Raw genomic sequence first — 42,426 nt, 5'->3', positions numbered from 1 at the left:
AAGTTCATGTCGCGGCGAAGACACTGCGAGGCTTACGAGCCGTCGACGACGGGGACAATTGTGTATAACCACATGAGGTAAAGCAGGTATTGAAATGTGCTTTGCGCATGGGCAAGGCAATCCTGGTCAGCGCAACGAAGCGTTCGGCTATGAGCACCAGGATAGCTATGAGGACGAGCGTGCGCTCTACGCCACGATGTACGCCATCATCAAGATCGCCAAACAGGCCAATTGGCACAGGAAGAAGGAGTCAGCATGAAAGAAGGATGGAAAACACGCGCTATTGGTCGGCATCTGGTTGATCTGCCTGCGGATGCCAGAACGATCGAAGGATACAAGTTCAACGACGTTCCAATAGAGCCGTTACCGGCCATCCGGACTCGAGAACGCTTCGATGAGATGGTTGCTGAACAAGAGCGATCCTTGCGTGGGGCCAGGCACGATACGCGGGGAAGCATGTTTATTGAACGCGTGGCTCATGCTAATGGTTCGCTAACACTGATTTCATGGACTGCGCCGTACTCAGAAAGTATGTACCGTTTTGATACCTACTTCCAATTGGGGTCAAGGTTTTTGAAGTACGCGGGAGATGTGTCGCCAGAGCTTCGGGAATCGGCGCTTAGAGTATGCCAGGAGCTATCGCAAGAATGGCGCGAAATTCCTTTGGGAGAGGCCCCGTCAGGGGTTGGCTACGTAGTCGACGACACAATCTTGTCCAACAAGAAGATGAACCTCGAAAGCTGGAGCATGCAAATCAAGCTGGCGGGCAGGCCTGATGTTTCCTTCAGAATCACGTCGTACGCCCAATACAGAGTAGAGCCCGGACTGCGCGACCGTGCTGGCGGCGTTCTGGCCGGATTGCTGAGAGCGGTCGCGGGGGTCAGTCAGTTGCGCAACCGTGCGCGTCCAGTGGGTCCTATCGAGGCCGATGAGATCCTGGTGGCGGGCACACAGGATGGCAAGCGAACCTATGGCTTCAAGTGGGAGGCGCCTGGCAAGACCCGTTCTCTGGGAGAGCCCAATCTGAATGTTTCCCTGCGGGTTGGCGAAAGCGCTTACCTCACCAACAAGGAATCCTTTGCCAGCGATGAAGAGGCGCTGGAAATCTGGGATGCCGTAGTGGACTCCATTCGCCTGCGTTCGGGGGCAGTATGAAGACGCTATCACGCCGCAGCGTAATCCGGGCACTTGCCGCCGCGCCGGTCACTATGCTGACCTGGCGCCCCTCTTTCGCGGCGCCACCCGCCCTGTCCGTCGAGGCAGCCATGCGCTACCTGTGCGAGGAAGTCTTTCCTTCGGTCCACCAGAGAGAGGCCGATCTGATCGGGGCACGGCATGACCGTTGATTTGAACACGACTATCCAAAGCGGTGGGAGGTCGTCGGCCTCTGGCTCCTCTTTTGACAGGAGCGAGACGCAGAATCGCGCCACGATTTACGCCATCGTCAAAGTCACCGGGCAAGCCACTTGGCACAACAAAGAATCGGCATGAAAGAAGGATGGAAAACGCGCGCTATTGGTCGGCACCTGGTCGATCTTCCTGCGGATGCCAGAACGATCGAGCAATATAAGTTCAACAAAGTTCCGATCGAGCCGTTATCGGACATCCGGACACGAGAGCGCTTCGATAAGATGGTTTCTGAGCAGGAACGTTCATTGCGTGCGTCCAAGCATAAAAATGGGGGAAGCATGTTTATTGAACGTGTGGCCCATGCTAATGGTTCGCTGACACTAATTTCATGGGCTGCTTCGTATTCAGAAAGCATTTACCGCTTTGATACTTACTTTCAATCGGGCTCAAGGTTTCTGAAGTACGCGGGGCATGTATCCCCAAGCCTTCGAGAATCGGCACTAAGTGAGTGCGATGAACTATCCCGAGAATGGCGCGAAATTCCATTGGGAGAGGCACCATCAGGCGTTGGCTATGTAGTCGACGACACAATCCTGGTCGATAGGGACATGAACTTGGAAAGCTGGCGCATGGCGATTCGGTTGGCCGGCAAGCCTGATGTATCGTTCGAGATCGCCTCGTATGCACAGGATAAAGTCAGTCCCAGCTTGCGCGAACGCGCAGGAGGAGCCTTAGCCGGTCTGTTAGGCAAAGTGGCAGGGCTTTCACGACTGCGCAATCGAGCGCGGCCGGTCGGGCCAATCGAGGCCGACGAAATCCTTCTGTCTGGCACCCAGGCCGGCAAGCGTGGCTACGGCTTCAAGTGGGAAGGGCCGGGCAAGGCCGGTTCTCTGGCCAAGCCCAATCTGAACGTCACGCTTGAGGTCAGGGAGAGCGCCTACACCACCAACAAGGAATCCTTTGCCAGCGATGAAGAGGCGCTGGAATTGTGGGATGCCGTGGTGGACTCCATTCGCCTGCGTCCGGGGTCGGTATGAAGAACCTATCACGCCGCAGCGTACTACAGGCACTTGCCGTCGCGCCGGTCGCTATCCTGACCCGGCGCCCCTCTTTCGCGGCGCCACCCGCCCTGTCCGTCAAGGCAGCCATGCGCTACCTGTGCGAGGAAGTCTTTCCTTCGGCTCACCAGAGAGAGGCCTATCTGATCGGGGCACGGCATGGCTGTTGATTTCTCGCTTCTGCCGAAAGAGGAACCAGAACCCGACGATCCGCCATCGCGACCGGTCTGGATGGCCTTTTTCGTCGTCACGGCCCTGGGAGTCGCATTGGCAATTGTTTTGCTCTGGCCGAGACAATTGTCGACCCACACGTGGAAATTCTGGGCCAGCCTTATCCTCTTTCCCGTAGGGATTCCTGCGTGGATAGTACTGCGCAGGTACAGCATTTGCGAAGGCCGCAGACTCGATGTTCTGATGCGCAATGAGGCGATCCGCAAGTACAACGAGCGCGTCCATGCCATAGCGGCACGCCCGCTCGCCATAGTCGGCACGGCCTTTCGTTTCTCGTCGGACCGAAAGGAAAATAATGCCACCGCTGTTCAGACCGGCGCCGTGAGGCTCGCCACTCAGGAGCCCATCGCCAGCGATGGCAATCCCATCAAGGCACGCTGGCTGACCGTACCTGGCGTGAAGCTTCGGCCTGGCGGAAAGGAGGCCGACGACGCCCGTCATCGCCAGCTGACACGGTGGTTGTATGAGCAGCTACTTGACGACCTCGCCAATCGCATCCGACTGATACCCTCGAGGATCAATCTTGGTGTTTGCCTGTGGGTGTCCGGGCGCCTGACTCGCCATGAATATATGGCGCTCTGGCAGGAATGCTGGCGGGAACGGCACCAGCGAAAGATGCGCATCCTGGAACAAACCGAGCCTGCCGGTCTTGCTACGCTCGACAACTGGCTCGATCGGGTTGCTAGCGGCAGCATGCTCGAAGCAAAGCTTATTGTCGCCATTCACTTGTATCCGTTACTGAGCGATACACCGCCCGTTGGCGCGGCAGAAGCTGGCGTTGCTCTCCTTCTCATGCCAGGCGAATTGGCGCGCCAGCATGCTGTGGTGCATGAGGCAACCGTGTCTCGCCCGGTACGGGGTCCGCTGGACCAGTCGAACGGTGCCTTGCCGCATGCCTTGGCATGGGGAGCAGTCACTGCAGCGGAGATTGCCGCCAGTTGGCAGACCGGGCTAGGTCCGGTGCAGACTGGTGTCTTGTGCGAGGCTGCAGTACGACTGGGGCTGAACACGCAGTCAACGGACCTTGACCAGACCGTTGGGCATGCAGCCACTGCTGCGCCGTGGCTTGCAATTGCCTGCGCCGCTGAGGCGCCGTCCGCTTCAATGCAAAGTCAAATTGTCTTTGCGGGCCTACCTGACGGCGCGGATGTTGCGGTTGTGCGGTGGGTAGAAAGAGATCCAGTCTAAGCGAACTGCATCAATTGAACCTGGAGATTTCCGGCAAGCTGCTCGGCGGGACGTACGGAAAACAAGGAGCGATCTATGGCACGACGTTACGACATCACGAAAGGGGATTTGACCACGGCCGGCGGCGTTGTCGCTGGAGGGGATGGGAGCGATCTTCTGGCTGGGCGAGAGCAGGCCTATGAAGGTGACCCCGTTTGGTGTCCGGTCTGCAAGACGATGGGCAGAATTGTTTGTACCGGGCCTCGCCTGTCGATGAAGGGGCCTGACGGGCGGGAAGCGGCGTTAAGCGATGACCTGTGTGTCTGCCGGTGTCACCCGAGCCCTCGCCTGGTCCCCACACAGCACACCTCCTATATGGACATTTGATTGACGGAGGTGGAATCCCATGCTTGCTGCTGCCGCAATTCATGCGAGACGCCGATTGCTATTTGAAGTCTAAGTGCCATGAAGAAGCTGCGGATAGATTTGCTTTCCCTCCTTGTGCTAGCCCTGATGATCGCTGGCGCTATCGTGATATGGGGGGACTGGCTTGGCATCAAGACTCCAGACGCACGGAGTCTCTGGCTATCCTTGCTGGCTATCGGCACCCTTGTTCTTGCGGTGATTTTTTCATTCGATCGCGTGGGCCGTTGGTGGGATGCGGCGCGCGCGCTGAGTATGTGGCTACGTCAGCGTGAGCCTGAGCTAGCTGGCACCACGCAGGCAAGCCTGCTAGCGCCCCCCGCTGCACAGCACTCACGCAATGACTTTGACACGCTACGTTTCGAGTTGCAACGTCGGCACGGCCTGCGCTGGCGGTACCGTCTGCCCTGGCTCCTGTTGATAGGCGACGACGACGCCATTGCCCGACTGGTGCCTGAAATCAATGAACAAGGTTGGCTGGTGACCGAGGATGCGGTCCTACTGTCGAGCAAGTGCAGCAATGACGGTCAGCCGGACGCTTCCTGGCTCAAGCAACTGTACAGGCTGCGGCGCCGTCGCCCAATCGAAGCGATTGTGCTAATGCAGGGAGAGCAGACAGTGCCACCCAGGGAGCACCATGGCCCAAGAGCCGTCGCGACCCGTCTGGCGCGGATCACTGAGGCTTTGCACTGGTCCGCCCCCATTTACTTGCTCGAAGTTGGACCGACCAGCTCACCATCCGTCTGGGATGCGCCAATCATTGCTTGCGAGGTGCCTCGGCAACCCAGCGCTACTGCAATAGAGGGAGCGCTGCAAGACCTGCGGGATCAACTATCGCACCGCAGTCTGACTCAACTGCCCCAGAATGCCGCAGAACGCTATCTGGGCAAACTTTCCCAACGGCTGGACAGTCGGGGCAAGGCGCTGGCTGATTGGTTGGCCGTTCTGGCAGGTGACGCACATCGCCGACTGCCTATCCATGGTATCGCCTTTGCCCCCTATCCTGCTCCGATCCAAGCCAATGAGCCTGCCAGCCGAGGCGCCGACTTGCCGCTCTGGCAATACCTGGGGCAAGCGGCACAACGTCAGCCTGGACGAGGGACTGGATGGCATCCGCTAACCCTCAGCGCTGGTCTGGCGCTGGTCGCCCTTGGCCTGTGGATCGCAGGCATGCTGGTATCGGGTCTGCAGAATGGGCGTGACATCCGTATGGCCCAACAAGCGGTGCGGGACATCCAGTCGGCCCCCAATGCCGCCGTGCAGCTGAAGGCCCTCGATACCCTGCAGCAGCAGATCCAACGCTATGAGTACCGCGTCCAGCACCACGCACCGCTGTCCACGCGCTTCGGCCTGAACCACGATGCCGATGTGCTGGCCGCCTTGTGGAAACCTTATGCCAAGGCCAGCCGCGACATCCTGGTCGCGCCTGCGGCTCAGGACCTGGAAGCCGCGCTGGTCGACCTGTCTCAACTGCAAGCCGGCGGAATCAGCGAGGAAGCCAGCAAGTGGGCGCTGGCGGGGCACAACACCCTGAAGGCTTATCTCATGCTCGCCCAACCCGAGCGCGCGGACGCTCCGTTCCTTGCGCAGCAGTTGGCGCAGCACTGGCCGACCGACGCGCGGATCACGCCCGGCGAGAAGCAGGACATGGCCGAGCGGCTGTTCAAGTTCTACGCCGAACACCTGAAGGCCAACCCGGCCTGGCGCATCGAGCCCCGCCCGGAGCTGATCGCGGGGGCGCGTCAGACGCTGGTGGAGGTAATCGGGGAACGCAACGCGCAGGACACGGTTTATCAGGGCATCCTCGACGGTGCCGGCAGCAAGTACCCCGACCAGACGCTGGCCTCGCTGACGGCCGGCACGGACCCGCGCGGGCAGCTGCGTGCTTCGGCCATCGTGCCCGGCGTCTTCACCCGCCAGGCCTATGAGGGCTACGTGGCGGCGGCCATCGAGGAAGCCGCCAAGCGCAAGCAGGTCGCCAGCGACTGGGTGCTGGCAGGCGGCAAGCCATCGCCGTTAGCGGCCGACAAAGGTTCCGGCAAGGATCTCCAGTCCGCCTTGACCGAGCAGTACTTTGCCGAATACGCCGAGCACTGGCAGCAGTTCATGAACAGCACGCAATGGGAGCCCGCGCCGACGCTGCCCGCCGCGGTCGACCAGCTCAAGCTGATGGCCGATGCCAGGCAGTCGCCGGTGATCGCGCTGATGAAGTCACTCGAGTACCAGGGCGGCGCCGGTGCCCGCAAGGATTCCCTGTCCGACACACTGGTGAACAAGGCCAGGGACTTGATCGGCAAGAAGACCGAGACGCCGGAAGTCGCCAGGACCGATCCGGCCGGTCCGCTCGGCGTGGCGTTCGGTCCGGTGCTGCGGCTGGTCGGCCAGGCCGGCCAGGGGCAACCGGGAGGCAATGGCGACCTGAGCCTGCAGCGCTTCCTGGACCGGGCCACGGCCCTGCGGTTGCGCCTGCAGCAGATCAGCAGCAGCGGCGATGGCGATGCCCAGGCGCGGCAGATGGCGCAGGCACTCTTCCAGGGCAAGGGCTCGGAGCTGGCCGAGACCCAGGCTTATGCGCAGTTGATCGCGGCCAGCCTGGGCACGCAGTGGGCGGGAATGGGCGAGACGCTGTTCGTGCGCCCCATTGCGCAAGCAACCCAGACGGTGTTGGTTCCGGCCCAGGCGAGCCTGAACGAGGCCTGGCGCGAGAGCATTGCCATGGCATGGGGCAGATCGTTTGCCGGACGCTATCCGTTTGCCGATACCGCCAATGACGCCTCGCTGCCGGAACTGGCGCGCTTCCTGCGGCCACAGAGCGGCTTGATCAGCGCCTTCCTGGCAACGAACCTTGCCGGCGTGCTCGAACTCCAGGGCGACCAATGGGTGCCGTCGGCAAACGGCGCACAGGCCTTGACCTTTGATCCGGCCTTCCTCCAGGCGATCAACAGCCTGCAGCGTATTGCCGCCCACCTGCTGGCGCAGGGTGAGCCTTCATACCGATTCGAACTCAGGCCGATTCCCACTCCTGGGCTGACTGACACGCTGCTGACCGTGGACAACCAGAAGCTGCACTACTTCAACCAGCGCGAGTCCTGGCAGTCCATGATCTGGCCGGCCAACAACCTGCAGGATCCTGGCACCTGCCTGCAATGGCAGACGGATAAGGCAGGCACCAGCAAGAACTATGAATTCATCGGACGCTGGGGTCTGGTGCGCATGCTCGAGCGTGCGCGCATCGTGCCGGTCGACAGCGCCACGTTCCAGCTGACCTGGCAGGCAAGCCCCGACACGAGGGAGCGGAAATCGACCAGAGGCGAGACTGCTTCCGAAGGAGATGCCTCCAACCTCGCCAATTCCGACAGCCCGAACGCCCGCGGTGCGAAGGCATCCGCGCCAGTCGAGATGACGTACCCGATCAGCTACCAACTGCGCACCGAAGTTGGCCAGGGTCCGCTGGAGTTGCTGGGGCTGCGCGGATTTGTGCTCCCCTCGCGGATCTTCACGGGCAAGGAACCGGCAACCCGCCTGGCGCCCGTTTCGCGCAAATAGAGGACCACCATGTTCAACCATCTCCTCAATGCGCTGTTTGGCTCGCGCGCGCCCACGGATCTTGCACGCTCCACGCAGGCGCGCTGGGAGCCATGGCTGCAGCCGATCCGCCCCGATGCCCCGGTTGGAGACGACCCCGGCTACGACGACGACTTTCTCGCCATCAAGGAAGAGGTCGCCAAGCTGTCGGACATCAACGAGACCTTGATCATCGAATCGGCGGAGCAGCTGCTCAAGGTCAGCGCCAAGGATGTTCGCCTGGCCGTCTACTACGTCTACGGACGCATGCGCCGTGATGGCGCCGAAGGGGTGGCCGCTGGCTTCGAGATGCTTTCCGCGCTGATCGACCGGTTTGGCGAACAGTTGCTGCCCACCCGCCCGGAAAGCCGCAAGGCCGCGCTCGAATGGCTGGCCGGCACGACCTTCGCAGACCGGCTTGAGCGCGTGCAAGGCCTCTCTGGCGCCCATCTGGAACGAACCCTCTCGGCGTTGGCGCTGATCCTCGAACATACCGCGCAGTGGCCGGAAGCCGCGCGCCCGGCGCTGGACGCCTTGTTCCGCCGATTCGAAGGCCGGGTCGAATCGCCAATGGCGGCTGATGGCGGCGAGCCTGGCGAGCCTCCGCGGCCACCCCAACCATCTGCTGCATTGGCAACCGGCGAAGTGGCGTCCACGCGGGATCTGCTGGACCGGGCCCGCCAAATGGCGCAGTTCCTTCGGGAACAGCCCGAGGGCTATCTCGCTGCCTACAGGCTGATGCGCTGTGTGCGCTGGGATACGCTGACCGAGGTTCCGCCGCACGAAGCCAGCGGCAAGACGCGCCTGGTGGCGCCTCGCGCCGAACTGCGTGCCCAGCTCAAACGCCTGGCACTGCAGAAGCAGTGGCCGGAGTTGCTAGACCGCGTGGAGCAGGCTTTCGCCGAGGGCGCCAATCATTTCTGGCTGGATCTGCAGTACTACGCGTTCACCGCGCAGGACCAGGCTGGCGGCCAGTACGCGCGCGTGCGCGACCTGCTGGCAACGGATTGCGCATTGATGCTGGAGCGCCTGCCCGGCGTGGATCAGCTCGCCTTTGCCGATGGCACGCCATTCGCGGATGACGCCACGCTGGAATGGATCGCCCGCCACGCCACCGTGCGCGACATCGAGCGTGGCGAGCCTGTGGTGCCGGTCTCGGTTGCCTCCGCCGGCAGCACCGACTGGGCGGAAACGGAGGCCCAGGCAGCAGACCTCGCCGCCCAGGAGAGCCTTGACGCCGCGTTCGCCTGGCTGCAAGGCCTGCCCGTGCCGGACGGCGAGCGCAGCCGCTTTGTTCGGCAACTGGTGATGGCGCGTGTCGCGGAGCGGGCCGACCGCGCCGACACGGCCCTGCACCTGCTGTCTGCCCTTGACCTGGCCGTCCAGCGCTATGAGCTGGCCGTCTGGGAGCCCTCCCTCGCCTTCGAGGCGAAGCAACACCTGGTGCGACTGCTGAAGGCCCGCATGACGCGCAAGGACGCCGACAAGCCCGCCATGGTGCAACGTATCGACACCCTGGTGGGAGAGTTGACCGCCATTGACCCGGCCCGAGCCGTCGCCATGGCCTGAAAGGCAAGCTAACTCCCAATTCCATGGATCATCCCACCCAAGACAACGAAATCCTGCGCTACTACGAGGCGGAGATGCGCTACCTGCGCGAGGCCGGCAAGGAGTTCGCCCAGGCCTTTCCCGACCGCGCGCGGATGCTCAACATCGACCGCATCGGCGAACGCGATCCCCACGTCGAACGCCTGTTCGAGGGCTTTGCCTTCCTGATGGGGCGGCTGCGCCACAAGCTCGACGACGAGTTGCCCGAACTGACGGAAGGACTCGTCAGCATGCTGTGGCCGCACTACCTGCGCATGATCCCGTCGCTGTCGGTCCTTGAGATGATTCCGAGCGCTGGCGTGCTGCAATGCCATGAGACGCTGCCAGCGGGGCTGGAGGCCGTTTCCGATCCGGTTGCACTGGGCGGCCAACATGGAGCTGACGGCAGCGTCGAGTGCGTGTACCGGACGACCCAGCCGGTCGATCTGTACCCACTGAGCCTGACCGACGCTGGCGCCTACGCGCGCGAGGACGGCCGTTCCGTCATTCGCCTGCGACTGGCGGTGCAGGCCCAGGCGCGTCGCGAACAGCTGGAGGTGCCACGCCTGCGGCTCTATCTTCATGCGGACCGCCCCGTAGCGTTGTCGCTCTATGCGGCGCTCACCGCGCAACCCCTGGCCATGCAGTTGCGCATTCCAGGCTACCCACCCGACCGGCCCGGCACGCCGCAGGCCATGGCTGGCCTGTGCCTGGAGCCGGTTGGGTTCGGTGCCGGCGAGCGGCTATGGCCCAAGCCCGACACCGCCTTTGGCGGCTACCAGCTATTGCTGGAGTACTTTGCGTTCCCCGAGAAGTTCATGTTCGTGGATCTGGTCGGGCTGGACATGGCGGCGATCCCGGCAGATGTCCAGCACTTCGATATCGAAGTCGTGCTCGCCAGGCCTGTTCCGGACGACATGCGTTTTTCGGCCGAGAACATCCGGCTTTTCTGCACGCCGATCATCAACCTGTTCGATCTGGAGGCTGACCCCATCACGGTCACGCAATATGAGACCGAGTATCGGGTTCGGGCCACGGAACACTATGGCCAGCACGTCGAGGCCTACTCGGTCGATACCGTGCGCGGATTCGAGGCGGCGACCGGCGAGCGCTTCGAGTACGCACCTTTTGCCGCCTTCCGGCACCGGGGCGGGATGCTGCGCCACGAAATGCCCGAGCGCTACTTCCACACCCGCGTGCGGCGGGGGCCCTCTGGACGCTTCGATACCTGGCTGGTGCTGGGCGGCCATGCCTGGGAGCATCAGGACACGCTGCCGCAAGAGACCCTGTCGCTGTCGGTCACCGGCACCAACGGCATGCTGCCGAGGAAAGGGCTGCGTGAGGCCGGCATTAGCCGCATGCGCGGCGGCTTCACCAATATCGGCACCGTGCGCAACCTGACGGCGCCGACTTTGCCGGTGTACCCACCCACCGGTGACCGTTTCCATTGGCGTGTCCTGTCACATCTGGCGCCAAATTACCTGTCCCTGCTCGACGCCGAGGTCCTGCGTGGCAGCCTGGCACTCTACGACTGGACCGACGGCGAACTGAACCGGCGCCGGATCGATGCCATTACCGATGTCCGTCACCGGCCCCTGCAGAAGCTGGTGAGGGGCGGCTTGCAGCGCGGCGTGGAAATCGAGGTAAGCCTGGACAGCATCCGCTTTGCCGGAGAGGGCGATGTCGAGTTGTTCGGCGAGGTGCTGAACCGCTTCCTGGCACTCTATGCCACCCTGAACCTGTATACCCGGCTGGTCATCGTCTCGCAGCCAAGCGGCAAGCGCCTGGAATGGCCCGATAGCAAGGGTGAGGGAGCCCCGTTTTGAGCCGGTCCGACACCGCCACCCAAGGCACCGGCAAGCTGCTGCCCGCCCTGCTTGCCGAGGCGCCGCGAATGAATGTCTTCCGGCTGTGCGAGCTGATCGAGCTGGCGGCACCGGAACGCGCGGCGCTAGGCACCACCGATTCGCCCGCGGACGAGCCGGTACGGTTCCGTTCGTCCGGGCAACTCGGGTTTCCGGGGCGGGAGATCGATCGCGTCGAGCGGGATGCAGATCAGCCAGGCTTGCCGCCGGTGCTTCGGACGACTTTCCTGGGGCTCTACGGCGTCGATGCGCGCATGCCGTCCTACTTTGTGGACGAGATTGCCCAGCGCCGCGACGGGGCCGAGCCGCTGGCCGCGTTCCTGGACCTGTTCCACCATCGGATCACAACGCAGTTTTACCGCGTGGGGCACAAGTACCGCTATCCGGTGGGCTTCCGCAACAGCGGCGAGGACAAGGTTTCGCGCTATCTGCTTAGCCTGCTGGGACTCGGCATCGGCCAGTCGCCGGTCGAACGATCGGTGCCGGTCCGCAAGCTCTTGTCGATGCTAGGGCTCGCCAGCCAGCGTACGCGTACCGCCGAAGGCCTTACGGGCGTGCTGCAGCATGCGGTACCGGATGCCACGATCACGGCCACGGAATTCCATCCTGTCTGGGTGCGTCTGGATACGCGTGAACGACAGCCACTCGGGGAAAACTGCGTGCTCGGACGCGGCTTCCATGACCGCACCAACACCGTGCGCGTGGTGATCACCCCGAGCCGGCGCGAATCGGTACTCGGTCTGATGCCTGGGCAACGCATCCACCAGGAAGTGATGGGCTTGCTGCGCTTCTACCTCGGCTATGTGGCGCATGCCCACCTGGAAATGCATGTGCGGCGTTCATTGATGCCGCCGCCAGCGTTGAATTCGAACGAAGTCAGCCTCGGCTTGACCTCGCAACTGAAGCAGGACGCGGGGGAATCCAGGGTGGATACCGATGATGCGATCACACGCGTGCAACTGGGCACCTGGACGGGCCACGCGGCGCCCAATGGAACACGGCAACACGCAAACGAAAACGAAAACGAAAACGCAGGAGGATCAAGACAATGAGGTGGCAGATGCGAAGCCGCGTCGCGGCGCTGGGCTTCACCCTTTTAGCCGGCTGCGGCATGGGTCAGGCCGTCAAGGACGGCACAGCGGCTGCGGCGAAGTGGGTGTTCACGACGCAAGTCAAGGCCATGAACATCGACCTGACCAGCCGGTCGTCGTTGAATACAAACGGCGCCGGGCGACCGTTGTCGACCGTGGTGCGGATCTATCAGCTGAAGACGCCGCAGGCATTCGAGCAATTCGGTTACGACCAGCTTCAGGCCAATGACCTCGAACTGCTGAAAGCCGACTTGCTTGCCACCAGGGATGTCGTGCTGAGGCCGGACGCCACAGCAAGCATCAGTGAGCCGATGAACGAAGACGCGCAGTACATCGGTGTCGTCGCGCTCTTCCGTGACTCTGGCAAGGACGCGGTGTGGAAACTGCTGATTCCGAGGAGCCAATGGAAGGCGACCGATCCCGTGAAGATTATCGCGAGTGACAACGTGCTCGAACTGGTCGGTGCGAAGCCCGAATCAGTCAAGCCGAAGGCACCACAGCAGAGTGTGCCGAAATCGGAGAACGCCGCGCAGCCGACGGCCCCGGCGAGGGGATAATGCGCAAAGCAAAATGCCGGCCCAACGAGCCGGCATTTCAACGCCAAAACCAGATCGAAAAGCTCAGTCCACCGTAGCGCCCGAGGCCTTCACAACCTTCGCCCACTTGGCCGTTTCCGACTTCATGAACGCGGCCAGCTGTGCCGGCTTTTCCGGGTTGGGTTCAGCACCCTGGTCTGCCATCTGCTTCTTCACTTCCGGCATGGCAAGGATCTTGACCACTTCCGCGTTCAGGCGATCGACGATCGGCTGCGGCGTGCCGCCCGTGGCGTACAGCGCGAACCACGAAGTCGCTTCATAGCCCGGCACGCCCGACTCGGCCACGGTCGGCACGTTCGGCAGCGCCGGCGAGCGCTTGGCCGAGGTCACCGCGAGCGCGCGCAGCTTGCCGGCCTTCACGTGCGGATACGACGACGGCATGTTGTCGAACATCAGGCCGATCTGGTTGCCCAGCAGGTCGTTCACCGCCGGGGCGCTGCCCTTGTACGGGATGTGCTGGATATGCAGGCCGGTCATCGAGTTGAACAACTCGCCCGACAGGTGCATCGACGAACCGCTGCCCGACGAGCCGTACGACAGCTTGTCCGGATTGGCCTTGACGTAGGCGATCAGTTCCTTGACGTTATTGACCGGCACCTTGGGATTCACCACCACCAGGTTCGGCACCATCGCCACGCGCGTGATCGGCGCGAAGTCCTTGACCGGGTCATACGGCAACTTGGAATACAGCGACTGGTTGATCGCGTGCGTGCCGATGGTGCCCATGAACAGCGTGTAGCCGTCGCCCGGCGCCTTGGCCGCCAGCGAAGCGCCGATATTGCCGCCCGCGCCCGGACGGTTGTCGATCACCACCGGCTGGCCGAGCGCCTTGCCCAGCTGCAGGCCGACGATGCGGGCCAGGATGTCGGTGGTGCCGCCGGCCGAGAACGGCACGATCAGCGTGATCGGCTTGGTCGGGTAGCCGCCTTGTGCGTGCGCGGCACCAGCGAAGCCGGCAAAGGTGGCGGCCAGCGCCACGCCGGCGGCAAGCAGGCGGCGGCGCGTGGTGGAGGTCTGGGAATCGTGTCTCATCGGTATTACTCCGGTAAAGCTGTCCCGACGGAGATTGTGGCCCGTGCAGGACGTTGTGCTGAAATGGCGTGATTGCCGTTCCCGAACGGATGCTGCGCACTCGCGCGCATCCGGTTGGCGGCCCGGCTCCGGGCCGCCATGCGTGACGCTTGGTTAACGTCTCTTCTTTTCGAATCTTTGAGTGCCGGGGCGCGCCTATACCGGCGCAACGCCCAGCGTGGTGCCGCCGCACACGTACATCACCTGGCCGGTGACGAAGCCGTTGTCCGGCGACAGGAAGAACAGCGCGGCGCGGGCGACGTCTTCCGGCGTGCCCATGCGCTTGACGGTGATGCTGGCGAGGATGCGTTTGGTCTGCTCGGCGCCTTCCGGGTTGCTCTTGCGGAACAGCTCGGTGGCGATCGGGCCCGGGGCCACGGCGTTGACGGTGATGCCGTCGCCGCCCAGTTCCATCGCAAGCGTGCGGGTCATGCCGATCAGGCCGGCCTTGGTGGCCGAGTAAACCACGCGCTCGGGCTTGCCCAGCGCGGCGCGCGAGGCCATGTTGACGATGCGGCCGAAGCCCGCGGCGCGCATCGCGGGCAGGCAGGCTTGCAGCAGCAGCAGCGGCGCTTGCAGGTGCAGGCCGGTCACGTAGTCCAGGTCGGCAACGGTGGCGCTGTCGGCGGTGCCGGGGCGGGTGGCGCCGGCATTGTTCACCAGGCGCGTGACGGCAAAGCGCGACGTGACCTGCTCCGCCGCGGCACGGGTCGCCGCGGCGTCGGTCAGGTCGGCCTGGACGAAGCTCATGTTGGGATGCGACCACGCCGGCGCGGCGTAGTCGACATTGACCACCTGGGTCACGCCATCGGCCAGCAGCATTTCACAGATGGCGCGGCCGATGCCGGAACTGCCGCCGGTGACGAGGGTGGCTACGGGGAGGGACATCTTTGACTCACTTTCAAACGACTGCGGTCTTGCTCCCTCTCCCGCTTGCGGGAGAGGGTTGGGGTGAAGGCGGGCGTTTGCAGGAACGACTGCACGGCAATCCGTGCTGACGCCTGCCAACGCATTCTTGCAGCGCGTCGCGATTGCAAGCGCCTGCCCTCACCCCCGGCCCCTCTCCCGCTCGCGGGAGAGGGGAGCAAACAAGCGGTAGAGCTACCTAGCTGCGCTTAAACGCACTCGATCACCATGGCAATACCCTGGCCCACGCCGATGCACATCGTGCACAGCGCGAAGCGGCCGCCGGTGCGGTACAGCTGGTACATCGCGGTGGTGACCAGGCGGGCGCCGCTCATGCCCAGCGGGTGGCCCAGCGCGATCGCGCCGCCGTTGGGGTTGACGCGCTTGTCGTCGTCGGCCACGCCCAGTTCGCGCAGCACGGCCAGGCCTTGCGCGGCAAACGCTTCATTCAGCTCGATCACGTCGATCTGGTCCAGCGTCATGCCCAGTTGCTTGAGCAGCTTCTGCGTGGCCGGTGCCGGGCCGATGCCCATCACGCGCGGCGCCACGCCGGCGGTGGCCATGCCGACGATGCGCGCACGCGGGGTCAGGCCGTGTTGCTTGATGCCGGCTTCGCTCGCCAGCAGCAGCGCGCAGGCGCCGTCGTTCACGCCCGAGGCGTTGCCGGCGGTCACGGTGCCGTCAGGACGGACCACGCCGCGCAGCTTGGCCAGCGCTTCCATGCTGGTGGCGCGCGGGTGCTCGTCGCGCTCGACCACGATCGGGTCGCCCTTCTTCTGGGCGATGGTGACCGCGGTGATTTCCTGCGCCAGCGTGCCGTCGGCCTGCGCGCGCGAAGCCTTCTCCTGGCTGCGCAGCGCCATCAGGTCCTGGTCTTCGCGGCTGATCTTGTAGTCGGTGGCAACGTTCTCGGCGGTCTCGGGCATCGAGTCCACGCCATACGCCGCGCGCATGGCCGGGTTGATGAAGCGCCAGCCGATGGTGGTGTCGAAGATCTGCGCATCGCGCGAGAAAGCGCTGGTGGCCTTGCCCATCACGAACGGGGCGCGGCTCATGCTTTCCACGCCGCCGGCGATCATCAGTTGCGCTTCACCCGCCTTGATGGCGCGCGCGGCGGTGCCGGTGGCGTCCATGCCGGAGCCGCACAGGCGGTTGATGGTGGCGCCCGGCACGTCCTGCGGCAGGCCCGCCAGCAGCGACGACATGCGCGCCACGTTGCGGTTGTCTTCGCCGGCCTGGTTGGCGTTGCCGTAGATCACGTCGTCGATGGCCTTCCAGTCGACGTTGGGATTGCGGGCCATCAGCGCCTTCAGCGGCACCGCGCCAAGGTCGTCCGGGCGCACCGCGGACAGGCTGCCGCCGTAGCGGCCGATGGGCGTGCGGATGGCGTCGCAGATAAAGGCTTCGGTCATGGTGTGTCTCTCTCTTTGTGATGGATATCGATGCCGGCGCTCAGGCCTGCTTCAGGGGCACGCCGGTCAGGCGCTGCAGTTCTTCAAAGCCCAGGCCCTCTACCAGGTCGCGCGCGACCAGGCCGTCGGGGGTCACGTCGAGCGTGGCAAGGTCAGTGTAGATGCGCGTCACGCAACCGATGCCGGTGAGCGGATAAGTGCACTGCGGCACGATCTTGCTCTCGCCCTGCTTGGTCTGGTGCTCCATCATCACGAACACCTGCTTGGCGCCGATCGCCAGGTCCATCGCGCCGCCCACCGCGGGGATGGCGCCGGGTGCGCCGGTGTGCCAGTTGGCCAGGTCGCCCTTTTCCGACACCTGGAACGCGCCCAGCACACAGAAGTCGAGATGGCCGCCGCGCATCATCGCGAACGAATCGGCGTGGTGGAAGTACGAGCCGCCCGGCTTGATCGTCACCGGCTGCTTGCCGGCGTTGATCAGGTCGCCGTCTTCTTCACCGGCAGCGGGCGCGGGGCCCATGCCGAGCAGGCCGTTCTCGCTGTGCAGCAGGATTTCCTTGTCTGCGGGCAGGTGGTTGCCGACGAGCGTCGGCAGGCCGATGCCGAGGTTGACCACGGCACCTTCTGGAATGTCTTTGGCCACGCGGGCGGCCATCTGATCGCGGGTCAGGCGTTGCATGCTGTTTCTCCTGTTGCCGCGCTCAGGCGACCTTGACGACGCGCTTGACGAAGAGGCCCGGCGTCACGATGTGTTCGGGATTCATCTCGCCCAGCTCCACCACCTTGCTGACCTGCACAATGGCGCACTTGGCGGCCATGGCCATGATCGGGCCGAAGTTGCGCGCGGTCTTGCGGTAGGTGAGGTTGCCCCAGCGGTCGGCGGTCTCGGCCTTGATCAGCGCGAAGTCGGCGTGGATCGGCGCTTCGAACACGTAGCCCTGGCCATCGATGATGCGGGTTTCCTTGCCCTCGGCCAGCGGCGTGCCGTAGGCGGTGCGGGTAAAGAAGCCGCCGATGCCGGCACCGGCAGCGCGGATGCGCTCGGCCAGGTTGCCCTGCGGCACCAGTTCCAGTTCGATCTCGCCAGCGTGGTACAGCGAGTCGAACACGTACGAGTCCGACTGGCGCGGGAACGAGCAGATGATCTTGCGCACGCGCCTGGCCTTCAGCAGCGCGGCCAGGCCGGTGTCGCCGTTGCCGGCGTTGTTGTTGACGATGGTCAGGTCGCGCGCGCCTTGCTCGATCAGCGCGTCGATCAGTTCCGCGGGCATGCCTGCGAGGCCAAAGCCGCCAATGAGGATGGTGGCGCCGTCGTGGATGCCGGCCACCGCCGCTTCCACCGTGTCGTATAGCTTGTTGATCACTTGCGTTCCAGGTCGGAAGATCCGCAGGCTACCGGAGCGGGCCGCAAGGCGCGGCGCATGAAAGACTGTCTCCAGATGCCCGCCGGAAGGATGTTCGTTTGCGGCCGGGCGGCGTTGGTGCCGCCTGTGCCGCCCGTTGAACGGTCCAGCAGTCTGCGTGGTGTTGTTGGAACTGTGCGGTCTGGCACAGCCGCGATCCGAAATGCGGCCGGGGCTGGCCGGGCTATGTTCGCCATTCGAACTTGAATTCGCAGAATGAACAGATTACACCTGTGCGCGGGCGACGGTCAACTCGTCGGCCGGCCAGGCAAACAGACATTGGGCGATCACCGCGCGGGGTGACGGCGGCGCCCCGTGTAGGACAGAACCGACAGGGGAATCGGTTCGCTGTCGATGTTGCGCCGGGGTCGCGGCGGCTATCTTGGAATCAGAAGAAGGCAGCGCCCGCACAGCAGCCCCCGGACCACCCGGCTCAGGCGCGCTGCCCCGCATCTGACAAGAAAGAGGAGTCCGCCATGGCCACCGCCACCGTCCCGAATGCATCCACGCGACATGCCGCAGCCCTTGCGCGCATCCTGCAGGTTACGCAGCAGGCGTGGGGATTGGGCCAGGAAAACAACGAAAGCATCGCCTCCGCCACAACTCGCGGCGCTTCCGGGCAACGCGCGCCCAGGCTGTCGCGCCGCGCGCGGCTGGCGCAGGCCGCCGCGCGCGCGTTCGAGGCGCAGATCATGGCGATCCGCTGCCGGCAGGTGTTCGTCGGCTGACCGGCATGCTGGCCGATCCGGCCGGCGAGTACCCTCAGGCCGCTCTCAGGTTGCAGCCGCCACGCCGCTCAGCGTGGCGCGGCTGCCGCCCACCCCCGGCCGCACTTCCAGACGCACGTCGATGCGCTCGCGCAACTCGGCCACGTGCGAAATGATCCCCACCAAGCGGCCGGCTTGCTGCAGGTCGAGCAGCGTACGGATGGCAAAGTCCAGGCTTTCCGGATCCAGCGTGCCGAACCCTTCGTCGACGAACAGCGTATCGAGCTGGATGCCGCCGGCGCGCGACTGCACCACGTCGGCCAGGCCCAGCGCGAGCGACAGCGACGCCAGGAACCCCTCGCCGCCTGACAGCGTATTGGCCGGGCGCGGCGCTCCGGTGTCGTGGTCGAACACTTCGATATCCAGCCCGCCCGCGCTGCGCTGGTCGGCCTGCTCGCGCACGCGCTGCAGCACATAGCGGCCCCGGCTCATTGCCAGCAGCCGCGCCGACGCGGCTTCCAGCACCTCGTCGAGCAGCGTTGCCAGCACGAAGCGCTGGAAGGTCATGCGGCGCGGGTTGTTGCCGTTGGCGACCTCGGCCAGGCGGCCCAGCACCGCATAGCGGGCTTCGATATCGCGGCCCTGCGCGTCGAGCTGCTGCAGGCGCAGCTGGCATTGCTGCAGCGTGTCGCGCGAGCGGCCGCGATCCGCCTGTTGCCGGACCAGGGCTTCCACCGCGTCGGCGGCGGCCTGCCGGGTGGCACGCAGCCCGTCCAGGTCCGGCACGCCGAGTCCTTGCGCGGCGACCTCGGCGCGTTCGCGCAGCCTGGCAGCCGCAACCAGTTCCGCATCGAAGGCGCGCAGCGCCTGGTCGATGCGTGCCATGTCGGCATCGGGCAGGCTGGCCACGGCATGCGCCGCTGCATCGGCGAAACCCTCCCGCCCCAACGCTTGCGCCAGAGCGTCTTCCGCTTCGGCGAGGCGCGCGGCGGCTTGTGCCTGGACCTGCCTGGCCGAGCCGAGCGCGGCCTGCGCGGCGGCGGCATCGGCTGCGGCCTGCCGTTCAGCCGCCTGCGCAGTGGCGAGTGCGCGCTCCAGCGCGGCGGCCTCGGCCTGCGCCTGGCGCAGGGCTTCGGCCAGCACCACCGGATCGCGCGAATCCTCGGGGACTTGCGCGCAGGCAACCTGCCATTCGGCCTGGCACTGCGCCAGCGCCTGCGAAGCCGCTTCCGCCGCGGTGGCGGCGTCGCGGCTGGCGAGTTCAGCGGCCTCTCGCGCTGTGCGGCTGGCGGCGACGGTTGCCTCGCACTGGCCGACGCTGGCCGCTGCCTGCTGGCCTGCCGCCAGAGCGGCTTCCAGCGTGGCAATGTCTGCCTTCAGCTGACGCGCGGCTTCGTCCGAGACGTCGCCCAGCGACTGCGCGAGTTCGTCGGCACGCTCGTGCGCCTGCGTGGTCGCGGCCTGCGCGGCCTGTACCGCGCCAGCGCAACGCACCGCCTGCGACTCGGCCTCGAGCATGGCGCTGCGCGCCTGTTCCAGCACCTCATCGGACAGCGGCGTGTCGACCTGCTGCGCCGGGGTGGGATGCGAACTGCTGCCGCACACCGGACACGCCTCGCCGGTGGCGAGCGACGCGGCCAGCCGGGCCGCCTGGCCCGCGCGCCATGCGGCTTCGGCTTCGGCCAGCGCGGCACGGCGGCGTTCGCGCATGCGCGCGGCCAGTTGCTGCGCGGCGTCGGCGTCGGCTGCCTGGCCGGCGGCGTTGGCAAGCGCCTGCGTCGCCTGGGCGTGGCGGCTGAACTGCCGCGACTTCTCCTGCAGCGCCGCGAGCTGCAATTGCGTGCCCCGCAACTGCGCGGCAGCAAGCCGCGCCTGCCCGAGCGCGGTCTCTGCCGCCGCGGCATCGGCCTGGCTCGCGGCCAGCCTCGCCGCGGCACGCTCGCGCGCCTCGGCGGTGGCGGCCTGCTTCTGCCGTGCCGACTGGAAAGCCTCGTTCAGGGTGCCGAGCTGGCGCGCGCGCGGCAACATGGCATCCAGCTCCGTGCAACGCCGCTGTGCGGCCGAGCGCAGCTCGGCACGGGCAGTCTCGGCTTGCAGCGCGGCAGCGGTTTGCACGGCTTGCTGCGCGGCACGTGCCGCCGCCGCTTCGGTTTGCGCAAACGCTGTCCCGGCCGCCGCATGGTCCCGCTGCGCGAGCTGCCACTGCTGCAACGCCGGGTTGACGCGCGCCGCCCGCTGCGCGGCCTGCAGCCGCGCGCGTTCGGCCTCCATCGCGGGCTGCTGTACCAGCAACGCAGCGTGCGCGGCTTCGGCCTGCTGGCGCTCCTGCAACCGCGCCGCCACCTGTTCCCCCGCGCCCAGCGCCGCCTGCGCAGCGGCCAGCGCCTGGCGTGCGCCCTGCTCCTGCGCCTGCAGCGCATGCATTTCCGCCTGCAGCGCGGCGATGCCGTCCGCGAGCGCCTGCGCGCTCTCCATGCCGGCCTGCCGCAGCGCTTCGTCGCGCTGGATGCCGATGCGTTCGGCATCGCGGCGGATGCCCGCCGCCTGGGTCTTCAGCAGTTCCTCCACCCGGCGATAGACCTCGGTGCGGAACAACCGCTCCAGGATCGCCTGCCGCGCCTGCGAGCTGGCGGTCAGCAGTTCGCGGAAGCGCCCTTGCGGCAGCACGATGACCTGCCGGAACTGCGCGCTGTCGAAGCCGAGCAGCTCGCGGATGGCATCGCTGACCTTGCCCGGCTGGCCAGCCTTGCTGGCCCAGCCGTTGCCGTCATGCTGGTCGAGCTGCGCCCTGGCGGGCTCCGTCAGCCAGCCCTCGCCGCGTTGCTTCGGCCGCTCCTGCGCGGGCGAGCGCACCACGCGCCAGCGCTGCGCGCCCAGGCTGAATTCCAGCGTGACTTCAGTGCGCAGCCCCGGCGCGGCATTGGCGCTGCGCATGGCCTGCGCGCTGCGCTCGCCGCCGGAGGTATCGCCATACAGCGCGAAGCAGATCGCATCGAGCAGCGTGGTCTTGCCGGCGCCGGTGGGGCCGTGGATCAGGAAGAAGGCCTGCTCGCCGAGCCGCGTGAAATCGACCTGCTCGGTCGCGGCAAATGGCCCGAAGGCCTGCAGGGTCAGTTGCAGCGGTCTCATGCCGACTCCCGCTCCGCCGCCGCCATGCCGGCCAGCACCTGGTCCAGCACTTCGCGGTGGCCCGGCTCGAGCTCGGCATCGGCCACCTCGCGGAAAAAGCTGGCAAACAGCTCGCCGGTGCCAAGCTGGCGCAGCTGGCGGCCCGCTTCCGAGGCCGTGCCGCTGCGCGCCAGCACCGTGCGCTCGATCGCCAGCGCATTGGGGTAGACCTGGCGCAGCCTGGCCATGGGATCGAGCAGCGCGCCGGCATCGGTCAGGCGCGCGTGGATATAGTCGTCGCGCCGCGGGTCATCGGCGCCGGCGGCAAGCAGCGCGGCCAGTTCGCCTTCCACCACGCGCACGTCGCGCAGCGGCTGCAGCGGCACCGGCGTGATCGACACGGTGCCGTCGGCAGCCAGTTCGATGCGCGACACCGACTTGTCGTGCGCGCATTCGGACAGCGAGTACTTGAGCAGCGAACCGGCGTAATGGATGCGGCCGCCGCCCAGCGTCTGCGGCCGGTGCAGGTGGCCCAGCGCCACCAGGTCGATACCGGCGAACAGGTCCGCCGCCACGGCGCCGCTGCCGCCGACCGACAGCGGCCGCTCCGATTCGCTGGCCGCGCCGCCGACCACGAAGGCATGGCCCACCACCACCGCGCGCACGCCCGGCGGATGGACCGCGCGGATCGCATCGAGCTGCGCGCGCAGCGCGGCTTCGTGCGAGGGCAGCTCGGCGCCCATGGCGTCGCGCACGACCGCCGGCTCGGCATAGGGCAGCGCGTAGAGGCGCACTTCGCCGTGCGCGTCGTGCAGCGTCACGCTGGCGGCCTCGGCCAGCGTGCGGCCGGCCACGTGCAGGCCCTGCGCGCGCATCAGGCGCGCGCCGAATTCCAGCCGCTGCGCGCTGTCATGGTTGCCGGCGATCATCACCACGGGCACGCCGGCATCGACGACGATGCGGCCCAGCACGTCGTCGAGCAGCGCCACGGCCTCGGGCGGGGGCACGGCGCGGTCATAGACGTCGCCGGCGATCAGCACGGCGTCGGGTCGTTCGGCTCTGACCAGCTCAACGAACTGGCCGAGGATATGGGCCTGGTCTTCCAGCAGGCTGCGGGCATGGAAGAGCCGGCCGAGATGCCAGTCGGCGGTGTGCAGGAAACGCAATCTGGATTCCGTTGGAAAGGTGGATGCGGCGCGCGAAGCCAGCATGATAAATCCTCGCGGCGCCCGGGCAGCCGTTCAGCGACGGTTCAGCCGTGCCGGCGCATCATCCATGCCATCGCCCCCGGATCCCAACCTTGATGGAGAACGTCCATGAAACACATCCCGACCGCCACCGCCGTGGCCCTCGCCCTTAGCCTTGCCGCCGCCGGCGCAAGCGCGCAATACACCGGCCCCTCGTCGATCCCGGTCATGACCGTGAAAGCCTTGCAGGCCGATGGCAAGGACGACCAGCACGCGGTCCTGCGCGGCAAGATCGTCAGCAGCGTCGGGGACGAGCGCTACCTGTTCTCGGACGGCACCGGCCAGATGAAGGTAAAGATCAAGCAGAAGGCGTGGCCGGCGCAGAAGCCCGTCGACGGCAACACCACGGTGGAGCTGGTCGGCGAGTACGACAAGGAGCTGATCGGCGAATCGCACTTCGACGTGAAGGAGATCCGCCTGCCCTGAGCGGACCTTTGCCTGCGCTGCAGAGACCTCGGCACGCAGCTCGGCGGCACCAACCTGCCGCTTCTCTGGCGCAGGATTAGAGCGGCCTCTGCGCACGATCCAGCCCTATGTACTGGCCGATGTGGCGCAGGTGCTCTCCGTCAGCGACACGCGGCGCAAACCGCGAGCGCGCCGGGTTCAGGTCACGCGGAAGCCGACCTTCAGCGTGACCTGGAAATGCGCGATCTTGCCGTTCTCGATATGGCCGCGCGTTTCCACCACTTCGAACCAGTCGATGTTCTTGATGGTTTCGCCAGCCTTGGCGATGGCACTGCGGATGGCCGCATCGCAGCCATCCGGCGAAGAGCCGACGATTTCGACCAGCTTGTAAGTATGGTTCGACATGTCCCTCTCCTTGGCGGGCGGACCCGTGGGGTTCCATCCATCATAGGCGCCATGCGCCGATAGTCCCAAGGCCAGTGCCGCCGGCACAGATCCTGTTACACATCGCCCTTTGCCAGTGGCGTATGCGGCTGCTACGCTGCGGTCCCGCGCACCACAGCCCGCGCCGTGACTTACCGAATGTTCCGCCGTACCTTACTGGGCCTTGCCCTCGCCGCCGCCGTATCGGCCTTCACCTCGTTCAGCCCGTTCGGCCTGCTCGCGCATGCGCGTTCGGCGTCTGGCTTCGACCAGGTCACCGAGTCCATCGCCGACAGCATAAGCGACACCTTCAACGAAGCGATGGCCAAGCACCTGCCCTCGCGCTCTGGCAAACCGGTGCAGCCGCCCGAGGCCAGCCCGGCGCCGAGCAAGGCGTTCGCGCAGGGCAGCGGATACACGCTGTGCTTCGTGCCCGATGGCGCGAGCTGCCAGGCGCTGCTGGTCAATGCGATCCGCAGCACGCGCCGGCAACTGCTGATCCAGGCTTACTCGTTCACCAGCGCGCCGATCGCCGAGGCCGTGGCGCAGGCGCACCGGCGCGGCGTGGACGTGCGCGTGATCCTGGACAAGAGTCAGCAGTCGGAGCGCTATACCAGCGCGACGTACCTCAAGCACGCGGGCGTGCCGGTGGTGATCGACAACAAGCCCGCGATCGCGCACAACAAGGTGATGGTGTTTGACGACCAGGCGGTGTTCACCGGCTCGTTCAACTTCACCAAGTCGGCGCAGGAGCGCAATGCCGAGAACGGCATGCTGATCCGCGGCGATGCGGCGGTGGTGAAGGCCTATACCGACAACTGGCACAAGCGCTACCGGCAATCGCGCGCGTATTGACGCGCTTGCTGCCCGGCAAAGGACAGCACCAGCACGACGGCGCGCGCGATGGCAAACTTGCGGCTGGCGCGCGGCACGCGCCGCGCATTCCGCTTACCCCTAATGAGCCATTCCGGAGAGCCTTTGCCATGACCGCCATTCCCGACAGCCAATGGATCCGCGTCGACAGCGACGCGGGCAGCTTCGACGCCTACCTCAGCCTGCCGCCGGCGGGCGTCCAGCCCGGCGCACCCGCCATCGTGCTGCTGCAGGAAATCTTCGGCGTGAACGAACACATCCGCGCGGTGGCTGACCAGTACGCCGCCGACGGCTATGCCGTGCTGGCACCCGACGTGTTCTGGCGCGAGGCGCCGCGCGTCGAGCTGGGCTATGCCGGCAACGACAGGACGCGAGCGATGGCGCTGCTTAATTCGGTCGATATCGAAGCCACGCTCGGCGACATCGCCGCCACCGTGCGGACGCTGCGCCAGCGCACCGGCGCCGGCAAGGTCGCCGCGGTGGGCTACTGCTTCGGCGGGCTGCTGACGTACCTGAGCGCAGCACGCGGGCTGGTCGACGCGGCGGTGCCGTACTACGGCGGCGGTATCCAGAACCGGCTGCAGGAAGCGGCGAATATCCGCGTGCCGGTGCAGTTCCACTACGGCGCGCTCGACGCGCACATCCCGCCCGCAGCGGTGCAAGGCGTGCGCGATGCGATGGCGGGCAAACCCGGCACCGAGATCCACGTCTACGACAATGCCGACCACGGCTTCAACTGCTGGGCTCGGGCCTCGTACCACCAGCCCAGTGCCGCGCTGGCACACGGGCGCGCGCTTGCATTCCTGGCGCAGACGCTGTAACAGCCCGGGGCACCCATGCGCGCCTCGCCGCCTTGCCATGGCAAGGCGGCAGCCCTTATCCTCGGCGCTTGGCTTCAAAGACTTGCTGGCCCCTCAAACCATAACGACGGAGACCACCATGCAGTCAGAGCAGCAGCGCGCCCTGCGCAACACCATCCCCGATGCCATCGCGCGCGCGGTACGGCGCAGCCCGGCCAAGACCGCGATCCGCTTCGGCGAGCGCGCCTGGAGCTATCGCGAACTCGACCTCGCCGCCGCCCGCGTGGCTGGCGCGCTGGCACAATGGGGCCTGCGCCCCGGCGACCGCGTCGCAGCCTTCGGCAAGAACTCTGATGCGTACGTGCTGCTGTGGCTGGCCTGCCTGCGCAGCGGCCTGATCCATGTGCCGGTCAACTTTTCGATGACGCGGCCGGAAGTGGAATACCTGGTCACGCAATCTGGCGCCAGCGCGATCTTTGCCGACCCGGCACTGGCCGGGCGCATCGAGGGCCTGCCGTGCCGCATCAGCGGCACGCTGCATGGTGGCGGCCCGGCGAGCGATATTCTGGCCGCAGCGGCCCACGGACCCGAGGTACCGGTGCCCGACAGCCTCGCCGACACCACGCCGGCGCAGATCCTGTACACGTCCGGCACGACTTCCGCACCCAAGGGCGCGGTGCTGACCCACCGCGCACTGCTGGCCGAGTATGCCAGCACCATCGCCGCCTGCGATATCCGCGCCACGGACTATTCGCTGGCCGCGCTGCCGCTGTACCACTCGGCGCAGATGCACGTGTTCCTGATGCCGCTGCTGCTGTGCGGCGGCACCACGCTGATCGCCGACAGCCCCGAGGCGGGCTACTGCCTGCGCACCATCCACACGGAAGGCATCACCAGCTTCTTTGCCCCGCCCACGGTCTGGATCGCGCTGCTGCGCCATGCCGAGTTCGATCCCGCCAGGCTCGGCGCGCTGGTCAAGGCCTACTACGGGGCATCGATCATGCCGGTGCCGGTGCTGCTGGAGCTGCAGCAGAAGCTGCCGGCGCTGCGCTTCTACAACTGCTACGGGCAAAGCGAAATCGGGCCGCTGGCGACAGTGCTGGGCCCCGACGAGCATGCGGCGCGTCCCGCGTCGGCAGGACGGCCTGTGCTGAATGTCGAGACGCGCATCGTCGACGAGACCATGGGGGACGTCCCTCCCGGCGAACTGGGCGAGATCGTGCACCGCTCGCCGCAATTGCTGAGCGGATATTGGGACAAGCCGGAACAGACCGCCGAAGCCTTTGCCGGCGGCTGGTTCCATTCCGGAGACCTTGGCTACATGGATGCCGAGGGCTACCTGTACGTGGTCGACCGGATCAAGGACGTGATCAATTCAGGCGGCGTGCTGGTATCGAGCCGGGAAGTGGAAGAGTGCCTGTACACGCATGGCGCGGTGGCTGAAGCGGCCGTGTTCGCGCTGCCGCATCCGAAGTGGGTCGAGGCAGTGGCCGCGTGCGTGGTGCGCAAGCGCGACCAGGAGGCCAGCGAAGACGCGCTGATCGCGCATGCGCGCCGGGCGCTTGCGCCGTTCAAGGTGCCCAAGCGCATCGTGTTCGTCGACGACCTGCCGCGCAATACGGCCGGCAAGCTGCTCAAGCGCCAGCTGCGCGAGGATTACGCGCAGTTGTTCAGCACCGAAGCCTAGCCGGCCGGGATCGACATCACATCGGCATCGGTCAGTACGGCACCGCGACGCCGTTCTCGACCTTGACGCGATCGCCGATACGCATGTGGTAAGCGTCGGACTGCGTCAGCGTCAGGTAGCCGTTGTCGCTGGTGCGCACGCGCACGCGGTAGGCCGGCGCGCTGGTGCCGGTGCGCTTCTCGACCTCGTTGCCGGCCACCGCGCCGACCACCGCGCCGCCGATGGTCGCTACCGTATTGCCGCGGCCGCCGCCAACCTGGTGGCCGAGCAAGCCGCCGACGATGCCCCCGACCACCGCGCCCGCGCCGCTGGTCGAAGGTGGCTGGCCGGCAACCACTTCGATGGCCTCTACCCAGCCGTAGCGCACGCCGTACGCCGGGTTGCCGTAGTTGTTGTTGCCATAGTTGCTGTTGTCGTAGCCGCCGTCCGGATATTGCTGCTGCGGATACCCCTGTTGCGGATAGCCTTGCTGCGGATACTGTTGCTGGGGGTAGCCCTGCTGCGGGTAGCCCTGTTGTGGATAGCCCTGCTGCGCCGGGTAGCCGCTGATGGTGGTGCCGCTGGTGCCGTAGTTGCCGCCGTAGCTTCCACCATAGCTGCCGCCATAGGCCGTATTGGTGCCGTAGCCGCTGCCATACCCCGCGCCATAGCCGTTGTCATAGCCATACGGCGTGGCACACCCGGCCAGCGCACCGGCGCCCAGCACCGCAAGCACAACCGAACGAAAGGGGATGGACATGGCTCGACTCCTGCGCACTGCGCGTGTTGATGAATGCGCGCGAGTCTAGGGCCGCCCGCGGGCGGCGGGTGTCACCGGAGCTCTTGATTGGTAACTGCCTGTAACCGGATGCGCGGCGCCTGGTTGGCGAGCGGTTGTCGACAAGTTGGCGGGCTCAGCCGCGCTCGGCCCCGTCGTCGTTGAACTGTGTGATGCGCGCCACGCGGAAGGTATTGCGCAGCGATTCCAGCTCGGTCCGGTGCAGCATCGCCAGCCGGTTCAGGCTGCGCTCGCCCTTGGCCAGCAGGTGTACCTGCACCACGCGCCGGTCCTCGGGATTGAGGCGGCGCTTGACCAGCCCGGCCGCCTCGCAGCGGTTGACCAGCGCCACCACGCCGTGCTGCTTGGCCTGCAGGCGTTCGGCCAGCTCTCCGATCGAGGCCCATTCCTTCTCGGCGCTGCCGCGGATATGCAGCAGCAGCAAGTACTGCTGCACGGTCAGCCCCTCCTCGCGCGCCGCATCCTCGGAAAACCGCAGGAAGCGCCGCAGCTGGTAGCGGAAGTCCGAGAGCGCCTCGAAGTCCGCCTTGGTGAGCGGCGCAGGGTTGCGGGACGAGGCTGGCTTGCTGGGCATAGGACTAGACGGAAGAACGCGACGAAAAGCGCGGAAAAACGGGAACGTGCCCGCCACCGGCGCAGTGCGGCCACGAGCGCTCGCAATTATAGGGCGACGCCGGCATGTTGGACGCGCCACAGGCATGTGCCCCGGATGTGCCGGTGTGACGCCGGGCTATGGCAGAATCTGTGCGGTTGCAGACACCCTAACCCACCGGAAACCGCATCGATGTTTACGGAAATCGCCCTCTTCCTGCTGGATACCATCTTTACCCTGTTCGGCATGGCCCTGCTGCTGCGCGTCTGGATGCAGCTGACGCGGCTGCCGACACGCAACCCGGTCTCGCAGGGCGTGTTCCAGATCACCGACTGGCTGGTGCGGCCGCTGCGCCGGATCATCCCGGGCGTGGGCGGCATCGACTGGGCGACGGTGGTGGCGGCCTGGCTGACGGCGGTCGTGTTCCTGTTGCTGGTCGCGCTGCTCAGCAACGCCGACCTGCTGGCGTTCCTTCCGGCGGTGCTGCTGACCGCGTTGCTGTACGTGCTGAAGTGGGCGATCAGCCTGGTGATGTGGGTCACGCTGCTGATGGCGATCCTGTCGTGGGTCAACCCGCATTCGCCGATCACGCCCGCCATCGACCACCTGACCGCGCCGGTGCTGCGCCCGATCCAGCGCGTGGTGCCGCGCCTGGGGGGCTTCGATGTCTCGCCGCTGGTGCTGTTCGTGATCGCGCAGATCCTGCTGATGGTGATCGCCAGGCTGGGCGCGAGCGTCTTCAACATGCATTTTTGAGGCCCAAGGCCGCTGCGATGGCGCCGGTGCAGACTGGCGCATTGTCCAGATGCCTGGACAGTGTTTCGAGAATTGACGCTTTTTCTGCTTAGTGTGAAGTCCTACATTACAGGCGACGTGGCGCTGCAGCCACGAACCCTGCCAAGAAGGACCACACTCCATGAAGACCCTCGCACCACGCCGCAGCCTGGCGCTTACCCTGCTGTGCGCGGCCGGCCTGTCGTTTGCCGCCGTCGCCGCGCACGCCTCTGAGCCCGTTTCCGATATCGCACGGCTGGACGGCGGCATCGCCCACGCCGGCAAGGCCGACCCGTTCCTGGACGGCGCGCGCATCGGCCGCGCCGATCCGTACACCGACGGTGCCAAGCAAGGCAAGGTCGATCCGTTCACCGACGGCGCCGCCATCACCGACCGCCGCGACAGCTTCACCGAAGGCGCCTGAGTTCCTGTGCATTCCCTTGCCACGGCCTCGCGCCGTGGTGGCCCGCCGGCGCCCTCAACCCGCTGGCCGGGCCTCTCCCTCTGCCAGGCCGCTTCCCTCCGCCTGCGCGTCGTCTTCGGGCCCAGCGCCCTCCCTCGCCCACTCGCCGGGCTCGATCCCTTCCAGGCCTGACTCGGGCCCCAGCTCCGACACCATCATCGATTCAATCGCTTCCATGAACACGCGCACCTTGCGCGGTTGCAGGCGCCGGTCCGGCAGCAGCGCGAACACGCGCAGCGGCGGCAGCGGGAAGTCCGGCAGCACCCGCACCAGTCGGCCCTGCGCGATCTCTGCCTCGCAGTAGTTCACCGACAGGCGCGCGATGCCGAGCCCCGCCAGCGCGCCCTGCAGCCGCAGCTCGGCGTTGAAGGTCTGCATGCGCGGACGGATCGGCACGGAGACGGTCTCGCCGTCGCGGGTGAATTCCCAGACCGTGTCACCCGGCGTGGTCAGCGTCGGCATGTTGGCCAGGTCTTCCGGGCGCAACTGCGCCGGCAGGCTGTCCGCCAGCGACGGCGCGGCGAACAGCCCGCGCTCGACGTGGTAGATGCGGCGGGCCACCGTGCCGGAGTCGGGCAGGTCGGCATCGACGATGACGAAGGCCACGTCAAACCCGTCGCGGATCGGGTCGACCAGTCCCTGCGTGATCTCCACCGCCACATCCAGCGCCGGATGCGCGGCGAGTGTGCGGCAGATCACCCCGCCCAGCTGCTGGGCGCCGAATTCATAAGGCGTGGCGATACGCAGCACGCCCTGCACGCGCTCCTCGCGGGCCAGCGTCTCCTGCCGGATCTCGCGCAGCCGCGCGAACAGCGGCGCCACATCGCGATACACGGCCTTGCCGGCATCGGTGAGGCGCATGCGCCGCGTGGTGCGCTCCAGCAGCTTGGCGCCGATGGCGGTTTCCAGCCGCGCCACCGCGGCCGAGACGCGCGACTTGGGGCAATCGAGCTGCTCCGCCGCGGCCGTAAACGTTCCCTGCTCGACGACGCAGCAGAACGCTTCCCAGTCGTTCCATTGAATTGTTTGATTCACCGGACAATGTTTCCCTGACAGCCTGTAGTTCTCTGCGGCAGGCGACATTATGCTTGAGCGATGCAACAAACGCCTGTACCGGCTGCACCGGACGGCTCAGCCCCAGTGCTGGCAACGACAGTCCCGACAGCCTCCGCCCCCGCCTCGATCCCCGCTTCGATCCCGACCTCCACCCCAGCACGCCCCCGCATGCAACTCGCCAGTCACCCCGAAATGGGTCACTGGCGTCTTTCATTGTTCGGCCTGACGCTCGGCCTGGTCACCGGCATCGACTTTTCTTCCACGCTGATGATGGGCGTGGCCAGCCAGCATATCCAGGGCGGCGTCGGCGCAGCGCCCGAAGACTACCTGTACGCGGTCTCCGCCTATGCCTCCACCGCGGTGCTGATGAACATGGTGCTAGACCAGGTCGCGCGCCGCATCACGTACAAGCGCTTTACGCTGGCGTCGCTGGTGGTGTTCATCCTGGGTTCGCTGATCTGCGCCGAGTTTGCCAGCCCCGCCGGACTGATCTCCGGCAAGGCGGTGCAGGGCCTGGGCGCCGGGGGCCTGTTCGCGGCCTCGCGCATCCTGGTGCAGCTGGTGTCGACGCCGGCCGAACGCGGCGCCCTGATGCTGCGCTTCGGCGGCGGCGCGTTCTCGATGCTGGCGATCGCGCCGTGGCTGACCAGCATTTTCCTCGACGATATCGGCTGGCGCGCGGTGTTCCTGTTCCAGGCCGGCATTGCCTTGCCGGTGCTGCTGTCGGTGGCGCTGACCTACCCGACGCGCGCGCCGCGCGACCCGCATCCGCCGGTGTCGACGCTGGACTGGCCCGCCGCGATCGCGGCGGCGGCGGGTGCGCTGGTGTTCCTGCATACGTTGCAGGAAATGCGCTACACGCGCTTCCTCAATTCCCTGGAAATGCCGCTGGCCGCGCTGTGCGGCCTGGCGCTGTTCGCCTTCGCCGGCTGGCGCCTGTACCGCCATCCCGACCCGTGGATCGACCTGTCGCGGCTGGCCGGGCGCCAGTATCTCTACGGCCTGGGCTTCTACACGCTGTATTACCTGATGTCGTCGGCATGGGCCTTCCTGCTGCCGTCGCTGACGCAGACCGGCCTGGGCCTGACCTTCCGCACCACCTGCATGCTGCTGGCAACCAGCGGCACGGTGGCGACCATCGCCGCCATCGTCATCACGCTGGGCATGGCGCTGGTGTTCCGCAAGCGGCGCGTGATCGCGCTTGGCTTTATCTTCTATGCCTGCGCAGCGATGCTGTTTTCGCACCAGCTGATGCCGGGCGCGCCCGACTATGCGCTGGTGCCGGTGGTGCTGCTGGAAGGGCTGACGCCGGTGCTGCTGATGGTGCAGGTGGCCTCGATGACTTACCTGGAGGTGCCGGTCGAGGATTTCTCGCACGCCTACCAGTTCAAGAACGTGTGCAAGCAGATTGCCTCGGCCGTGGGCACCGGCCTGGCCAGCGTGTTCATGCAGGACGGGCTGGCCGAGCACCGCACCCACCTGGTCGAACAGGTCACACGCTTCAACCCGGCGCTGCAATCGCCGGATGCGCTGTCGGCCGCGGGGCTGGCCAAGATCTCGCTGGAAATCGACCGGCAGGCCACGCTGCTGGCCGGCATGGACATGCTGCATGGCTTTGCGGTGATCTGCGTGCTCGGCGCGGTGTTCGTGCTGGTGCAGCGCAGCTTCCGCTAGGACGCCCCTGGCGGGCCCGGCACTGGCGTTGCGCCGGCATTTCCTCTACCCTTTCGGCCTTTCCGTGCCAATCCGGCGACCCGCGCCGGTGCTACACCGATGGCCAGTTCCACCGACTCCCCACGCGACGCGCAGGCGCCCCAGAGCGCAGGCAGCGCCGCGCCCGAGAAGCCAAGCGACAGCTATGTGCAGTCCTTTGCACGCGGGCTGTCGGTCATCCGTGCCTTCAATGCCCAGCACCCGGCGCAGACGCTGACGGAGATCGCCCAGGCCAGCGGCCTCACGCGCGCGGGGGCGCGCCGCATCCTGCTGACGCTGGTGGGACTGGGCTATGTGCAGGCCGACGGGCGGCTGTTCCGGCTGACGCCCAAGATCCTCGACCTCGGCTTTGCCTACCTGACCTCGATGCCGTTCTGGAACCTGGCCGAGCCGATCATGGAGACGCTGTCGCAGCAGGTGCATGAAAGCTGCTCGATCTCCGTGCTGGACGGGACCGAGATCGTCTACGTGCTGCGCGTGCCGGCGCGCAAGATCATGACGATCAACCTGTCGATCGGCAGCCGGCTGCCGGCGTATTGCTCGTCGATGGGCCGCGTGCTGATGGCGGGGCTCAATGAAGCCGAGCTGGACAGCGTGCTGCGCGCCAGCGAGTTGCGTGCGCGCACCACCCGCACCGTGACCGACATCGATGCGCTGAAGACCATCGTCGCCGATATCCGCACGCGCGGCTGGGCACTCAACGACCAGGAGCTGGAAGAGGGACTGGTGTCGCTGGCGGCGCCGATCCGCAACCGCGCCGGCCAGACCATCGCCGCGATCAATATCAGCGGCCAGGCCAACCGCACCAGCGCGCAGGAAATGCTGGAGCGCTTCCTGCCGCCGCTGCTCGAAGCTTCGGAGAAGATCTCAGGGCTGGTCGGGCTGCGTACCTGAACGCCGCCCCCGCCACCCACACTGGCTGTGTCAGCCGGCCACCGGCAGCGCCACGCTGCCGAACTCTGCCGAACGCGTGCCGTCCAGCGGCCGGTTGCCGGCGCCGAAATACGCAAAGGCCACCGACAGCTTGACCGCGTTCGAGGCATTGCGCCCCGCCGCATGGAACAGCCGGCTGTCGAAAAACAGCACGTCGCCGCGGTGCAGCGCGAGCGGCCGCGCCGCCTGCAGCAGCGGCTGGCTGGCGGGGTGCGCCTCGATCAGGAATTCCGCGGGATCCAGCTGGCCCGGCTCCAGCGCCGCGCGATGCGATCCCGGTATGACGCGCAGCACGCCGTTGCTTTCGTCCTCGTCGCCCAGCGCCAGCCATACCGTCACCAGCTCGGGCTTGGCAAACGACCAATAGCGCGTGTCGCGGTGCCAGCCGGTCTGGCTGCCGTAGTGCGGGTGCTTGGTCATCACGCAGTTGTGGTGCGCCAACGTCAGGCACGCGGGTTCGCCCAGCAGCGCCTGCACCACCGACACCAGCTTCGGGTCGGTAGCCCAGGCGCGGAACACCTCGTCGCGGCCGTAGGCCTGGCGCAGCCGCCTGACGGTGCCGCCGCCGGCGGCGTCGCGCGCTGCCGGGGCACCGGGATAGCCCAGGTCGGCCTCGAACTCCACCGGTGGCACCGCCGCCGCCAGGTGCCTGCGCGCCACCGCTTCCAGCGCGGCGCAGTCTGCCTCGTTGCCGAAGCCGCGCAGGATCACGAAGCCGCTGGCATGGAAGGCCTGCGCCAGGCGCAGCAGCGCGTCGGAATCGGCGGCGTCGGGGGTCAGCACGGCGGCGGCAGGCAGGTCGGCAGAGGGGTCCAGCGAGGCAGTCATTGCAGCGGGCAGCGGAAGGAGAAAGAAACGCGGGTGGGCCGTGTCGGTGGCCCGACAGGCTCATGATGCCAGAACCGGCGCGATCTGGCGCAGCCGCTGCGCCATTGAGGTGCACCGCCGCCGGCCGGTGGTGTCTCCGTTCGGAAACAGACGGTGCCGCGTGCCGCGCACGCCGCTACAATGCGCTGGACTGCGTTCCCATTCTTGCCGCGGATCCGTAGCCGCCAATCCGGCTTCCTTCCACTCCTTTGCGCCGAGGTCCAACGTGACTGCCCGCCCACGCATCGTCGCTTCGCTGGCCGAGGCCCAGGCCCAGCTGGGCCGCATCGTCCTTGGCAAGCCGCAGCAAGTGCGGCTGGCGCTGGCCTGCATGCTGGCGGGAGGCCACCTGCTGCTGGAAGACGTGCCCGGCGTGGGCAAGACCACGCTGGCGCATGCGCTGGCGCGTACGCTCGGGCTGCAGTACCAGCGCGTGCAGTTCACCAGCGACCTGCTGCCGGCGGACCTGATCGGCGTCTCGGTGTTCGTGCGCGATGCGGGCGAATTCCGCTTCCACCGCGGCCCGGTGTTCGCGCAAGTGGTGCTGGCCGACGAGATCAACCGTGCGCCGCCCAAGACCCAGAGCGCGCTGCTCGAAGCCATGGCCGAGCGGCAGGTGACGCATGACGGCACCACGCACGCGCTGCCGGCACCGTTTTTCGTGATCGCCACGCAGAATCCGCTGGAGCAGCTGGGCACTCATGCGCTGCCTGAATCGCAGCTCGACCGCTTCACCATGCGCGTGTCGCTGGGCTATCCCGATCCCGCCTTCGAGCGCGTGCTGTATCTCGGCGGCGCCAGCGCGGCCGAAGCGACGCCGGTGATGGATGCCGCGCAGGTGCTGGCCCTGCAGCAGGCGGCCGCGCAGGTGTACGCGAGCCCCGCGCTGGTCGACTATGTGCTGGCGCTGGTGCAGGCCACGCGCCAGCACGGCGGCTTTGCCGCGGGACTGTCGCCGCGCGCCGGGCTGTCGCTGCTGGCCTGCGCCCGAGCCTGGGCCCTGCTGGCGCAGCGCGAGCTGGTGCTGCCTGAAGATGTACAGGCGGTCTTTGCCGCAGTGGCCGCGCACCGGCTGCTGCCGGCGGGCGGAATCGGGCCCACCGCGGTGCACGGCGAGCTGGCGGCACTGCTTGCCGGCGTGGCCATCCCCTGACGCCCATGGCGAGCGATCCGCTGGCTGCGTCGCAGAACAACGGCGGCGCCGCCGCACACCGGCGCCTGCCCAGGCCTGGGCTGTTGGCGTCCGCCAGCCTCTTGCGCCATCGCCTTGCCGCGCGCCGGCCGTCCGGCGGCACCGTGCGGCTGGACCGGCGCCATCTCTATATCCTTCCCGCGCGGGGCGGCATCGGCTTTGCCGTGCTGCTCGGCGCGATGCTGCTGACCTCGCTCAACTACAACATCAGCCTGGGTTTCGCGCTGACCTTCCTGCTGGCCGGCATCGGCATGTCGTGCATGTGGCTGGCGTACCGCAACCTGCTTGAACTGGCAGTAAGCGCGGGCCCGGTGGCGCCGGTGCATGCCGGGCAGCTCGCGGCGTTTGCGCTGCGCGTCGACAACGCCGACGCCGGCGCGCGCATCGGCGTCGAGGCGCGCGTGCCGGCGCTGCCCGAAGTGTTGCCCGCCACGCTGACACTCGACGGGCACGCCAGCGGCACGCTTGCCCTGCACGTGCCGGCGCCGCGGCGCGGACGGCTGGTGCTGCCGCGCGTGGTGATCAGCAGCCGCTTCCCGTTCGGGCTGTTCCGCGTCTGGAGCCATGCGGACCTGCCGCTGTCGACGCTGGTCTATCCGGCGCCGGAAGCCGATGCACCGCCCCCGCCCCCCGCACATCGCCCAGGCGCGGATGACGCGGGGCATGCCGCAGCAGCCGTTCCGGGCGACGACGGCATCGACCAGTTGCGGCGCTACCGCAGCGGCGACCCGCTGCACCGGATTGCATGGAAGCACAGCGCGCGCACCGGCCGCTGGCTCAGCCGCAGCGGCGATCCGCCGCAGCGCCCGGCACGCTGGCTCGACTGGCAGGCGATGCCGGCGGGCATGGACGCCGAAGCGCGGCTATCGCGGCTGTGCGCCTGGCTGCTGGCCGCGCCGGACGACGCGGAAATCGGCCTGCGCCTGCCGGGTCTTGAACTGCCGCCCGCATGTGGAGCGAGCCATCGGCGCGCCTGCCTGGAAGCGCTGGCGCTGTGGCCGCAGCATCCGGCCCGGCCCGGAGCCCGCCCATGAACGCCGTGGCACGGCCGCTGCGGCATGAAGACCATGGCATGCTGCTCGGCCAGCTGGCGCTGGTGCTAGCGCCGCAGGCGCGCACGCTGCCGGTGTCGGTCAGCCTGTTGCTGTTGCTGCTGCTGGGCTGGCGCTGGCTGCTGTGGCGCCGGCGCGCGCCACTGCCGTCGCGCTGGATGCTCGGCACGACAGCGCTGCTGGTATTGATGGTGGCCAGTGCACTGGCGTGGCAGGCCGGCGACGGGGTTGGGCGCGAGCTGGCGGTGGCGCTGCTGGGTGCGTTCGTCATCCTCAAGCTGCTGGAGTGCCGCGCGCTGGCCGATGCCACGCTGGTCACGCAGTTGTCCTTCTACCTGCTGCTGACGCTGTACCTGTCGGACCAGCCCTTCTGGCTGGCGCTGTACGGCCTGGCGATCGGCGCCTGGGTGTTGCGCAACTGGCTGCTGCTGCACCACCCGGAGGCGCGCAGCCGGCTGGCGATCTGGCCGATGCTGGGCCGCATGGCGCTGCTCGGCCTGCCGTGGGCGGTGGCCATGTTCGTGCTGTTCCCGCGGCTGGAGCATCCGCTGTGGCAACTGCCCCAATCCGCGCCCACCGGTACCACCGGCCTCAGCGATACGATGCGGCCCGGCAGCGTCGGCCAGCTGATCCGCTCACCGGCGCTGGCGCTGCGCGCCGAGGTCGCCGGCCCGCCGCTGCCCGCCGCGGCGCTGTACTGGCGCGCGCTGGTGCTGTGGGAGTACGACGGCACCACCTGGCGTCCGGCACGCCAGCGCCTGCACGCACTGGCGCCTGCGCCGGCTGCTGTCTCGGACAGACACGGAATCGATTACAACATCACGCTGGAGCCCAGTTCTCAGCACTGGCTGCTGGTGCTGGACCGCGGGCAGGCCCTGTCGCCGTCCGCCGACGCCGCCATCACGCCAGACGGCGAGTTCATGTCGCGCCGGCCGGTGGACCAGCGCATCCGCTACCAGGCGCGATCGACGCTCGCCCCGGCACCGGAGGCGCTGGATGCCGCAACGCGCCGGCTGGCGCTGGCCCTGCCCGCTGGTAATCCGCGTGCCCGCAGACTGGCGTCCACATGGGCCGCACAGCACGCCGATCCCGCCGCACGCGTGCAGGCGGCACTGCGCCTGTTTGCCGCCGCCCCGTTTGCCTACACGCTCAGCCCGCCACCGCTCGGCGCGGAGCAGGTCGACAGTTTTGTGTTCGACACCCGGCGCGGCTTCTGCGAGCACTACGCCAGCAGCTTCGTCTTCCTGATGCGCGCCGCCGGCGTGCCGGCACGGGTCATCACCGGCTACCAGGGCGGCGAATACAACCCCGTCGGCGGCCACTACGTCGTGCGCCAGTCCGACGCCCACGCCTGGGCCGAAGTCTGGCTGGAAGGCCGCGGCTGGGTGCGCGTGGATCCGACCAGCGCAGTTGCGCCCAACAGGATCGAGCAAGGCCTGGACGCCGCTCTTGGCGCCGAGACCGCGAGCTGGCGCCCGGCCCACCGGCCTGGCTGGCTGCAGGACATCCGCTGGGCCTACGAGGGCATGGTCTACCACTGGCAGCGCTGGGTCCTGCAGTATGACCACGCGCAACAGGCGCGCCTGCTGGCCACGCTCGGCACCGGCGCCAGTGCCGGGCAGATGCTGGCCGGCGCGCTGGGGATCCTGTGCCTGCTCGCGCTGGTGCCGCTGTGGCGCCGCCGGGAGCAGGCTGATCCGCTTGACGCTGCCTACGGCCGCTTCTGCGAACTGCTGGCCCGGCACGGCTGCGTGCGCACGCCGGCCGAAGGCCCGCAAGATTTCGCCGCACGCGCCAGCGCCCGACTGCCGCAAGCGGCCGCGCCCATCGCGGTGGTTGCCGCGGCCTACATCGGGCAACGCTATGGCAATGCCGATCCGGCGCGTGCGCGGCAGGCGGCGGAGCGCATGCGAGCAGCCACGCGAGAAATCGCCGGCCTGCTGCGCAGGCAAAAATTCTCACCCACCTGATATAAAGCCGCTGATGATCGCCGGCCTGCTGCTGATGGCGGCGGCCGCATGGTGGTTCTCTCGCATGCAGCCCGGCGCGGGGCCGCCCGCGCTGGCGTGGGGCCTGGTTGGCAAGGGGCTGTTCGGCATGCTGGTGATCATCCCGATCGCGGGGCTGACCTTCCGTGCTCTCAGCGGCGACGCGTTCGCGCACGGCTACCGGTTGATTGCGGTGCTCGCGCTTGGCGCAGCGGCGTTCCTGCTGGCGCAGCGGCATCTGGCCTGAACCGCGCGCATCTTCCCGCCGTCAGTGGCGGAACGCTGGATTGACTGCAGTGCGAAGAATCGGGGAGGTGCGGAGTCGCCGCGCAAGTGAATGATGGCGCGGACGGGTCGCAGTGCCGGCAGACGCGGCACCGGCGAAATACCTGCTCAGAACAGCGACAGCTGGCGCATGCCGAAACCGATGGTTTCTTCGACGCGCGCGCGTGCGTGGGCCAGCGACCCTTCTGCGCCAGAGTAATTGCCGGCGGCCCAGTGGTAGACCACGGGAACTTCGCCGCGCTCGGACAGGCGCACTTCGCCAAGCTTGTCGCCGCGTTCATTGCGGTAGAAATGCGAGCGGTAGCCGCGCTCCCAATGCGGGGCAACTACTTTCTTGCGCCGCCGGGGCTTCGGCGCGGAGCCGGCCGCCGACGTCGTTGACGTCAGTCGCCGCGCTCTATCGGTACCCGGCGTTGTGGCGCGGGTGAAATCCAACTGCATAGACTTCCTTTTTGTCGATTCAGCAGAACCAGGGCCGGCGGGGCTACCGCCGCATGCTTCGTGCATCGCAGTCGAGATAATACCTGTTGGCGCGCCTTCTGTAAGTAATTGGTTGTGTGGAATCCCGCTTCCCATAAGGCTTAGCGGGCCGTATACCGGTCTGGTATACGGCCCGCGTAACGGCCCGGTAAACGGCAAAGCCTTGTCAGTTAACGATTGGCGGACAGCGATTGGCGGACAGCGCCGCATCGATCAGTCATTAACCGATATCGAGCGGAATGAAGATGCGGGCATCGTCGCGTTGCACCAGCAGCGCCACCTGCTTGCCGGACTTTGCCACCAGCGATTTCAGTTGCTCGGCCGAAGTAATCGGCGTGCCGTTAAGCGACAGGATCACGTCGCCCGGCTGGATGCCCACCCGCGCCGCGGGGCCGGTCACATCTTCGACCACCAGGCCGCCTTCGATGCCGGTGGCGCGCTTTTCCCCGGGCGACAGCGGGCGCACCGCCAGCCCGAGCCGGCCGCTGGCCTCATTGGCACCACCCTTCTGCGCCACCGCCTGGTCCTTGGCCGTGCCGATTTTCACCGACAAAGTCATCGGCTCCCCCTTGCGGATGATCTTCAGCGAGCTTTGCGTGCCGGGCTTGAGGTCGGCCACATGTTCGGGCAGGTCGCCCGAATGGTCGATCACGTCGTTGTCCAGCTGCACGATCACGTCGCCCGGCTTGAGGCCCGCACGCGCTGCGGGGCTGTCCGGCTCGACCGAGTTGACCAGCGCCCCGGTCGGCTTGGGCAATCCGAACGATTGCGCCAGCGCCTGGTTGACTTCCTGCACGCTGATGCCGAGTCGGCCGCGCGTGACCTTGCCGGTCGCCACGAGCTGTTGCTGGACCTTGGTGGCCACGTCGATCGGGATTGCGAATGACAACCCCTGGTAGCCGCCGGTCTGGCTGTAGATCTGTGCGTTGATGCCGATCACCTCGCCACGCTGGTTGAACAGCGGGCCCCCCGAGTTGCCCGGGTTGACGGCCACGTCGGTCTGGATGAACGGCACGTAGGTGTCGTCAGGCAGCGAGCGCGACTTGGCGCTGACGATACCGGCGGTCACGGTGTTCTCGAACCCGTACGGCGAACCGATGGCCAGCACCGGCTCGCCGACGCGCACCTGCGAAGGGTCGCCCATGCGAACCGTCGGCAGGTTCCTGGCATCGATGCGGATCACCGCCACATCGGTCTGCGGATCGGTGCCCAGTACCCTGGCCTTGAACTCGCGACGGTCAGTAAGCTTGACGGTTACCTCTTGCGCACCGTCGACGACGTGCGCATTGGTCAGGATCAGGCCGTCAGGACTGACGATAAAGCCCGAGCCCAGGCCGCGCACCAGTTGCTGTTGGCCACCTTGCGGGCCCTGGAACTGAGGGCCGAAACGCTTGAAGAACTGGAACAGCGGATCGTCCGGATCGATCCCCGGCGGCATCTGCGCCGCGGTGCGTTGGGCGCGCGCGGTCACGCTGATATTGACCACGGCGGGCCCGTTTTGCGCAACGATGCCGGAGAAGTCCGCCGGCGTGGCCACCGCCGCGGCCGGCTGCGCGGCTGCGACAGGCGCGGGCGTGGAAGCGGCGTATCCGGGCGTGACGACTTCCTTCTGCAGATAGGCATACCCGCCGCCCAGGGCGGCGAGGGCCGCAATCCCAACGGCCGTGCGAGCAATGGTCTGGCGAATCATCTCAGGGTCCTTTCGTAGAAGTGGCGTCGGCACTTTGCGACGCGACGGGATCATGCTAGCGACCGAGACTTAAAACAGGCTTAAGGTTACGGGTGCCGCAACCATCTCTTTCGTCATGGCATCAAATTTATATTGCGCACAATCTAATTGTGTCTAATATATCGGCATGGAACGCGACAACGACCACATTCCGAATTGGCTGCTGCTCGATCGGCAACTATGCTTTGCCCTGTATTCGACATCGCTGGCGATGACCAAGCTGTACAAGCCTATGCTTGGTGAGCTTGGACTCACTTATCCGCAATATCTGGTGATGTTGGTATTGTGGGAAGTCGAGACGCTGACGGTATCGGAGCTAGGGGCTCGCCTTGCGCTGGATTCCGGGACGTTGACGCCGCTGTTGAAGCGCTTGGAAGCCAGCGGCCTGATCACCCGCAATCGCGATACCGGCGACGAGCGCCGGGTGCTGGTGCGCCTGACTGACGCCGGGCGGGGGCTGCGCAACGCAGCCGAACGCATTCCTGAGCAGATGTTGTGCGCCACGCAGTGCCCGATCGAAGAAATCCAGGCATTGACGCAGCGCCTGCATGCATTGCGGTCCACGCTGGAAGCAGCGCGTACCGATTTCCCACTGCCGCATGACGGCAAGCCTTGATACGCCCCTGCGGGCAACCAAACCGGAGCCTTAGATGAAACTCGAAAAAGTCGTTTATACCGCCAATGCCAAAGCCACCGGTGGCCGCGATGGCCGGGCCACTACCTCCGATGGCCAACTGGACGTCAAGCTGGCAGTCCCCAAGGAAATGGGTGGCGCCGGCAATGGCCTGAATCCGGAACAGCTGTTCGCCGCGGGCTATTCGGCCTGCTTCCTGGGCGCGATCCGGTATGTGGCGGGCCAGCAAAAGATCAATGTGCCGGCGGAAGCTTCGATCGAAGGTGCTGTCGGCATCGGGCCGATTCCCCAGGGTTTCGGCATCCAGGTCGAATTGAAGATTTCGCTGCCGGGGTTCGAACGCGAGGCCGCGGAGAAGCTCGTGGAACAGGCTCACCAGGTTTGCCCGTATTCGAATGCCACCCGTGGCAATATCGACGTGACGCTGACGGTAGTCTGAGCGGCGCCTCAGGCAAAACGGCCAGGATTGCTTTGCGGTCCTGGCCGTTTTACTTCGCGCTCTCATATTGCGCGCAAAATGCACGCTTCTGCGCCGAACTCATTCGCTTTATCTCGATTTCCGCCTTCAGCGCCTCCGATTTGGTTTCAAAGCGGAGCTGGGCCATGACACGGATCGGCTTGCGCGAGCGGGTATATTTGGCGCCTTTTCCCGACAGATGCTGGGCGAACCGGCGGGCAACATCGGTCGTGATCCCGGTGTAGATGGAATTACCGGTACATTCGAGCAGGTAGAGATACCAGGCGCCGTCGGCTGACATGAAGAGGAAGGTGCTAGTCCAACCGTGATGGTATTACGTCGATGCGAGGCGAAAAAGGCCGAGCATTTAATCGGAAGCGCCAAAGCAAAAACCCCTCGCAGCGAACGCTGTCGAGGGGTTTTGCACAATAAGAGCCTGGCGATGACCTACTTTCACAC

The 42,426-nt window shown here is 66.7% G+C and carries 39 protein-coding genes and 1 pseudogene; 25 read left to right on the top strand and 15 right to left on the bottom strand.

Translation table 11 applies throughout. From position 1 onward, the window contains the following. Positions 1–94: 94 nt before the first annotated feature. The 10 genes from J8I34_RS28440 (at position 95) to tssJ (ending at position 12,893) form a co-directional block, all read left to right on the top strand. Positions 95–259: a hypothetical protein gene (locus J8I34_RS28440; RefSeq protein WP_209807574.1), complete on the top strand. Its 165-nt coding sequence runs from the start codon at positions 95–97 to the stop codon at positions 257–259. Further along, positions 256–1,155 carry a T6SS immunity protein Tli4 family protein gene (locus J8I34_RS28435; RefSeq protein ID WP_209807573.1) on the top strand — a complete coding sequence of 300 codons (900 nt, stop codon included), beginning with the start codon at positions 256–258 and terminating at the stop codon, positions 1,153–1,155. The genes J8I34_RS28440 and J8I34_RS28435 overlap by 4 nt, the downstream gene beginning before the upstream one ends. A 332-nt stretch (positions 1,156–1,487) precedes the next feature. After that, on the top strand, positions 1,488–2,387 hold the full coding sequence (locus J8I34_RS28430; protein ID WP_209807572.1) for a T6SS immunity protein Tli4 family protein: 900 nt from the start codon (positions 1,488–1,490) through the stop codon (positions 2,385–2,387). 180 nt (positions 2,388–2,567) lie between these two features. Then, entirely contained in the window at positions 2,568–3,827 is a 1,260-nt protein-coding gene (locus J8I34_RS28425) for a KPHS_23130 family T6SS system protein (protein ID WP_209807571.1), read from the top strand. A gap of 75 nt (positions 3,828–3,902) precedes the next feature. After that, positions 3,903–4,193, top strand: a complete 291-nt coding sequence (locus J8I34_RS28420) for a PAAR domain-containing protein (protein WP_209807570.1) — start codon at positions 3,903–3,905, stop codon at positions 4,191–4,193. A 78-nt stretch (positions 4,194–4,271) separates the two neighbouring features. Then, positions 4,272–7,775, top strand: coding sequence for an ImcF-related family protein (locus J8I34_RS28415; protein ID WP_209807569.1), 3,504 nt, complete (start codon positions 4,272–4,274; stop codon positions 7,773–7,775). A 9-nt stretch (positions 7,776–7,784) separates the two neighbouring features. After that, complete coding sequence (tssA, locus tag J8I34_RS28410; RefSeq protein WP_209807568.1) at positions 7,785–9,362, top strand: type VI secretion system protein TssA; 1,578 nt, start codon at positions 7,785–7,787, stop codon at positions 9,360–9,362. Between the two features lie 23 nt (positions 9,363–9,385). Continuing rightward, a complete protein-coding gene (tssF, locus tag J8I34_RS28405; RefSeq protein ID WP_209807567.1) occupies positions 9,386–11,206 on the top strand; it encodes a type VI secretion system baseplate subunit TssF in 1,821 nt (606 codons plus the stop codon). Between the two features lie 68 nt (positions 11,207–11,274). Next, positions 11,275–12,297, top strand: coding sequence for a type VI secretion system baseplate subunit TssG (gene tssG / locus J8I34_RS28400; RefSeq protein WP_209807575.1), 1,023 nt, complete (start codon positions 11,275–11,277; stop codon positions 12,295–12,297). Beyond that, entirely contained in the window at positions 12,294–12,893 is a 600-nt protein-coding gene (gene tssJ, locus J8I34_RS28395; RefSeq protein ID WP_209807566.1) for a type VI secretion system lipoprotein TssJ, read from the top strand. The genes tssG and tssJ overlap by 4 nt, the downstream gene beginning before the upstream one ends. 63 nt (positions 12,894–12,956) lie before the next feature. Here tssJ and J8I34_RS28390 read toward each other — a convergent pair whose 3' ends face one another. The 5 genes from J8I34_RS28390 to J8I34_RS28370 all read right to left on the bottom strand — a co-directional run bounded on the left by J8I34_RS28390 (position 12,957) and on the right by J8I34_RS28370 (position 17,685). Then, positions 12,957–13,964: a Bug family tripartite tricarboxylate transporter substrate binding protein gene (locus J8I34_RS28390; RefSeq protein ID WP_209773431.1), complete on the bottom strand. Its 1,008-nt coding sequence runs from the start codon at positions 13,962–13,964 to the stop codon at positions 12,957–12,959. A gap of 195 nt (positions 13,965–14,159) precedes the next feature. After that, the gene (locus J8I34_RS28385; RefSeq protein WP_209807565.1) at positions 14,160–14,891 is read right to left on the bottom strand and encodes an SDR family NAD(P)-dependent oxidoreductase; all 732 of its coding nucleotides are present in this window, start codon (positions 14,889–14,891) and stop codon (positions 14,160–14,162) included. A 227-nt stretch (positions 14,892–15,118) separates the two neighbouring features. Next, entirely contained in the window at positions 15,119–16,321 is a 1,203-nt protein-coding gene (gene pcaF, locus J8I34_RS28380) for a 3-oxoadipyl-CoA thiolase (RefSeq protein ID WP_209807564.1), read from the bottom strand. A 40-nt stretch (positions 16,322–16,361) separates the two neighbouring features. After that, positions 16,362–17,000: a 3-oxoacid CoA-transferase subunit B gene (locus J8I34_RS28375; RefSeq protein ID WP_029048434.1), complete on the bottom strand. Its 639-nt coding sequence runs from the start codon at positions 16,998–17,000 to the stop codon at positions 16,362–16,364. A 22-nt stretch (positions 17,001–17,022) separates the two neighbouring features. Continuing rightward, positions 17,023–17,685 carry a 3-oxoacid CoA-transferase subunit A gene (locus tag J8I34_RS28370; RefSeq protein WP_209807563.1) on the bottom strand — a complete coding sequence of 221 codons (663 nt, stop codon included), beginning with the start codon at positions 17,683–17,685 and terminating at the stop codon, positions 17,023–17,025. Between the two features lie 515 nt (positions 17,686–18,200). Here J8I34_RS28370 and J8I34_RS28365 point away from each other — a divergent pair. Next, a complete protein-coding gene (locus J8I34_RS28365; protein ID WP_029048436.1) occupies positions 18,201–18,452 on the top strand; it encodes a hypothetical protein in 252 nt (83 codons plus the stop codon). A gap of 45 nt (positions 18,453–18,497) precedes the next feature. On the opposite strand, the gene J8I34_RS28360 is transcribed toward J8I34_RS28365, so the two are convergent. After that, positions 18,498–21,560, bottom strand: coding sequence for an AAA family ATPase (locus J8I34_RS28360; protein WP_209807562.1), 3,063 nt, complete (start codon positions 21,558–21,560; stop codon positions 18,498–18,500). After that, positions 21,557–22,705 (bottom strand): exonuclease SbcCD subunit D, encoded by a 1,149-nt coding sequence (locus tag J8I34_RS28355; RefSeq protein ID WP_209807561.1) that lies wholly within the window; start codon positions 22,703–22,705, stop codon positions 21,557–21,559. Before J8I34_RS28355 ends, J8I34_RS28360 begins: the two co-directional genes overlap by 4 nt. A gap of 150 nt (positions 22,706–22,855) precedes the next feature. On the opposite strand from J8I34_RS28355, the gene J8I34_RS28350 reads away from it, so the two are divergent. Further along, complete coding sequence (locus J8I34_RS28350; RefSeq protein WP_029048439.1) at positions 22,856–23,212, top strand: YgiW/YdeI family stress tolerance OB fold protein; 357 nt, start codon at positions 22,856–22,858, stop codon at positions 23,210–23,212. 177 nt (positions 23,213–23,389) lie between these two features. Here J8I34_RS28350 and J8I34_RS28345 read toward each other — a convergent pair whose 3' ends face one another. Beyond that, positions 23,390–23,596, bottom strand: a complete 207-nt coding sequence (locus tag J8I34_RS28345; RefSeq protein WP_029048440.1) for a dodecin — start codon at positions 23,594–23,596, stop codon at positions 23,390–23,392. A gap of 177 nt (positions 23,597–23,773) precedes the next feature. On the opposite strand from J8I34_RS28345, the gene J8I34_RS28340 reads away from it, so the two are divergent. The 3 genes from J8I34_RS28340 to J8I34_RS28330 all read left to right on the top strand — a co-directional run bounded on the left by J8I34_RS28340 (position 23,774) and on the right by J8I34_RS28330 (position 26,974). After that, positions 23,774–24,469, top strand: coding sequence for a phospholipase D family nuclease (locus J8I34_RS28340; protein ID WP_084402492.1), 696 nt, complete (start codon positions 23,774–23,776; stop codon positions 24,467–24,469). 128 nt (positions 24,470–24,597) lie between these two features. Continuing rightward, on the top strand, positions 24,598–25,308 hold the full coding sequence (locus tag J8I34_RS28335) for a dienelactone hydrolase family protein (protein ID WP_209773421.1): 711 nt from the start codon (positions 24,598–24,600) through the stop codon (positions 25,306–25,308). A 118-nt stretch (positions 25,309–25,426) separates the two neighbouring features. Continuing rightward, positions 25,427–26,974: an acyl-CoA synthetase gene (locus J8I34_RS28330; protein ID WP_209807560.1), complete on the top strand. Its 1,548-nt coding sequence runs from the start codon at positions 25,427–25,429 to the stop codon at positions 26,972–26,974. Between the two features lie 31 nt (positions 26,975–27,005). Here J8I34_RS28330 and J8I34_RS28325 read toward each other — a convergent pair whose 3' ends face one another. Then, positions 27,006–27,713, bottom strand: a complete 708-nt coding sequence (locus tag J8I34_RS28325; RefSeq protein WP_209807559.1) for a glycine zipper 2TM domain-containing protein — start codon at positions 27,711–27,713, stop codon at positions 27,006–27,008. Positions 27,714–27,867: 154 nt separating this feature from the next. Beyond that, positions 27,868–28,326 (bottom strand): MarR family winged helix-turn-helix transcriptional regulator, encoded by a 459-nt coding sequence (locus J8I34_RS28320; RefSeq protein ID WP_029049835.1) that lies wholly within the window; start codon positions 28,324–28,326, stop codon positions 27,868–27,870. Positions 28,327–28,536: 210 nt separating this feature from the next. Here J8I34_RS28320 and J8I34_RS28315 point away from each other — a divergent pair, with 210 nt between their 5' ends. Next, positions 28,537–29,100, top strand: coding sequence for a YggT family protein (locus J8I34_RS28315; RefSeq protein ID WP_029049834.1), 564 nt, complete (start codon positions 28,537–28,539; stop codon positions 29,098–29,100). A gap of 160 nt (positions 29,101–29,260) precedes the next feature. Then, a complete protein-coding gene (locus J8I34_RS28310) occupies positions 29,261–29,542 on the top strand; it encodes a hypothetical protein (protein ID WP_209773413.1) in 282 nt (93 codons plus the stop codon). A 54-nt stretch (positions 29,543–29,596) separates the two neighbouring features. Here the strand turns inward: J8I34_RS28310 and J8I34_RS28305 are convergent, their stop codons facing one another. Then, positions 29,597–30,616, bottom strand: a complete 1,020-nt coding sequence (locus J8I34_RS28305; protein WP_209807558.1) for a LysR family transcriptional regulator — start codon at positions 30,614–30,616, stop codon at positions 29,597–29,599. A gap of 60 nt (positions 30,617–30,676) precedes the next feature. Here J8I34_RS28305 and J8I34_RS28300 point away from each other — a divergent pair, with 60 nt between their 5' ends. Together J8I34_RS28300 and J8I34_RS28295 are read left to right on the top strand one after the other, a co-directional pair. Continuing rightward, positions 30,677–32,311 carry an MFS transporter gene (locus tag J8I34_RS28300; RefSeq protein WP_209773410.1) on the top strand — a complete coding sequence of 545 codons (1,635 nt, stop codon included), beginning with the start codon at positions 30,677–30,679 and terminating at the stop codon, positions 32,309–32,311. Between the two features lie 99 nt (positions 32,312–32,410). Next, complete coding sequence (locus J8I34_RS28295; protein WP_029049830.1) at positions 32,411–33,244, top strand: IclR family transcriptional regulator; 834 nt, start codon at positions 32,411–32,413, stop codon at positions 33,242–33,244. 30 nt (positions 33,245–33,274) lie between these two features. On the opposite strand, the gene J8I34_RS28290 is transcribed toward J8I34_RS28295, so the two are convergent. Continuing rightward, positions 33,275–34,111 carry a phytanoyl-CoA dioxygenase family protein gene (locus J8I34_RS28290; RefSeq protein WP_209807557.1) on the bottom strand — a complete coding sequence of 279 codons (837 nt, stop codon included), beginning with the start codon at positions 34,109–34,111 and terminating at the stop codon, positions 33,275–33,277. Positions 34,112–34,376: 265 nt separating this feature from the next. Here J8I34_RS28290 and J8I34_RS28285 point away from each other — a divergent pair, with 265 nt between their 5' ends. The 4 genes and pseudogenes from J8I34_RS28285 to J8I34_RS28270 all read left to right on the top strand — a co-directional run. Continuing rightward, positions 34,377–35,303: an AAA family ATPase gene (locus J8I34_RS28285; protein WP_029049828.1), complete on the top strand. Its 927-nt coding sequence runs from the start codon at positions 34,377–34,379 to the stop codon at positions 35,301–35,303. A gap of 5 nt (positions 35,304–35,308) precedes the next feature. Next, positions 35,309–36,376: a DUF58 domain-containing protein gene (locus J8I34_RS28280; protein WP_209807556.1), complete on the top strand. Its 1,068-nt coding sequence runs from the start codon at positions 35,309–35,311 to the stop codon at positions 36,374–36,376. Continuing rightward, positions 36,373–38,364: a transglutaminase TgpA family protein gene (locus J8I34_RS28275; protein ID WP_209807555.1), complete on the top strand. Its 1,992-nt coding sequence runs from the start codon at positions 36,373–36,375 to the stop codon at positions 38,362–38,364. The genes J8I34_RS28280 and J8I34_RS28275 overlap by 4 nt, the downstream gene beginning before the upstream one ends. Before the next feature lie 4 nt (positions 38,365–38,368). Continuing rightward, positions 38,369–38,611, top strand: a pseudogene (locus J8I34_RS28270) (MFS transporter); the annotation flags it as partial. 164 nt (positions 38,612–38,775) lie between these two features. Here the strand turns inward: J8I34_RS28270 and J8I34_RS28265 are convergent. Together J8I34_RS28265 and J8I34_RS28260 are read right to left on the bottom strand one after the other, a co-directional pair. Next, positions 38,776–39,108, bottom strand: a complete 333-nt coding sequence (locus J8I34_RS28265) for a hypothetical protein (protein ID WP_029049823.1) — start codon at positions 39,106–39,108, stop codon at positions 38,776–38,778. A 259-nt stretch (positions 39,109–39,367) separates the two neighbouring features. Beyond that, on the bottom strand, positions 39,368–40,837 hold the full coding sequence (locus tag J8I34_RS28260; RefSeq protein WP_029049822.1) for a DegQ family serine endoprotease: 1,470 nt from the start codon (positions 40,835–40,837) through the stop codon (positions 39,368–39,370). 166 nt (positions 40,838–41,003) lie between these two features. Here J8I34_RS28260 and J8I34_RS28255 point away from each other — a divergent pair, with 166 nt between their 5' ends. Both J8I34_RS28255 and J8I34_RS28250 read left to right on the top strand, forming a co-directional pair. After that, entirely contained in the window at positions 41,004–41,492 is a 489-nt protein-coding gene (locus J8I34_RS28255) for a MarR family winged helix-turn-helix transcriptional regulator (protein WP_029049821.1), read from the top strand. A 34-nt stretch (positions 41,493–41,526) separates the two neighbouring features. Then, on the top strand, positions 41,527–41,949 hold the full coding sequence (locus tag J8I34_RS28250) for an organic hydroperoxide resistance protein (RefSeq protein ID WP_209773406.1): 423 nt from the start codon (positions 41,527–41,529) through the stop codon (positions 41,947–41,949). Between the two features lie 49 nt (positions 41,950–41,998). Here J8I34_RS28250 and J8I34_RS28245 read toward each other — a convergent pair whose 3' ends face one another. Next, on the bottom strand, positions 41,999–42,268 hold the full coding sequence (locus tag J8I34_RS28245) for a GIY-YIG nuclease family protein (RefSeq protein WP_029049819.1): 270 nt from the start codon (positions 42,266–42,268) through the stop codon (positions 41,999–42,001). Between the last annotated feature and the right edge of the window lie 158 nt (positions 42,269–42,426).

It is taken from the genome of Cupriavidus phytohabitans (genome assembly GCF_017815025.1).
Lineage (GTDB): Bacteria > Pseudomonadota > Gammaproteobacteria > Burkholderiales > Burkholderiaceae > Cupriavidus.
Note: the sequence above shows the minus strand (reverse complement) of the source record. Positions and strands in the feature narration are given on the sequence as shown.

Coding starts and splice junctions, on each gene's coding strand:
- J8I34_RS28440 (WP_209807574.1), top strand. CDS start 95: ATGTGCTTTGCGCATGGGCAAGGCAATCCTGGTCAGCGCAACGAAGCG.
- J8I34_RS28435 (WP_209807573.1), top strand. CDS start 256: ATGAAAGAAGGATGGAAAACACGCGCTATTGGTCGGCATCTGGTTGAT.
- J8I34_RS28430 (WP_209807572.1), top strand. CDS start 1,488: ATGAAAGAAGGATGGAAAACGCGCGCTATTGGTCGGCACCTGGTCGAT.
- J8I34_RS28425 (WP_209807571.1), top strand. CDS start 2,568: ATGGCTGTTGATTTCTCGCTTCTGCCGAAAGAGGAACCAGAACCCGAC.
- J8I34_RS28420 (WP_209807570.1), top strand. CDS start 3,903: ATGGCACGACGTTACGACATCACGAAAGGGGATTTGACCACGGCCGGC.
- J8I34_RS28415 (WP_209807569.1), top strand. CDS start 4,272: ATGAAGAAGCTGCGGATAGATTTGCTTTCCCTCCTTGTGCTAGCCCTG.
- tssA (WP_209807568.1), top strand. CDS start 7,785: ATGTTCAACCATCTCCTCAATGCGCTGTTTGGCTCGCGCGCGCCCACG.
- tssF (WP_209807567.1), top strand. CDS start 9,386: ATGGATCATCCCACCCAAGACAACGAAATCCTGCGCTACTACGAGGCG.
- tssG (WP_209807575.1), top strand. CDS start 11,275: ATGAATGTCTTCCGGCTGTGCGAGCTGATCGAGCTGGCGGCACCGGAA.
- tssJ (WP_209807566.1), top strand. CDS start 12,294: ATGAGGTGGCAGATGCGAAGCCGCGTCGCGGCGCTGGGCTTCACCCTT.
- J8I34_RS28390 (WP_209773431.1), bottom strand. CDS start 13,964: ATGAGACACGATTCCCAGACCTCCACCACGCGCCGCCGCCTGCTTGCC.
- J8I34_RS28385 (WP_209807565.1), bottom strand. CDS start 14,891: ATGTCCCTCCCCGTAGCCACCCTCGTCACCGGCGGCAGTTCCGGCATC.
- pcaF (WP_209807564.1), bottom strand. CDS start 16,321: ATGACCGAAGCCTTTATCTGCGACGCCATCCGCACGCCCATCGGCCGC.
- J8I34_RS28375 (WP_029048434.1), bottom strand. CDS start 17,000: ATGCAACGCCTGACCCGCGATCAGATGGCCGCCCGCGTGGCCAAAGAC.
- J8I34_RS28365 (WP_029048436.1), top strand. CDS start 18,201: ATGGCCACCGCCACCGTCCCGAATGCATCCACGCGACATGCCGCAGCC.
- J8I34_RS28360 (WP_209807562.1), bottom strand. CDS start 21,560: ATGAGACCGCTGCAACTGACCCTGCAGGCCTTCGGGCCATTTGCCGCG.
- J8I34_RS28350 (WP_029048439.1), top strand. CDS start 22,856: ATGAAACACATCCCGACCGCCACCGCCGTGGCCCTCGCCCTTAGCCTT.
- J8I34_RS28345 (WP_029048440.1), bottom strand. CDS start 23,596: ATGTCGAACCATACTTACAAGCTGGTCGAAATCGTCGGCTCTTCGCCG.
- J8I34_RS28340 (WP_084402492.1), top strand. CDS start 23,774: ATGTTCCGCCGTACCTTACTGGGCCTTGCCCTCGCCGCCGCCGTATCG.
- J8I34_RS28335 (WP_209773421.1), top strand. CDS start 24,598: ATGACCGCCATTCCCGACAGCCAATGGATCCGCGTCGACAGCGACGCG.
- J8I34_RS28330 (WP_209807560.1), top strand. CDS start 25,427: ATGCAGTCAGAGCAGCAGCGCGCCCTGCGCAACACCATCCCCGATGCC.
- J8I34_RS28325 (WP_209807559.1), bottom strand. CDS start 27,713: ATGTCCATCCCCTTTCGTTCGGTTGTGCTTGCGGTGCTGGGCGCCGGT.
- J8I34_RS28320 (WP_029049835.1), bottom strand. CDS start 28,326: ATGCCCAGCAAGCCAGCCTCGTCCCGCAACCCTGCGCCGCTCACCAAG.
- J8I34_RS28315 (WP_029049834.1), top strand. CDS start 28,537: ATGTTTACGGAAATCGCCCTCTTCCTGCTGGATACCATCTTTACCCTG.
- J8I34_RS28310 (WP_209773413.1), top strand. CDS start 29,261: ATGAAGACCCTCGCACCACGCCGCAGCCTGGCGCTTACCCTGCTGTGC.
- J8I34_RS28300 (WP_209773410.1), top strand. CDS start 30,677: ATGCAACAAACGCCTGTACCGGCTGCACCGGACGGCTCAGCCCCAGTG.
- J8I34_RS28295 (WP_029049830.1), top strand. CDS start 32,411: ATGGCCAGTTCCACCGACTCCCCACGCGACGCGCAGGCGCCCCAGAGC.
- J8I34_RS28290 (WP_209807557.1), bottom strand. CDS start 34,111: ATGACTGCCTCGCTGGACCCCTCTGCCGACCTGCCTGCCGCCGCCGTG.
- J8I34_RS28280 (WP_209807556.1), top strand. CDS start 35,309: ATGGCGAGCGATCCGCTGGCTGCGTCGCAGAACAACGGCGGCGCCGCC.
- J8I34_RS28275 (WP_209807555.1), top strand. CDS start 36,373: ATGAACGCCGTGGCACGGCCGCTGCGGCATGAAGACCATGGCATGCTG.
- J8I34_RS28265 (WP_029049823.1), bottom strand. CDS start 39,108: ATGCAGTTGGATTTCACCCGCGCCACAACGCCGGGTACCGATAGAGCG.
- J8I34_RS28260 (WP_029049822.1), bottom strand. CDS start 40,837: ATGATTCGCCAGACCATTGCTCGCACGGCCGTTGGGATTGCGGCCCTC.
- J8I34_RS28255 (WP_029049821.1), top strand. CDS start 41,004: ATGGAACGCGACAACGACCACATTCCGAATTGGCTGCTGCTCGATCGG.
- J8I34_RS28250 (WP_209773406.1), top strand. CDS start 41,527: ATGAAACTCGAAAAAGTCGTTTATACCGCCAATGCCAAAGCCACCGGT.
- J8I34_RS28245 (WP_029049819.1), bottom strand. CDS start 42,268: ATGTCAGCCGACGGCGCCTGGTATCTCTACCTGCTCGAATGTACCGGT.